This is a genomic window from Neobacillus novalis NBRC 102450, assembly GCF_001591805.1.
In the GTDB taxonomy this organism is placed as follows: Bacteria; Bacillota; Bacilli; order Bacillales; family Cytobacillaceae; genus Neobacillus; species Neobacillus novalis.
On sequence record NZ_BCVP01000027.1, the window covers coordinates 57,187 to 104,771 of the forward strand.

General features: G+C 45.2%; 41 protein-coding genes (1 of these 41 running past the window's edge). 39 read left to right on the forward strand and 2 right to left on the reverse strand.

Annotated elements, in window-relative coordinates; genetic code table 11:
- The 5 genes from BANVL01_RS19395 to pyrG all read left to right on the forward strand — a co-directional run.
- Positions 1-122: the end of a TetR/AcrR family transcriptional regulator gene (locus tag BANVL01_RS19395; protein ID WP_066097121.1), read on the forward strand. The gene continues 532 nt to the left of window position 1, outside the view; only the last 122 of its 654 coding nucleotides appear in the window; its start codon lies off the left edge, out of view; its stop codon occupies positions 120-122.
- A 159-nt stretch (positions 123-281) separates the two neighbouring features.
- The gene (gene icmF / locus BANVL01_RS19400; RefSeq protein WP_066093966.1) at positions 282-3,530 is read left to right on the forward strand and encodes a fused isobutyryl-CoA mutase/GTPase IcmF; all 3,249 of its coding nucleotides are present in this window, start codon (positions 282-284) and stop codon (positions 3,528-3,530) included.
- Positions 3,531-3,670: 140 nt separating this feature from the next.
- Positions 3,671-3,853, forward strand: a complete 183-nt coding sequence (locus tag BANVL01_RS19405; RefSeq protein ID WP_066093965.1) for a hypothetical protein — start codon at positions 3,671-3,673, stop codon at positions 3,851-3,853.
- Between the two features lie 203 nt (positions 3,854-4,056).
- A complete protein-coding gene (rpoE, locus tag BANVL01_RS19410; protein WP_066093963.1) occupies positions 4,057-4,614 on the forward strand; it encodes a DNA-directed RNA polymerase subunit delta in 558 nt (185 codons plus the stop codon).
- 245 nt (positions 4,615-4,859) lie between these two features.
- Positions 4,860-6,455 (forward strand): CTP synthase, encoded by a 1,596-nt coding sequence (gene pyrG, locus BANVL01_RS19415; RefSeq protein ID WP_066093960.1) that lies wholly within the window; start codon positions 4,860-4,862, stop codon positions 6,453-6,455.
- A 435-nt stretch (positions 6,456-6,890) separates the two neighbouring features.
- Here pyrG and BANVL01_RS19425 read toward each other — a convergent pair whose 3' ends face one another.
- Positions 6,891-7,412, reverse strand: a complete 522-nt coding sequence (locus BANVL01_RS19425) for a DUF2529 domain-containing protein (protein WP_066093953.1) — start codon at positions 7,410-7,412, stop codon at positions 6,891-6,893.
- Between the two features lie 186 nt (positions 7,413-7,598).
- Here BANVL01_RS19425 and BANVL01_RS19430 point away from each other — a divergent pair, with 186 nt between their 5' ends.
- The 11 genes from BANVL01_RS19430 (at position 7,599) to prmC (ending at position 18,231) form a co-directional block, all read left to right on the forward strand.
- Positions 7,599-7,970, forward strand: coding sequence for a response regulator (locus BANVL01_RS19430; protein ID WP_024031050.1), 372 nt, complete (start codon positions 7,599-7,601; stop codon positions 7,968-7,970).
- 288 nt (positions 7,971-8,258) lie between these two features.
- Complete coding sequence (locus BANVL01_RS19435) at positions 8,259-9,116, forward strand: class II fructose-bisphosphate aldolase (protein WP_066093948.1); 858 nt, start codon at positions 8,259-8,261, stop codon at positions 9,114-9,116.
- 182 nt (positions 9,117-9,298) lie between these two features.
- Positions 9,299-9,967, forward strand: coding sequence for a fructose-6-phosphate aldolase (gene fsa, locus BANVL01_RS19440; protein ID WP_066093945.1), 669 nt, complete (start codon positions 9,299-9,301; stop codon positions 9,965-9,967).
- A gap of 263 nt (positions 9,968-10,230) precedes the next feature.
- A complete protein-coding gene (gene murA / locus BANVL01_RS19445) occupies positions 10,231-11,517 on the forward strand; it encodes a UDP-N-acetylglucosamine 1-carboxyvinyltransferase (RefSeq protein ID WP_066093942.1) in 1,287 nt (428 codons plus the stop codon).
- Between the two features lie 157 nt (positions 11,518-11,674).
- A complete protein-coding gene (glpX, locus tag BANVL01_RS19450; RefSeq protein WP_066093939.1) occupies positions 11,675-12,634 on the forward strand; it encodes a class II fructose-bisphosphatase in 960 nt (319 codons plus the stop codon).
- Positions 12,635-12,945: 311 nt separating this feature from the next.
- Complete coding sequence (gene rho / locus BANVL01_RS19455) at positions 12,946-14,211, forward strand: transcription termination factor Rho (RefSeq protein WP_066093936.1); 1,266 nt, start codon at positions 12,946-12,948, stop codon at positions 14,209-14,211.
- Positions 14,212-14,455: 244 nt separating this feature from the next.
- Positions 14,456-14,668, forward strand: coding sequence for a 50S ribosomal protein L31 (gene rpmE, locus BANVL01_RS19460; protein ID WP_024031297.1), 213 nt, complete (start codon positions 14,456-14,458; stop codon positions 14,666-14,668).
- Between the two features lie 107 nt (positions 14,669-14,775).
- Positions 14,776-15,366: a thymidine kinase gene (locus BANVL01_RS19465; protein ID WP_066093935.1), complete on the forward strand. Its 591-nt coding sequence runs from the start codon at positions 14,776-14,778 to the stop codon at positions 15,364-15,366.
- A gap of 250 nt (positions 15,367-15,616) precedes the next feature.
- Positions 15,617-16,039: a hypothetical protein gene (locus BANVL01_RS19470; RefSeq protein WP_169803204.1), complete on the forward strand. Its 423-nt coding sequence runs from the start codon at positions 15,617-15,619 to the stop codon at positions 16,037-16,039.
- Positions 16,040-16,205: 166 nt separating this feature from the next.
- A complete protein-coding gene (prfA, locus tag BANVL01_RS19475) occupies positions 16,206-17,279 on the forward strand; it encodes a peptide chain release factor 1 (RefSeq protein WP_066093929.1) in 1,074 nt (357 codons plus the stop codon).
- Positions 17,272-18,231 carry a peptide chain release factor N(5)-glutamine methyltransferase gene (gene prmC, locus BANVL01_RS19480; RefSeq protein WP_066093924.1) on the forward strand — a complete coding sequence of 320 codons (960 nt, stop codon included), beginning with the start codon at positions 17,272-17,274 and terminating at the stop codon, positions 18,229-18,231. The genes prfA and prmC overlap by 8 nt, the downstream gene beginning before the upstream one ends.
- A 159-nt stretch (positions 18,232-18,390) precedes the next feature.
- On the opposite strand, the gene BANVL01_RS19485 is transcribed toward prmC, so the two are convergent.
- A complete protein-coding gene (locus BANVL01_RS19485) occupies positions 18,391-18,954 on the reverse strand; it encodes a CBO0543 family protein (RefSeq protein WP_066093921.1) in 564 nt (187 codons plus the stop codon).
- A 201-nt stretch (positions 18,955-19,155) separates the two neighbouring features.
- Between BANVL01_RS19485 and spoIIR the strand changes: the two genes are divergently transcribed.
- The 23 genes from spoIIR (at position 19,156) to BANVL01_RS19605 (ending at position 47,474) form a co-directional block, all read left to right on the forward strand.
- Positions 19,156-20,067 carry a stage II sporulation protein R gene (gene spoIIR, locus BANVL01_RS19490; protein WP_066093918.1) on the forward strand — a complete coding sequence of 304 codons (912 nt, stop codon included), beginning with the start codon at positions 19,156-19,158 and terminating at the stop codon, positions 20,065-20,067.
- A gap of 214 nt (positions 20,068-20,281) precedes the next feature.
- Positions 20,282-20,728, forward strand: a complete 447-nt coding sequence (locus BANVL01_RS19495) for a GNAT family N-acetyltransferase (protein ID WP_066093913.1) — start codon at positions 20,282-20,284, stop codon at positions 20,726-20,728.
- A gap of 184 nt (positions 20,729-20,912) precedes the next feature.
- Positions 20,913-21,968: an L-threonylcarbamoyladenylate synthase gene (locus BANVL01_RS19500; protein WP_066093910.1), complete on the forward strand. Its 1,056-nt coding sequence runs from the start codon at positions 20,913-20,915 to the stop codon at positions 21,966-21,968.
- A gap of 771 nt (positions 21,969-22,739) precedes the next feature.
- Positions 22,740-23,297, forward strand: coding sequence for a manganese efflux pump MntP (locus tag BANVL01_RS19505; protein WP_066093907.1), 558 nt, complete (start codon positions 22,740-22,742; stop codon positions 23,295-23,297).
- A 245-nt stretch (positions 23,298-23,542) separates the two neighbouring features.
- Entirely contained in the window at positions 23,543-25,024 is a 1,482-nt protein-coding gene (locus BANVL01_RS28790) for a C39 family peptidase (RefSeq protein WP_066093904.1), read from the forward strand.
- A 128-nt stretch (positions 25,025-25,152) separates the two neighbouring features.
- The gene (locus BANVL01_RS19515; protein ID WP_066093901.1) at positions 25,153-25,593 is read left to right on the forward strand and encodes a low molecular weight protein arginine phosphatase; all 441 of its coding nucleotides are present in this window, start codon (positions 25,153-25,155) and stop codon (positions 25,591-25,593) included.
- A 185-nt stretch (positions 25,594-25,778) separates the two neighbouring features.
- Positions 25,779-26,225 carry a ribose 5-phosphate isomerase B gene (gene rpiB / locus BANVL01_RS19520; protein WP_066093898.1) on the forward strand — a complete coding sequence of 149 codons (447 nt, stop codon included), beginning with the start codon at positions 25,779-25,781 and terminating at the stop codon, positions 26,223-26,225.
- Between the two features lie 296 nt (positions 26,226-26,521).
- A complete protein-coding gene (locus BANVL01_RS19525; RefSeq protein ID WP_066097118.1) occupies positions 26,522-27,088 on the forward strand; it encodes a TIGR01440 family protein in 567 nt (188 codons plus the stop codon).
- A gap of 274 nt (positions 27,089-27,362) precedes the next feature.
- Complete coding sequence (gene glyA / locus BANVL01_RS19530; RefSeq protein WP_066093890.1) at positions 27,363-28,604, forward strand: serine hydroxymethyltransferase; 1,242 nt, start codon at positions 27,363-27,365, stop codon at positions 28,602-28,604.
- Positions 28,605-28,769: 165 nt separating this feature from the next.
- Entirely contained in the window at positions 28,770-30,653 is a 1,884-nt protein-coding gene (locus BANVL01_RS19535; RefSeq protein WP_066093887.1) for a winged helix-turn-helix transcriptional regulator, read from the forward strand.
- A gap of 166 nt (positions 30,654-30,819) precedes the next feature.
- The gene (gene upp / locus BANVL01_RS19540; RefSeq protein ID WP_066093883.1) at positions 30,820-31,449 is read left to right on the forward strand and encodes a uracil phosphoribosyltransferase; all 630 of its coding nucleotides are present in this window, start codon (positions 30,820-30,822) and stop codon (positions 31,447-31,449) included.
- A 529-nt stretch (positions 31,450-31,978) separates the two neighbouring features.
- Positions 31,979-36,211 carry a S8 family serine peptidase gene (locus tag BANVL01_RS19545; RefSeq protein ID WP_066093881.1) on the forward strand — a complete coding sequence of 1,411 codons (4,233 nt, stop codon included), beginning with the start codon at positions 31,979-31,981 and terminating at the stop codon, positions 36,209-36,211.
- 363 nt (positions 36,212-36,574) lie between these two features.
- Entirely contained in the window at positions 36,575-37,591 is a 1,017-nt protein-coding gene (locus tag BANVL01_RS19555; RefSeq protein WP_066093877.1) for a nuclease-related domain-containing protein, read from the forward strand.
- Complete coding sequence (locus BANVL01_RS19560) at positions 37,588-39,837, forward strand: S8 family serine peptidase (protein WP_066093875.1); 2,250 nt, start codon at positions 37,588-37,590, stop codon at positions 39,835-39,837. The genes BANVL01_RS19555 and BANVL01_RS19560 overlap by 4 nt, the downstream gene beginning before the upstream one ends.
- Positions 39,838-40,306: 469 nt before the next feature.
- Positions 40,307-40,678 carry an ATP synthase subunit I gene (locus BANVL01_RS19565; protein WP_066093872.1) on the forward strand — a complete coding sequence of 124 codons (372 nt, stop codon included), beginning with the start codon at positions 40,307-40,309 and terminating at the stop codon, positions 40,676-40,678.
- A gap of 27 nt (positions 40,679-40,705) precedes the next feature.
- Complete coding sequence (gene atpB, locus BANVL01_RS19570) at positions 40,706-41,419, forward strand: F0F1 ATP synthase subunit A (protein WP_066093869.1); 714 nt, start codon at positions 40,706-40,708, stop codon at positions 41,417-41,419.
- A 68-nt stretch (positions 41,420-41,487) separates the two neighbouring features.
- A complete protein-coding gene (atpE, locus tag BANVL01_RS19575; protein WP_066093867.1) occupies positions 41,488-41,700 on the forward strand; it encodes a F0F1 ATP synthase subunit C in 213 nt (70 codons plus the stop codon).
- A gap of 179 nt (positions 41,701-41,879) precedes the next feature.
- On the forward strand, positions 41,880-42,404 hold the full coding sequence (locus BANVL01_RS19580) for a F0F1 ATP synthase subunit B (protein WP_066093864.1): 525 nt from the start codon (positions 41,880-41,882) through the stop codon (positions 42,402-42,404).
- Positions 42,401-42,937: a F0F1 ATP synthase subunit delta gene (locus tag BANVL01_RS19585; protein ID WP_066093861.1), complete on the forward strand. Its 537-nt coding sequence runs from the start codon at positions 42,401-42,403 to the stop codon at positions 42,935-42,937. The genes BANVL01_RS19580 and BANVL01_RS19585 overlap by 4 nt, the downstream gene beginning before the upstream one ends.
- 26 nt (positions 42,938-42,963) lie before the next feature.
- Positions 42,964-44,472: a F0F1 ATP synthase subunit alpha gene (atpA, locus tag BANVL01_RS19590; RefSeq protein ID WP_066093858.1), complete on the forward strand. Its 1,509-nt coding sequence runs from the start codon at positions 42,964-42,966 to the stop codon at positions 44,470-44,472.
- A 106-nt stretch (positions 44,473-44,578) separates the two neighbouring features.
- On the forward strand, positions 44,579-45,436 hold the full coding sequence (gene atpG, locus BANVL01_RS19595) for an ATP synthase F1 subunit gamma (protein WP_066093855.1): 858 nt from the start codon (positions 44,579-44,581) through the stop codon (positions 45,434-45,436).
- A 185-nt stretch (positions 45,437-45,621) separates the two neighbouring features.
- Positions 45,622-47,043, forward strand: a complete 1,422-nt coding sequence (atpD, locus tag BANVL01_RS19600; protein ID WP_066093852.1) for a F0F1 ATP synthase subunit beta — start codon at positions 45,622-45,624, stop codon at positions 47,041-47,043.
- Between the two features lie 20 nt (positions 47,044-47,063).
- Positions 47,064-47,474 carry a F0F1 ATP synthase subunit epsilon gene (locus BANVL01_RS19605; RefSeq protein WP_066093849.1) on the forward strand — a complete coding sequence of 137 codons (411 nt, stop codon included), beginning with the start codon at positions 47,064-47,066 and terminating at the stop codon, positions 47,472-47,474.
- Positions 47,475-47,585: the final 111 nt, after the last annotated feature.

The following is a 47,585-nucleotide window of genomic DNA, read 5'->3' on the forward strand; positions in this document are numbered from 1 at the left end:
TCCGCCGCTGGGCTTTACGGAAGTTATTTACGCTCGAAGAATATATTGCCTTGCAGACGGAGATTTTGTTATCGGGAATCAGCAGTGGGGTCTCGGCACCACAAGAGATTCCGCAAAAGTAACCCAGATGGCGAACGGTGAACAAGATTCATTTTTACAAAATGGGGTTTGTTTTTATAAAGGCGGGAACGAGATTCGTTTTGCAAAAAGTGGGATGAGATTCGTTTTAAAATAAAAGTGCGAACGGGAAAACGAGATTTTTTTTCAAAAGGGGGAGTACGATGGGGACTTATCAGCCAAAGCATCATATCCGCTTTGTGACGGCTTCGAGTTTGTTTGATGGCCATGATGCTTCGATTAATATTATGCGCAGGATTCTCCAGGCGAGCGGGGCTGAGGTGATTCACCTTGGGCATAACCGTTCTGTTGAGGAAGTGGTGAACGCCGCGATTCAAGAGGATGTGCAGGGGATTGCGATTTCTTCTTATCAAGGCGGGCACGTTGAATACTTTAAATATATGTACGACTTGTTAAAGGAAAAAGGGGCGCCCCATATCCGCATTTATGGCGGTGGCGGCGGGGTTATCATTCCGAGGGAGATTGCCGAGCTTCACGATTACGGGATTGCCTGGATCTTCTCGCCGGAAGACGGCCGGACGATGGGCCTTCAAGGAATGATTGACAGGATGATCGAGGAGTGCGATTTTTCAACGGTTCCGCTTGACGCGGGCGAACAAATTGAAAAGCTGCCTTCAGGCGACGTAAACGCGATTGCCAAGCTGATTACCTTAGCTGAACTTCATGTCGATCAAAGGAACGAGGCAGCGGCAACAGCTGAGCTAGTCCTGGAACAAGTGAAGTCACTTGAGAAACGAATTCCAGTGGTCGGTATTACGGGAACGGGCGGCGCGGGAAAAAGCTCGCTAACAGACGAATTGATCCGCCGCTTTATCAACGAGCTGCCGGATAAAAAAGTGGCGATTCTTTCGGTTGACCCGACGAAACAGAAAACAGGCGGCGCTTTGTTAGGTGACCGCATTCGGATGAATGCGATTTTCTCGCCGAATGTGTATATGCGCAGTCTCGCAACAAGGCATTCGAAAAGCGAGCTGTCGCTGGCGATTAAAGATGCAGTCGCGGTGACGAAAGCGGCTGGCTTTGACCTTGTCATCGTTGAAACGAGCGGGATCGGTCAGGGCGACGCGGAAATCACGGAAATTTGCGATGTTTCTTTATACGTGATGACAAGCGAATTTGGGGCGCCGTCCCAGCTTGAAAAAATTGATATGATTGACTTTGCTGATTTAATTGTGATTAATAAATTCGAGCGCAAGGGATCGGAGGATGCGTTGCGCCAGGTGCAGAAACAGTACCAGCGCAGCCATATGCTGTTTGAAAAGCCTACTTCGGAAATGCCGGTGTATGGCACGATTGCCAGTCAGTTTAATGACCCGGGCACGAATGCCTTGTTTGCGGCATTAGTGGAAAAAATCAATCAAAAAATGGCGACGGATTGGCTGACTTCTTTTTCAAAGCAGGCAAAAGTCGAAAAGCAAAATGTGATTATTCCAACCGACCGCCGCTACTATTTGCGCGAAATCTCGGAAACGGTGCGCGGTTATCATAAGAAAGCAGAAGTACAGGCGAACATTGCCCGGAAATTATTCCAGCTTGAGGGCGCTTTAGAAGCGGTTAAAGATCAGCCGGAAGTTGTGGCTGCCTTAGAGGCGGTCAAACAGGAAACCGAAGCGCTGCTGACAGCGGAGTCTCAGAAAATCCTTTCTACGTGGGCGCAAACGAAAGCAGCCTATTCAGGTGAAAAATTCGTGACGAGAATCCGCGATAAAGAGATTATCACGGTGTTAACATCAAAAAGTTTATCAGGCCTCGATATTCCGAAGGTGGCCTTGCCGCGCTATAAGGATTACGGGGAAATCCTCCGCTGGGTCTACCAGGAAAACGTGCCTGGTTCGTTCCCGTATACGGCCGGAGTATTTCCGTTCAAGCGTGAAGGGGAAGATCCAAAACGCCAGTTCGCCGGCGAAGGGACACCGGAACGGACGAACCGCCGTTTCCACTATTTATCGAAGGATGATGACGCGAAGCGCTTGAGTACGGCGTTTGACTCGGTGACATTATATGGTGAAGACCCCGATTATCGTCCCGACATTTACGGGAAGGTCGGCGAGAGCGGCGTCAGCATTTGTACGCTCGACGATATGAAAAAGCTCTATGACGGCTTTGACCTCTGCCACCCGTCGACATCGGTGTCGATGACGATTAATGGCCCTGCGCCAATTATTTTGGCAATGTTCATGAATACGGCGATTGACCAGCAGGTGCAGAAGAAGGAAGCAGAGCTTGGCCGCGTGCTCTCTGTCGAAGAATTTGCCGAAGTTCGCGCGTATACGTTGAAGACGGTCCGCGGTACGGTGCAGGCCGATATTTTAAAAGAAGACCAAGGCCAGAATACGTGTATTTTTTCAACAGAATTTGCTTTAAGGATGATGGGTGATATCCAGCAATATTTCATCGACCATCAAGTGCGCAATTATTATTCGGTTTCGATTTCCGGTTATCATATTGCCGAAGCCGGTGCCAATCCAATTTCGCAGCTGGCGTTCACGCTCTCAAATGGCTTTACCTATGTCGAGTATTACTTGAGCCGCGGGATGAACATTGATGATTTCGCGCCGAACCTGTCGTTCTTTTTCTCGAATGGTTTGGATCCGGAGTATACGGTGATTGGCCGGGTGGCGCGCCGGATTTGGGCAACGGTGATGCGCGATAAGTATGGCGCCAATGAGCGCAGTCAAAAGCTGAAATACCATGTCCAGACATCAGGGCGTTCCCTGCACGCGCAGGAAATAGATTTCAATGATATTCGCACGACTTTGCAGGCGTTGATGGCTCTCCAGGACAATTGTAATTCCCTGCACACAAATGCGTATGACGAAGCAATTACGACCCCGACTGAGGAGTCAGTGCGCCGGGCGATGGCGATTCAAATGATTATTACTAAAGAGCATGGTTTAAGTAAAAATGAAAATCCGCTTCAAGGTTCTTTCGTGGTCGAAGAGCTGACAGAACTTGTTGAGGAAGCTGTTCTTCAGGAGTTTGAACGCCTAAATGACCGCGGCGGTGTCCTCGGTTCGATGGAAACGCAGTACCAGCGCGGCAAAATCCAGGATGAGTCGATGTACTATGAAATGAAGAAACATACTGGGGAATTGCCGATTATCGGCGTCAATACGTATTTGAACCCGAATCCTCCTTCCGAGGAAGATGTGAATAATATGGAGCTTGCCCGGGCAACCCAAGAGGAGAAGGAATTGCAGATCAACAATTTGCGCGCCTTCTGGGAGGCACATGCCGGGGAGTCGGCAGATGCCTTGAAGCGCTTGAAAGAAGCAGCGGTCAGCGGCGGCAACATTTTTGCCGCATTAATGGACACCGTTCAAGTCGCAAGCCTCGGGCAAATCACCAGGGCGCTTTACGAGGTCGGCGGCCAGTATCGCCGGAATATGTAAGGAATAACTGGCAATGGCTGCTCAGGAAGCCATTGCCTTTTTGTGTAAAAGTTTTTGAACAAGAAGATATTAAATTTTTGATTTTTCTTATATAATCAAACTAACGTAAAAACTTCGAGATTACAGGCAGGTGGGGGACGATGAAGGTTAGTCATGTGATTATTGCTTTAATTATTTTTGCCTGGCCATTATACTATCTATATGAAATTCAATTAGGTGCAATCTCATTCCTGCTGCTGGCGATTTTCTTTCTTGTGATCACGATTAAAGAAACAAAAAAGTTCAAAGAAAAGAAGAATAGTAATGACAAGGAATCCGAATAGGAAATAATCAGCGGAAACAATTGCTTACACTAGCATAAACGGGAAGAATTTGTTTATAATGAAGAATATGTATTTTGATAGAAAGCGGAAAGCGCATATAGAACGGGTTGGTATATGCCCGCAGATCTCCAAGCGCTGAAACTAGCCAAAATGCCCTTAATCACTCCTAACCGAGTGTTAAATATTGAAAGGAAGTGCCAATATTGAGTTTAAAACAATACTCAAAAGAGGAATTACAAGAGTTATCCCTCATCGAAATGGCTTATGAATTTTTAAAAAATAGCAAACAGCCAATCGCCTTTAGTGATTTAGTCAGCGAGATTCAAAAAGCTTCCGATAAATCTGCTCAAGAAATTCGCAAAAGACTGGCACAATTTTATACCGATATGAATACAGACGGCCGCTTCCTCTCATTAGGAGATAATCGCTGGGGACTTTGCCTCTGGTATCCAGTTGATACCCAGGAAGAAGAAGTAGTAACCGTTGTGAAGCCGAAGAAGAAAAAGGCGAAGAAGGTTGTCGATGAAGAGGAGCTTGAGGACTTCGATGAAATCGAAGAGGAAGAGTATGACGATCTCGATGATTTTGTCGAGGAAGACGATCTCCTTGATGATGAAGAGGATCTTGATATTGACGAAGTCGACGAATTTGACGAAGATGAAGATGTCATTGAAGAGGATGAAGAATTCGAGCTTGATGAAGAAGAAGAGCTTGACGAAGACCTGGATGAAGAAGAAGAGCTTGAAGAAGAAGAAGACTGATAAGCTGCTTGACATTTTATTCTTCCCCTTGTATCATCTTGTTTGGGCTCCTTAAAAAAGGAACGAATCACTATTTAGCTAAATGCGCTCCCTTGCAATCGCGAGATGGAGCGCTTTTTATTTGGAAAAACTCCCTTTTAGCGGTGGAGTTTTTTCATTTTAACCGGTTTGGGCAGATAATTTTTATCAAAAAATTCTATAACAATCCGAATAATGTACAAACTGTAATGGAGGAGGAATATTTTATGACTAAGTATATATTTGTAACGGGCGGTGTCGTTTCGTCACTAGGAAAAGGGATTACCGCAGCCTCTTTAGGGCGCTTGTTGAAAAATCGCGGCTTGAATGTAACGATTCAAAAATTCGACCCCTACATTAACGTCGACCCGGGAACGATGAGTCCTTATCAGCACGGCGAAGTGTTCGTAACCGATGATGGTGCGGAAACGGACTTGGACTTAGGGCATTATGAACGCTTTATCGACATCAATCTGAACAAGTACAGCAACGTGACAACAGGAAAAATCTATTCAACAGTATTGCGAAAAGAGCGCCGCGGCGACTACTTGGGTGCAACGGTGCAGGTAATTCCGCATATTACCAATGAAATTAAGGATCGTTGCTTCCGGGCCGGTAAAGAAACAAATGCCGATGTCGTGATTACCGAAATCGGCGGCACCGTTGGCGACATTGAATCGCTGCCATTTTTAGAAGCAATCCGCCAAATTAAAAGTGATATCGGCCGCGATAATGTCATGTACATCCACTGTACGCTGATTCCTTACATAAAGGCAGCCGGTGAAATGAAGACGAAGCCGACCCAGCATAGTGTAAAAGAACTGCGCAGTCTCGGGATTCAGCCAAATATCATCGTTGTCCGCACGGAAATGCCTGTTCCGCAGGACATGAAGGATAAAATTGCTTTATTCTGCGATATTGATGCCAAAGCGGTGATTGAATGTCAGGACGCCGATACCCTTTATTCGATTCCACTTGCGCTCCAGGAGCAAAATATGGATCAAATCGTCTGCGAGCATTTGAAATTGGATTATCCGGTTGCTGAGATGACAGAATGGAAGGCGCTTGTCGACCGCGTTACAAACCTGTCAGGGAAAACACGCATTGGTCTTGTTGGAAAATATGTCGAGCTTCAGGATGCCTATATTTCGGTGGTTGAAGCACTGAAACATGCCGGTTATACCTTTGATGCTGATGTGGAAATTAAATGGATTAATTCTGATGAAGTGACGAGGGAGAATGTGGCGGCGTTATTGAATGACGTCGACGGAGTCCTTGTGCCGGGTGGATTTGGCGACCGCGGCATTGAAGGGAAAATCGAAGCGACCCGTTATGCCCGTGAGCAGAAGAAACCGTTTCTTGGGATTTGTTTGGGGATGCAGCTAGCGACGATTGAATTTGCGCGCAACGTGCTCGGACTTGCCGATGCGCATTCCGCTGAATTTGTCCCGTCGACTGTTCATCCAATTATTGATTTACTCCCTGAACAAAAGGATATCGAGGATTTAGGCGGCACATTGCGGTTAGGTCTCTATCCTTGCCGTTTGCTTGAAGGGACGAAGGCGTTTGCGGCCTATGAAGAAAAGGTCATTTACGAGCGCCACCGCCACCGCTATGAATTTAACAATCACTATCGTCAAGAAATGGAAGCGGCCGGCTTCATTTTTTCCGGAACAAGCCCGGACGGCCGGTTAGTCGAGATTATCGAATTGGCCGACCACCCATGGTTTGTGGCTTCACAGTTCCATCCGGAGTTCGTCTCAAGACCAACGCGGCCACAAGCACTCTTCCGCGACTTTATCAAAGCGACAATTGAAAAATAAGCGATTTGTTAGACCAGTTCCCCTTGGTAGAGGGACTGGTCTTTTTTTGGTAGGAAATGTCTAAATAGCCAAAACCCCTTGAAAAATCGACAAAAGGGGCGAAATAATAGACAAAACAATCGGATAAATCGATAAAACCCTTGGGAAAATAGACAAAACCCTTGGAAAAATAAACAAAACCCTTTCTTAGGTGGGGGACTGGCCTCTTTTTAGTCCTTCTATTTTCCAGTAAATGTCTAAATAGCCAAAACCCCTTGAAAAATAGCCATAACTCGCTGGAAAGTAGCCAAAACCCTCCAAAAAGTAGCCAAAACTATAAGAAAAATAGCCAAAACCCTCAAAAAAATAGCCAAAACATTTTTTTACCATTACCTAGGCCTGAATAAACCTAAAAAACGGCCTCTTTACGGCCGTTTTCCAAAAAAATTGTCTGCTTTACTCCTCATATTCCGCTAAAATCTCATCAATCGTAAATTTCAAGCCATAATAGACGTATAATGCAGCTATGGAAGAAGGATAACCATAGCGGTTTCCGAAATCATCCGGAAGCAGGCCTCTGGTCAGCCGCAAATCGATGTGAACGTCCGCCATTTCCGCCAAATCAGCTCCAGCAGACTCGATCACGGTGGATACCGCCACAAAAGGGATTCCCTTTTCCTGAAGCTCGGCCCCAACGGCAACAGCGTCTTCATCGGCGGAGGTCCGGGAAAAAATCAACACCCGGTCGGCATCGCTCAGCTCCGCTTCCGTTAAAAGATGGACCCCTTTAAACGGCTCCGCACCTTCCAAGGCTTCAAGCTCGACCGCCTTCATTTCCTTCGTGCCAAAAATATAGATCACTCCGTCTCCAACGGGTGCTTGCGCCAGCAAACGGGCACCGTCTTCAAATGAAAATTCCGCCTTTTCCTCGATGCGCTTAAATAAGCCGGTTAATTGAGTAGTAAACATTTTTAACATATAATATCCTCCTTTACGCACTATCATTATAGTCGTTATCCAGCAAATTCAAAAATAAAAGGATATTTCCCCAATCTGTCACAATTCAGGCAGGATTTTTCAGAACTGAAGGAGAATATCTACAAGTGTGTATCGATGTAAATAATTACAAACAGTGAATCTAATTAATCGGAAGAGGTGGAATGAATGAAGGAGAAAATTTTAATCGTTGATGATCAATTTGGTATTCGAATTTTGTTAAACGAGGTGTTCCAAAAGGAAGGATATCAAACATTTCAAGCTGCCAATGGAATCCAGGCACTGGACATTGTCAAGAAGCATGACCCGGACTTAGTTCTGCTCGATATGAAGATTCCGGGAATGGACGGAATTGAAATTTTAAAAAGAATGAAGGTCATCGACCCGGATATCCGCGTCATCATCATGACCGCCTACGGTGAATTGGATATGATTCAAGAAGCGAAGGATTTGGGAGCAATCACTCATTTTGCCAAGCCGTTTGATATTGATGATATCCGGGCAGCCGTAAGAAAACATATTCCGCAAAAGGCAAACTAACCCAATCAGGCTCCCAAGAATAGGCGATTTTTTAGCAAAGAAGTAAACCAATTTTTATAAAAAAACGGCAAATTTGAGAATCGTGATTTGAGTGCGCTTTCATTATGACAATTTCAAAAACGCCGCCTGATTAATAGCAATTCCTCCGTTGATTTGGTATGATACATATGAAATTTTACTGGCTGCCTATCATTTTATAAGCATACATATTCGGTAAAATTTAGGGAAAACCTTAATACGGAAAGCCCTTTTCGAAATGATTGCCACTTAAATTAAGGAGGAAGAAAAATGCCTTTAGTTTCAATGAAAGAAATGCTGAACAAAGCAAAGTCGGAAGGCTATGCTGTTGGGCAATTTAACATTAATAATTTAGAATTTACACAAGCGATTCTTCAAGCTGCTGTCGCAGAAAAATCACCAGTTATTCTTGGTGTTTCTGAAGGGGCAGGACGTTATATTGGCGGGTTCAAAACTGTTGTTAAAATGGTTGAAGGGTTAATGGAAGATTATAATGTCACAGTACCTGTGGCGATTCACCTTGATCACGGTTCAAGCTTCGAAAAATGTAAAGAAGCCATTGATGCCGGCTTTACCTCTGTTATGATTGATGCTTCACACCACTCATTTGAGGAAAATATTGAAATCACGTCAAAAGTGGTTGAATATGCACACGCTAAAGGTGTTTCAGTTGAAGCAGAACTTGGAACTGTTGGCGGCCAAGAGGACGATGTTGTTGCTGAGGGCGTCATCTATGCCGATCCAAAAGAATGTGAAGAGCTTGTGAAGCGCACTGGCATTGATTGCCTTGCACCTGCACTAGGTTCTGTCCATGGGCCATACAAAGGTGAACCGAAATTAGGGTTTACTGAAATGGAAGAAATCGGCAAGATTACAGGCATGCCGCTTGTGCTCCATGGTGGAACAGGAATCCCAACAAAGGATATCCAAAGATCCGTATCGCTTGGAACAGCAAAGATCAACGTAAACACTGAAAACCAAATCGCTTCTGCGAAGACGGTACGCGAAGTGTTAGCCGCTAAACCAAACGAATATGACCCACGTAAATACTTAGGCCCAGCCCGCGATGCTATTAAAGAAACCGTCATCGGCAAAATGCGCGAATTCGGCTCATCAGGCAGAGCTTAACAAGAAAAGCACGCTTCCTTTGCGCGGCGCTGGAGATAGACAACGCTAAAAGCCGGAAAGATGTCAGCATTTTTTGTTGTTTGCTCTAAATATGATAAAATGAAACCGTCCTTAACACGAGGACGGTTTCAATGTGTAAATGGAAGTCTGAAAATTTGGTCGAAAAATTGGAGGGAATAACGATGAAATTTTTTATTGATACAGCCAACTTAGTGGATATTAAAAAGGCCTATAAAATGGGCGTTTTATCTGGTGTAACAACAAACCCTTCTTTAGTTGCAAAAGAAGGTGTGAAATTCGAAGACCGCATCGAGGAAATTCTTCAAGCAGTACCTGAAGTGGAATCTGTATCTGCAGAAGTATCACCATATGCTGAAACAGCTGAACAAATGATCGCAGAAGCGGAAGAACTAATCAAAATTAATGGCGGCGATGAAAAAGTTACCATTAAAGTGCCAATGACAGTAGCGGGCTTAGAAACTACTCGCTATCTTTCAAAAAAGGGTGTTAAAGTCAATGTAACACTAATCTTCACTGTCAACCAAGCACTATTAGCTGCCCGTGCAGGTGCGGCATATGTTTCCCCATTCTTAGGACGTCTAGATGATATTTCTGAAGATGGTGTACTATTAGTAGCTAAAATTGCAGAATTAATCCGTATTCATAACTTAGATGCCCAAATCATTGCTGCATCTGTCCGCCATCCTGACCATGTAACGCGTGTAGCAATGGCAGGTGCGCACATTGCCACAATTCCTTATAAAGTCATTGAGCAGCTAACCAAGCATCCATTGACCGACAAAGGAATGGAAGGCTTCCTAAAAGACTGGAATAATCACACAAACGCTTAAGTTTCTCCATGTTTTTTCCATTTTCGCATAAATTTTTTTAATATGGATACATGAAATTCGAATTTTCGTGTAAACTAAAGAATAGACAAGCTGTCGGAATTTGCCTTTTAATGTTGGAAAAATATACCTGGAGCCTGTTTGGGTTAAGGGGTCTTTTTACAAAAGCGTAAGTGCAATCTGTTTCGTCACTGATTGCACTTACCTAAAAAGGGACCATTCCATCAACCATACATACTTGAATAAGGCTTAGAAGGGAGTCGGAAATGGAAAAACTTAAAATTGCGGGCGGATATCCGTTAAAAGGGACTGTTCGTATCAGTGGAGCAAAAAATAGTGCCGTTGCCTTAATTCCAGCGACGATTTTAGCGGAATCACCAGTGACGATTGAAGGCCTGCCGGATATCTCTGATGTTGAAATCCTCAAGGACTTGCTCGAGGAAATCGGCGGAAAGGTCGAAATTAGCGATGATGAAATGACCGTTGACCCAGCAACGATGATTTCCATGCCGCTGCCAAACGGTAAAGTGAAAAAGCTGCGCGCATCCTATTATTTAATGGGAGCGATGCTTGGCCGCTTTAAAAAGGCAGTTATCGGCCTGCCGGGCGGCTGCCATCTAGGCCCAAGACCGATTGACCAGCATATTAAGGGCTTTGAAGCACTCGGAGCCCAAATAACGAACGAGCAGGGTGCGATTTATTTGCGTGCGGACGAGCTCCGCGGCGCCCGAATTTACCTTGACGTTGTTAGTGTTGGCGCAACCATCAATATTATGCTGGCCGCGGTCAGAGCAAAAGGACGGACCATCATTGAAAATGCCGCGAAAGAGCCGGAAATCATTGATGTAGCCACACTGTTAACCAATATGGGGGCGAAAATAAAAGGGGCCGGAACCGATGTCATCCGCATCGACGGTGTTGACACCCTTCATGGCTGCCGCCACACGATTATCCCCGACCGAATTGAAGCAGGTACCTATATGATTATTGGGGCCGCTATTGGGGAAGGCGTCTTAATCGATAATGTCATCCCGCAGCACTTGGAATCCTTAATTGCCAAGCTGCGCGAGATGGGTGTGCAAATCGAATCGGGCAATGACCAAGTGTTTGTCAACGGTTCTGCAAATTTGAAAGCGGTTGATATTAAAACGCTCGTCTATCCGGGATTCCCGACAGACCTGCAGCAGCCAATTACGACGCTTCTCACAAAGGCGGCTGGCTCAAGCGTTGTCACCGACACCATTTATGGGGCAAGATTCAAGCATATTGACGAATTAAGAAGAATGAATGCGAATATTAAAGTCGAAGGGCGCTCCGCCATCATCAATGGTCCGATCCAGCTTCAAGGAGCCAAAGTGAAGGCGAGTGACCTAAGAGCGGGTGCGGCACTCGTCATTGCCGGCCTGATCGCGGAAGGGATAACCGAAGTAACCGGGCTTGAGCATATCGACCGCGGCTACAGCAATCTCGAAGAAAAATTAAATGGCCTTGGTGCAACGGTTTGGCGGGAAGCGTTAACAAAGGATGAAGTCGAGCAACTGAAAAATACGTAGAGTCGGCACCAGTCGAGCAAATTCAATCAGTCGTAGAAGATGTAAAAAAATACGTAGATAGAAAGCGATTTTTCTGCCTTTTGAAAAACGCTAATGTTCTAGTACAGAAAATCAAAGTTTTGAAGGTTGTAATAGAGAAAACGGGAGTTGGAGACCAATGGAAAGAAGTTTAACAATGGAGCTAGTCCGCGTTACAGAAGGAGCAGCTCTTGCTTCAGCCCGCTGGATGGGCCGCGGCAAAAAAGATGAGGCCGACGGTGCTGCCACTTCAGCGATGCGCGATGTGTTTGACACGGTTCCAATGAAAGGAACGGTTGTCATTGGCGAAGGGGAAATGGACGAGGCGCCGATGCTTTATATTGGTGAAAAGCTTGGAACCGGCTACGGTCCGCGCGTCGATGTTGCCGTTGACCCGCTTGAAGGCACAAATATTTTAGCGTCAGGCGGCTGGAATGCCTTAGCCGTACTGGCTGTCGCTGACCATGGCAACCTGCTTCATGCCCCCGACATGTATATGGAAAAAATCGCGGTTGGACCTGAAGCGGTCGGACTTGTTGATATTAACGCATCCGTTTTAGACAACCTTAAAGCAGTAGCCAAAGCAAAAAACAAAGATATTGGCGATGTCGTGGCAACCGTACTAAACCGCGAACGCCATGAACATATCATTGCCCAGCTTCGCGAAGCCGGTGCCCGGATAAAGCTGATTAATGACGGCGATGTCGCGGGAGCCATCAACACCGCTTTCGATAATACCGGCGTTGACATTCTCTTTGGTTCCGGCGGAGCACCGGAGGGCGTCTTAGCGGCGGTTGCCTTGAAATGTCTCGGCGGCGAAATTATCGGGAAACTATTACCGCAAAGTGATGCCGAGATTGAGCGCTGTTTGAAAATGGGCTTGGATGTCAATCGAATCCTCCGCATGGACGACCTCGTCAAAGGCGACGATGCCATTTTTGCGGCAACAGGTGTCACCGACGGCGAATTACTCCGCGGTGTACAATTTAAAGGATCATACGGTTCTACCCATTCCGTCGTCATGCGCGCGAAATCAGGAACCGTCCGCTTTATCGAGGGCCGTCACAGCCTGAAGAAAAAACCGAACTTGGTGCTGTAGGTTTAGCGGTGCCTGACCCCTGCATGGTGTCAGGCACCAGCTGAAAAATAGAGAAACTCCCGAATCTCTCCAAGAGAATTCCTTCCAGAAAAAATTTCCAATAGAGGATTTAAAAAAAATGAGTTGATTAATTTTTTGAACAAGGGGTAAAATAGTAATTGTTTTTATTATTAATAATTTCTGCAATTCTATTCATTCCTTTCTACTTCTTTTTCAATTTCCTCTACTCTCTTAAAAAACGATCAAAGGTAAATCACCCGCTCACTTAAACGGGCGGATTTGATAGAAAAATTTTAAAGTGTGGTGCACAAATGGACTTAACAATCTCAAGTTTAGAAAATATGAAGCTGAAGGAACTTTATGAACTCGCACGCGAATATAAAGTGACCTATTACAGCAAATTAACGAAAAAAGAATTAATTTTTGCGATTTTGAAATCTCGTGCCGAACAGCAGGGCTATTTTTTCATGGAAGGCGTCCTTGAAATCATTCAATCTGAAGGATTCGGGTTCTTGCGGCCGATTAACTATTCGCCAAGTTCTGAGGATATTTATATTTCGGCATCGCAAATCCGCCGTTTCGACCTGCGCAACGGCGATAAAGTTTCCGGTAAGGTTCGTCCGCCAAAGGAAAATGAACGCTATTACGGGCTTTTGCACGTAGAAGCAGTAAATGGGGAAGATCCGGAATCGGCGAAAGAGCGCGTCTATTTCCCAGCCTTAACAGCCCTCTATCCAAACAGAAAAATGAAGCTTGAAACAACGCAAAAGCATCTTTCAACACGGATTATGGATGTTGTTGCACCAGTCGGCTTCGGGCAGAGGGGCTTAATTGTGGCTCCGCCAAAAGCGGGTAAAACAATGCTATTGAAGGAAATTGCCAACAGCATTACCACGAACCATCCGGAAGTGGAACTGATTATGCTGTTAATTGATGAGCGTCCGGAGGAAGTAACCGATATTGAACGTTCGGTTGCCGGCGATGTTGTCAGCTCAACGTTTGACGAAGTCCCTGAAAATCATATTAAAGTGGCTGAGCTTGTGCTCGACCGGGCGATGCGCCTTGTTGAACACAAACGCGATGTCGTTATTTTGATGGACAGTATCACCCGCCTGGCGCGTGCCTATAACTTGGTGATTCCGCCAAGCGGCCGGACGCTTTCCGGGGGGATTGACCCGGCAGCCTTCCACCGTCCGAAGCGTTTCTTCGGTGCAGCCCGTAATATTGAAGAGGGCGGCAGCTTGACGATCCTCGCAACAGCTTTAGTCGATACCGGTTCACGTATGGATGATGTCATTTATGAAGAATTCAAGGGTACCGGGAATATGGAATTGCATTTGGATCGCCAGCTTGCTGAGCGCCGCATCTTCCCTGCGCTTGATATCCGCCGTTCCGGAACACGTAAGGAAGAATTGCTTATTCCGAAGGATCATTTGGATAAATTATGGGCGATTCGCAAATCGATGTCAGATTCACCAGATTTTGCCGAACGCTTCTTGAAAAAATTACGACAAACGAAGTCGAATGAAGAATTTTTTGCCCAGCTCGGGGAAGAATTAAAGGGCCGCCGTTCGTAAAAAGCGGTGGATTTTGGGACAAGTGGAACGGGGTTATTTTTAGCATAAAAAACGTTTTTTTCGGGTAAAGGCGAGTTTTCTTTTTAAAGAAATAATACCTTTTCCTGAAAGTCCCACCTTGCAAAAACAGATATCCCTTGTTATAATTGTTGCAGTGTGCTATAAGTATTTCAGTGCTCGTCGACAGACAAGCACTTTAGCTAACTCTGTTTCGAAAGATTCAGGGCGGAAGGAGATGAAAAGAATGAAAGCAGGAATTCATCCTAATTATAAAACAGTGACGGTGACATGTGCTTGCGGAAATACTTTTGAAACTGGTTCAGTGAAGAAGGAAATCCGTGTTGAAACTTGTTCAGAATGTCATCCATTCTATACTGGACGTCAAAAATTCGCTGAAGCTGGCGGACGTGTTGACCGCTTCAACAAAAAATACGGCCTTAAGAATCAGCAGCAATAATCGCTCAAAACAGGCAAGAAAGCAATATTCTTGCCTGTTTTTTATTTTGAAAAATTCACATCATAATAATAGATCTAAAAGGGTTTGCTAGGGAGGAGACGCCGTTTATGTATTTAATGAAGCAAAGCGGATGGGTTGAGGTTATCTGCGGCAGTATGTTTTCTGGAAAATCGGAGGAATTGATCCGCCGCGTCAGAAGGGCTCAATTTGCGAAACAAAAAATAGCTGTATTTAAGCCACGAATTGATAATCGCTACAGCGAGCAATCTGTAGTATCCCATAATGGTTCTTCTTTTCAGGCGAAGCCCATTTCCCATTCTTTAGAGATTCTTCATCATGTTGAAGCGGATTTCGACATTATCGCGATTGATGAAATTCAGTTTTTTGATGAAGGCATCGTCCGGGTTGTACAGCAGCTGGCGGACAGCGGCCACCGCGTCGTCTGTGCCGGTCTTGACATGGATTTCCGCGGCGAGCCATTCGGCCAAATGCCAGCATTGATGGCGGTTGCAGAAACGGTTACCAAGCTGCAGGCGGTCTGCACCGTTTGCGGTTCACCATCAAGCCGGACCCAGCGCCTAATTGACGGCCGCCCCGCATCCTACCATGACCCAGTCATCTTAGTCGGCGCATCCGAAGCCTACGAGCCTCGCTGCCGCCACCACCACGAAGTCCCAAAAGCCATTCCGGTGAGATAAAAGCTTTGTGTAAGCTGGTGCCTGACACCCAAAAAAGACATTTGTCCGTGTGGAGTGGACAAATGTCTTTTTTGTATTTGCACGAGTTGGTGTCCACGTGGGGCGTACATTTGTCCACGAGCGGTGCCTGACACCCTTACTATTGGAAGGATTTCACTAGGCAAGTTCAACTTCCTGACGGGCATGATAGTAATGGGAGGTGTTGATACTGAAGAAGTGGATGTTTCTCATGGTGATTATGTTGTTTTTGTTGAGCGGGTGTCAGAACAATAATCGCGGTGCGAAGGAAGAGGCGTATGATTTGCGGACTGATCGGACGGCTCCTAATTATATGTCCAACCGCGGCAAGGACCAGCAGCACTTAGTGGAAGATGATATTACCAATCAAAACCCGAATTTCCTTGACCTTGACAGGACCGGCAGCGGCGGAGAGGCCGGTGCAGGGAATCAGGGCAACGATATCAATAAAGCGAAACAAGTTATTGCGGGTACCAACGAGTTTGTCACCGATTCTGTCTGGATAAATGGCGACCGGATGTGGGTCACTGTTTATAAAAAAGGGATGCTTTCTGACAGGAAAAAGGTCGATGCTGAAGCCCGTCTCCATCGGAAACTCATTCAAGCCATACCGCGCTATCATATCGAAGTACGCGTGAAAGAAAATCGCAGATAACATGCTCTGATTTTTAGGGCATGTTTTTTTCTGCGGCCAGTGTCTGTGCTGCTTTTTTGGGAAAAAATCCCCTAAAAAAAATTTATCCCACTAATTTGGTTTTGACGACGCTTTTTACCTATACTATAATTATACTGTTATGGACTAAAAACTGAGGTGAATAAACTTGTTTGATCGTCTTCAATCCGTGGAAGATCGCTATGAAAAGTTGAACGAGCTTTTGAGCGACCCGCAAATTATTAATGATACCAAAAAACTTCGTGAATTTTCAAAAGAACAATCTGATATACAAGAGACCGTACAAACTTACCGCCAATATAAGGAGGCTCGTGAACAGCTTCAGGAAGCCAAGACCATGCTCGATGATAAGCTTGATGCTGACATGCGTGAAATGGTAAAGGAAGAAGTAAACGAGCTGGAAGCACAAATTGAGGAATTAGAGGCGCGCTTGAAAATTCTTCTGATTCCAAAGGATCCAAACGATGACAAAAACGTTATCTTTGAAATCCGAGGTGCTGCAGGCGGCGAAGAGGCGGCACTGTTTGCCGGTACGCTTTACCGGATGTATAGCCGCTATGCAGAAGCACAGGGCTGGAAAACGGATGTCATTGATGCCAACCCGACAGGTCTTGGCGGCTTCAAGGAAATTATTTTTATGATAAATGGAACAGGTGCGTTCTCGAAATTGAAGTTTGAGAATGGCGCTCACCGGGTTCAGCGTGTACCGGAAACGGAATCGGGCGGCAGAATCCATACCTCAACAGCAACGGTGGCTTGCTTGCCGGAAGCAGAAGAAGTAGAAGTGGAACTCCACGATAAAGATATCCGTTTTGATGCGTTTGCCTCGAGCGGTGCCGGCGGACAGTCCGTTAACACAACCATGTCAGCTGTTCGGTTAACGCACATTCCAACCGGGATTGTCGTCTCGTGTCAGGATGAGAAGTCGCAGCATAAAAACAAAGACAAGGCGATGAAGGTTTTACGTGCCCGCGTCTATGATAAATTCCAACAGGAAGCACAGGCGGAATACGACCAAGTGCGGAAATCAGCTGTTGGAACTGGTGACCGTTCGGAACGGATTCGCACCTACAATTTCCCGCAGAACCGCGTGACCGACCACCGGATTGGCTTAACGATTCAAAAGCTTGACCAGGTGCTGGAAGGAAAGCTTGACGATGTGATTGATGCCTTGATTATGGACGATCAAGCGCGCAGACTGGAAAGTGCCTCAAATGAATAAGAAAGTATTTGAAGCTCTGAAATGGGCTTCTTCTTTTTTAAGCGATTTAGGGCGGGATGAAAATGCCGGAGAGCTCTTGCTGCGCCATTTCACTGGGATGTCAAGGTCACAGCTGTTTGCGAATTTACGTGAGGATGTAACGCCGGCGGTTTGGGATGCTTTCGAGGCGGCTGTCCGCGAACATGGTCAGGGTATGCCGATTCAATACATCATTGGCACCGAGGAGTTTTACGGCCGGTCGTTTCTCGTCAATGAAGAGGTGCTGATTCCTAGGCCAGAAACCGAGGAGCTTGTCTTAGGAACACTCGAACGGATACAACGGCTTTTTAGCGGCCGGCAAGGGTTAGTGCTGGCCGATATCGGCACAGGCAGCGGCGCCATCGCCATCAGCTTGAAATTAGAAATGGAATCACATCGGGTGTCAGGCACCGAGTGTCCACCTGGGGCGGACAAATGTCCACGGAGGGTGTCAGGCACCAAAAATGGTACCCAAAGTGGCACCATTATTACAGGCACTGATATTTCTGAACGGTCGCTTGCGGTGGCGCGGGAGAATGCGGCTCGGCTTGGGGCCGAGGTTGAGTTTGTTCAGGGGGATTTGCTGGCGCCGTTTATGGAACGGGGCGTTAAGCTGGATGTGGTGGTTTCGAATCCGCCGTATATTCCGGTCGGTGATATTGGGACGATGTCCGAGGTGGTGACGGAGCATGAGCCGCACCGGGCCCTGTTCGCCGGCGCAGATGGCTTGGATTTTTACCGCCGCTTTATGAGCGAGCTGCCACGGGTGCTGGCGCCGGACGCGCTTGTCTGTTTCGAAATTGGGGCCGGTCAGGGCGAAGCGGTCGCGAGCCTATTTCAAAAAGCCTTCACAGCTGTGAAGGTAGAAGTCGTCAATGATATCAACGGCAAGGATCGGATGGTGTTTGCGGAAATCGGCTTCGGGGAGAAATAGGTAATAATTCCGTTTTCATGTTGGGAAAATAAACTTATATTGAATCCCATGAGGACAGAAACCGTGTGAAAAGAGCGATTCTTGTCCTCATGAGGCGTTCATGAGGACAGAAACTCCCGAAAAACAGGAAGATTTGTCCTCATGGTGCGTTCAAAGGAATTATTGTTCAGCTAATGACTCATAACCGCCAATCTTACTAAACCAATAAGCTACATAGAATAAAAATAAATAAATACAAAAGTCATAAATGGACAACCAGTCTTTTGGGTCGTAAAAATGAATCCAGACAAAAAACTTCATCGCCCCAAAAGCGGCGAGGGCAGCAAATATCGCCCCTTTTAACAGTGAATTCGCTTTTGGCTTAATTTGCAGCACAAACATAATCGCCACTGGGACCAACGAAAAATGATAAGGAAGCAGTAACATTGGGGCAACAGGTGAAAATTTCATCGGATAGCGCCATAACCCTACTTCAACTGCAATCAGATCAATAATAAGTGCCAAAATAATCGTGATAAACCCCGCAAGAAGTAACCTTCCTGTACTCTCCCTTTTCCGAAGCAGTAGCCAAATAATCCACGGGACAACAAATAATCCAATCCCAAACCACCATTGCCATGTAAATAGAAAGTGATCAACAACTGCTTTAGACATCATGTCACTTCCGTCGATAATCAGCTGCGCGCCCCTTCTCGATTCTTTAATACCTTCCATAAATCCCATTCTTTAACCCCACTCCTTAGAAAAATTGATACAACATGAATTTTGGAGTTTTCCTTATTTATAATCATTCGCCATTTTCCTCAAATTTATGATTTTTTTTACAAAAAACTTTTATTGCTCTTTACAAAAATATGAAAATTTACTAGTTTAAGATTCTTGTCTTTTGTCGACAATGTTGATAGTGAAGGGGCGGTGCTGGCAATGAGAAATAAATTGGCAGTTTGGGGTTATTTGATTGTATTATCGTTTGCAACGATGTTGAGTTTATATATGCCAAAAACAGAAGCGGCGCAGAAGGAATCAATTGTGATTCCCGGGGAGGCGATTCGCCTCAGGATTCTCGCCAATAGTGATTATGAAGCGGATCAGGCGATTAAACGGAAGGTTCGCGACTCCGTTAACGCTCAGATTACCTTATGGGTGCAGGATTTAACCTCGATGGAAAAAGCGAGGACAGTCATCAAAGCGAAGCTCCCGAAAATTCAAGCGATTGCCGAAAAAGTAGTCCTTGAGGAAGGCGCAGATCAGCCGGTCAAGGTAGAGTTCGCGAAAGTCCAGTTTCCGACGAAGTTATACGGTCAGTATTTATACCCGGCGGGAAAGTATCAAGCGATTCTGATAACGCTTGGCAGCGGTGAAGGAGCGAATTGGTGGTGCGTCCTGTATCCGCCGTTATGCTTCCTTGATTTTTCAAATGGGGTTGCCGTCAGTGAGGGTTTTGATGAAATACAAAAAGCGGCTAAAGCTGGGGAAAGTGATTCAGGAAAGGTGGATTCTGAGGGAGTGACAGGGGCACCTGAACAAATGAAGAAGGATTCTGAAGGAGGGGAAATAGCTTCTGAACAGAAGAAGGATTCTGAAGCAATGCAATTGGCCCCTGACAAGGCGTCCGATGAAGAAGGAATCGCAGCAGATCCAGCGCCAGCGAAAAAACCAGCATTCATTGACAAGGAGCGGGTAACTGAAAAGTCGAAAGTCACGAAAAAGCCTGCTCAAGAAAAAACAACCGCAAAGCAGACAAAAAAGGAAGCACCAGTATACACAGCAGAAGATGAAGCGCCGGTGAAGGTGAAATTCTTTGTCGTCGAGATGTGGGAAAGGATTTTTAACTAAGCCAGTTCCTAGATAAGCGGACTGGCTTTTGTCCTGATCTAGGAAATTAAAGAGTCATTTAAGTGTGGATCGGGGCTGACCAAGGCGCTTGCGCTTTTGTTCTTCCAGCGTGAAAAAAGGGTAAAAAATATTTACTAGATTCCCGAATCCGCCTGTTCTATTTGGCCTACTTTTTCATATTCATAGACTAGAATCTAAAAAAGAGGTGGATGGGATGCAGGCATTAATTCGCAAGGCTGATAGAGAGGATTTGGGTCATTTACGGGAGTTTCTTTCAAGAGCAAACCTTGGGACGGATGGGCTAACGGTTGAGACTGTCGGTAATTTCTTGCTGTTAGAGGATGAGGATGGCACATTAAAGGGAACGCTTGGCATGGAGGTAATCGCAGATTCCGGGCTGCTGCGGTCGCTGGTTGTTTCACCGGGACAAGCTGAAAAAGAGATTCTTGTTCTATTTGATCAAATGGTGCAATTAGCGAACGAGAAAGGGTTGAAAAGTTTATTTTTGGCAACAAATAAAGGTGCCGCCCTGACACTTTTTGAAATGCTGGGTTTCCAGCCGATTGGCCGAGGGGATTTGCCGCTGTCATTTTATCACTTAGAACATATACGACACGTTTTAAATGTGGATAACTCATTATTTTTGAAGTTTTCACTCTAATTGTGGATATATCCACAAAGTTATCCACTTTTACTGGAAAGTTATGCACAATTTGTGGATAAAACTTGTTTTTATCCCCGCCTTCTTTTATACTTTCAAACGTATTGACAGAAAAATATCGGTCTAAGTGACTATTTTCGCCAAATTTCGATAAATGACTCAGCTATGATAAAGGTGGATAACAATGAACACAAAGGTCTGGAAAGTGGATAAGTATGTGGATAATTTAGAAAGTAATCCACATGTTGTGGATGCAGCTCATTTTTTACGAGAAAATGAAGTGGTGGCGCTCCCGACGGAAACGGTTTATGGACTCGGCGGTAACGCGGAGAGCGATGAAGCTGTTGCGAAGATTTTTGCAGCAAAGGGCAGGCCTGTGGATAATCCGTTAATTATTCACATTGCCGAAAAACAGCAGCTGAACGGCTTTGTTACGGAGATTTCTGCTAAGGCGGAGGTGCTGATGGACAAGTTTTGGCCGGGACCGCTGACGATTATTTTTAAAAAGAAAGCCGGCGTTTTGTCAGAAAAGGCAACGGCCGGGCTCGCGACGGTTGCGGTTCGGATGCCGGATCACCCCGTTGCCTTGGCACTGTTGAAAATATGCGGCCTGCCGATTGCCGCGCCAAGTGCCAACAGCTCGGGCAAACCGAGTCCGACGAAGGCAGAGCATGTAATCGATGATTTAGCCGGAAAAATTGCTGGCGTACTCGATGGCGGTTCGACAGGGGTCGGCGTCGAATCAACGGTTATCGATTGCACGGAGGCAATCCCGGTCATCTTAAGGCCGGGCGGTGTCACGAAAGAAGCGCTCGAAGCTGTGATTGGCGAAGTCACGGTCGACGTAGCCTTAACGGACCCGGGCGCTAAGCCGAAAGCACCCGGAATGAAATACCGCCACTACGCCCCAAATGCACCGCTTATTATGGTGTCAGGCACCCGTGAATTTCTTCAGCATTTAGTAGAAGAAAAGCGGCAGGAAGGCCTAAGGGTCGGTGTATTGACGACGGAGGAACTTGAATCTGCCTATCAGGCGGATTATGTGCTGGCATGCGGCAGGAGGGCGGAGCTTGAGACCGTTGCCGCCGCGCTTTATGAAACACTGCGCCGCTTTAACGAGCTTGATGTAGATATTATTTTTAGTGAAATGTTTCCGCATACCGGAGTCGGCGATGCCATCATGAACCGCCTCCAGAAAGCCGCCGGGAATAAGATTATTACGGAAGGGAGTTTGACGTAAGCCTTCCTGCGGAAAAGCTTGTCATAAGCCATATTGGATAAAATTAAAGGGCTCTGTTTTCGGGTGCATTCTTATTAAAAGACACAAAAATTGACGTATGAATTGGCATACGTCTTTTTCTATGTTTATCAAGGTTTCTAAGATCAAGAGGGCCCGCACTTATCGGTTGGGGGAACAGGTTAAGCACCCAATCTGATAAATAGACGGAAATATTCCGCTTAATTAGTAATTATGGTTAAAAAATGCTTAAATAGACGGAGAAATTCCGCCTATTAACTCAAAAAATTTGAAAATGTGGGATTTTGCTTGGCATAATCGGAAAATCTCCCCTTATTTACTCCAAAACGAGCTTCATTCTGCATTTAACCGGAAAATCTCCGCTTATGTTACTTGTGTTGGTTACTCGATTATGGACAAGACATCTTATTTAGCTCAAAAATGCAAAAGAACCTTATTTTGATGCATTACGGTGAATCGTATTACAAGTAAGTGAGGTTTTATATAAATAAGGTTTTTGTATACCAATAACGGTGCCAATACGACTTTCATTTCAGCACGTATTTTAACCCTTTTGGATAAAATCGTCTTGTTTTTCATTGTGGAATAAGTCGCGGTAAGCGGGCATCTGATAAACACCAGCTCCTTCTAAGACGGGGGCTGGTGTTTTTTATCTGTGCGGGCAGCAAGCGTCCCCATTTCCAGAGATTATCTTCTAAAACCAGTTGGACGTGCATATGCTTAGGTTAGTTAGTCCAAGGGGGCGAGGACGAAATGTCTGAATTGGTTGGCGAAATACTTACACTAGCAATAATGGCATTTGCACTGGGGATGGATGCCTTCTCGGTTGGGCTTGGCATGGGAATGTACAAACTGCCGCTGCGGAGGATTTTTAATATTGGCCTGATGATTGGTTTATTTCATGTGTGGATGCCGCTTGTTGGACTAATAGCCGGCAAATATCTATCTGAAAAGTTTGGCACGTTTGCTACCTTTATTGGCGGGTTGCTGTTACTCGTGTTAGGTGTGCAAATGGTGTGGTCGACCTTTAAAAAAGGGGATGAGAAAATCATTACGCCGATTGGCTTAGGCTTATTGTTATTTGCCTTAAGTGTGAGCCTTGATAGTTTTTCCGTCGGTTTAACCTTGGGCATCTACGGCGCTAAAACTGTTATGGTTATCCTATGCTTTGGAATCGTTGCAACCGTGCAAACATGGGCCGGATTACTGCTCGGCAGAAAGGTGCGGGGCTGGCTTGGGGCTTACAGTGAGGCGCTTGGCGGCGCGATTTTGCTCGGATTTGGCTTAAAGCTGCTGATCCCTTTTTGGTAACGGATAAAGCTTTTGATTCTATTCAGTTTTTAGTTAAAGCTGCTGATTCCTTTTGGTAACAGTAAAACCTTTTGATTCCATTCTGTTTTCGGTTAAAACTTTTGATTTCGTTCTGGTAGCGGGTTACGCCTTTGGACATCCATAAATGTTTCAATTTTCCAAAAGTCCCTATAAATATGATAGAATAGAAGGTGGTAAATTTTTCACCTAGTATTCTATTAAATCTAACAGGGGAGGAACAGAAGTTGCAGCGGAAATTATGGATCAAGCTTTGCCTTACATTACTGGTAATCTCTCAAGTTCTTTTTCCAAAACTAGCATTGGCAGATACCCAGGTAAGGACAAATGAATCAGCAGAAATTCAAATATTGGAAAAAGTAACGACTCAAACGACAGTCATTAAAGGGAAGACATTCCCGCATGCCGCCATTAAGGTGGAAAATAAACAAGGCCTGCTCAACACGACACAAGCCGATCCGGATGGAATATTTGAAGCGGCAATATTGAAGCAGCCTGCAAACACGATTCTCAAAATTACTGTGGATAACGAGGATGGAAGTACATATGCAATCGAAATAACGGTGGCCGCAACTGGCTGGGTGCTCGCAGGCGGGCTTTGGTATTACTATGGTCCGGATGGCGAAAAGCAGACAGGCTGGATTACCGATAACGGGAGCCGCTACTATCTTGATCAAACCGGGGTCATGAAAACAGGCTGGGTACTCGATAAAGGCAAGTGGTATTTTTTCAAAAATAGCGGAGCGATGCTGACGGGCTGGATCTCAAGCGGTGGTAAATGGTATTTCCTCGATAGCACTGGGGTGATGAAGACTGGCTGGGTGTTGGACGGCGGCAAGTGGTATTATCTGGCTGGCTCGGGACAGATGAAAACGGGCTGGATTAAGGACGGAAACCGCTGGTATTATTTAGCTGCTAATGGCGCGATGAAAACCGGCTGGCTATCGAATGGCGGTAAATGGTACTATCTGACAGCTAGCGGCGCAATGGCAGTCGGCTGGGTGTTTGATGGAGGCAAATGGTACTATCTTAATTCCGATGGCGCGATGAAAACGGGCTGGATTCAAAGCGGAGGGGATTGGTATTACCTGAGCGGCAGCGGTGCTGTGTCCTCGGTTGAGCTTAATGCCCCGCTTATCGCGCAAATGCCGGAGCTCCCGCGCGGCTGTGAAGTTACCTCGCTTGCGATGATGCTCCAAGATGCCGGTGTGAAGGCGAACAAAATGACGTTAGCGTCCCAGGTGCGTCGCGATCCGACCCCGTATTCAAAAAAGAATGGACAAATCTACTTCGGCAATCCTTATTCAGGGTTTGTCGGTGATATGTATAGTTTTTCTACGCCTGGTCTTGGCGTTTACCACGGACCAATTGCGGAGCTGGCAGAGAAATATCTGCCCAATCGGGTCGTCGATTTTAGCGGCAGCCGTTTTGAAGAGATTTATAAACACCTCAATAGTGGCAAGCCTGTCTGGGTGATTGTAACCTCATGGTATGACACCGTCCCATCACAATATTGGCAGACGTGGAATACGCCGACTGGCAAGATTTCCATTACCTATAAGGAACACAGCGTTCTCATCACAGGTTATGACAGCCAATATATTTATTTCAATGACCCATTATCAGTAACAAAAAACCGCAAAGTCACAATCAGCGCCTTCAAACGCGGCTGGGAGCAAATGGGTAAACAAGCTATAACCTATCGTTAAATTGTTAAGGGTGTCAGGCACTATTTGTAATTTTGTGGAATTTCGAGATGAATAGGGTGTCAGGCACCATTTGTGACTTTCTGGAAACTTTGGATATAATGATAATGAGGAAAGGGGGCAGGCATTTTATGAAGCGAATTTTGTTTGTCTGTACGGGCAATACATGCCGCAGTCCCATGGCGGAAGCAATTTTGAAAAATAAAAACATGGATGGCATCGAAGTCAGGTCGGCAGGGATTTATGCCGCGAGTGGCAGTGAGGCGTCCGCACATGCCAAAAAAGTGCTCGGCGACAACAAGATCTCACATCAGCATCGCTCAACCCCGCTGACCAAGGCGGAGGTGGAATGGGCCGATCTGATTTTAACGATGACCGCCTCGCATAAAGCGTCCATCCTGCTGCAATATCCTCAGGTAAACGTCGAGGTTTTTACCTTAAAGGAATACAGCGGCGAACGATTCAATCCTGACGTCAGCGATCCCTACGGCAGGAGCCTCGCGACGTATCAAGAAACCTTTCGCGAGCTGGAGGAATTAATTAATAAAGCTCTTGAAAAATTAAAACCATAATGCTTAACGGAAGCTCTCTACTTAAATGGGGAGCTTTTTGTTCTGATAAAGGTTAGACCAGTGCTCTTTTTTAATAGAGTGCTTTTATTTTACGAATCCAGCTCAAAATTGTATTAATCTTTATATTTTTAAGCCGGTATGTCAAAATTAAATGAAGATCAAGAATGGAACAGGAGGATTTTTACATGAAAGTTGCACTGGCATCAGATCATGGCGGCATCCATATTCGCAAGGAAATCGCCAATTTAATGGATGAATTAAAGATTGACTATGTTGATTTTGGCTGTGAATGTGAAACATCGGTGGATTATCCGGATTATGCGCTCCCTGTCGCCGAAAAGGTGGCGAGCGGCGAGTTCGACAGAGGGATTTTGATTTGCGGCACCGGTATTGGCATGAGTATTGCTGCTAACAAGGTGAAAGGCATCCGCTGTGCCTTAGTGCACGACACGTTTAGTGCCAAAGCAACTCGAGCTCATAATGATACAAACGTGCTCGCGATGGGTGAACGCGTGATTGGGCCTGGTTTGGCGCGAGATATCGCTGAAATCTGGCTGACAGAGAAATTTGAGGGCGGACGACATGCAGGCCGCGTCGGCAAAATCACTGAATATGAAGAAAAGAATCTCTAACAATAAAGGGTGACTTTTCGTAAAAAAGGCTTTTTTGCTGATTCGCAAATAAGAGGTGACTTTTCGCAAATAAAACAGGTAGATTCGCAAATAAAAGCTGCAATTTCGCAAATAAAACAGGAAAATTCGCAAATAAACTAGGTTTTTTCGTAAATAAACATGAAGATGAGACTGAATAGGCTCACCAGCAGATAATTTTTACGATATTTTTTGAAAAAAGGTAGATTTGCTGATTCGATTCGTTAGAAACCAACAAATTATCCGAGAATAGTCTTATCGAAAGGGCGTGTCCGATGATGATTCACGAATGGGAAAAAGAGTTGGAAGCGATTTTAACAGAATTCAAGGAGCAAGCCGCATTTAAGCCGGGACAGCTATTGGTGATCGGCTGCAGCACGAGCGAGGTCATCGGCGAACGAATCGGCACCTCGGGCACCATCGAAGTTGCCGAAATGATCTTTCGCGAGTTGAAAAAGCTTCAGTTGGAGCAGGGGATCCATCTCGCTTTTCAATGCTGCGAGCACTTAAATAGGGCGCTTGTTGTCGAGCGCAGAGCGGCCGAGCAGCGCGGGTTCGACGAGGTGTCCGTTATCCCTGTCCGCAAGGCGGGCGGAGCGATGGCGACGTACGCGTTTGGGCAAATGGATGATGCAGTTGTGGTGGAGTTTGTCCAGGCGGAATCAGGGATTGATATCGGCCACACGTTGATTGGCATGCATTTGAAACATGTAGCCGTACCAATCCGCGTCAAGCAAAAAACCATCGGCCAAGCCTATGTAACCCTAGCTAAAGTACGTCCAAAACTGATTGGCGGCGCCAGAGCCGTCTATGAACGAAACAAAGAGAACTCAAGCTGTTCTTAAAAATGTCCTTGGTGTCAGGCACCAGCAGCCAAACCCTAGGGTGTCAGGCACCACAGCAAAAACCCCTGGTGTCAGGCACCCCGCCCAAAGGACCACGGCCATACAGCCGGGTTTCAGGCACCATTAATCTGTTATCACCTATCGTTAGGTTGTTAATGGTGTCAGGCACCATATAAAATTTTTACATAAGGGAAAAACGTGCTAAAATGGAGAGGGAATTTTCAAATTGTTTACGTTTTCACATAATGTGTAATCGTGTTAAGGGGGATTTATCATGAAGCATTTGTCAGAAGCGGACGAGCAGGTTTTTCAAGCGATTCAGAAAGAATTAGGCCGTCAGCGCAGTAAAATCGAATTAATTGCCTCAGAAAACTTTGTCAGCGAAGCGGTTATGGAGGCGCAGGGATCCGTTTTAACCAATAAATATGCAGAGGGCTACCCTGGCCGACGCTACTACGGCGGCTGTGAATATGTTGATGTGGTCGAGGACCTCGCCCGTGACCGTGCCAAGGAGATTTTCGGAGCGGAGTATGTGAACGTTCAGCCGCATTCAGGCGCACAAGCCAATATGGCCGTCTACTTTACCGTTCTTGAGCAGGGCGATACCGTTCTCGGCATGAACCTCTCCCACGGCGGTCACTTAACACACGGCAGTCCCGTTAACTTCAGTGGTATTCAATATAACTTTGTTGAATATGGTGTAGATGAAACAACACACCGCATCAATTATGAGGTTGTCCGTGAAAAAGCACTTGAGCACAAGCCAAAGATGATTGTTGCCGGTGCCAGCGCCTATCCACGCGCGATTGACTTTGCCAAATTCCGTGAGATTGCCAATGAAGTTGGCGCTTATTTAATGGTCGATATGGCCCACATCGCCGGACTCGTTGCGGCAGGCCTGCATCAAAATCCGGTGCCGTATGCAGATTTCGTCACGACGACGACGCATAAAACGTTAAGAGGTCCACGCGGCGGGATGATCCTTTGCAAAGAGGAATATGGCAAAAAGATTGATAAATCGATTTTCCCTGGGATCCAAGGCGGTCCGCTGATGCATGTCATCGCCGCCAAAGCGGTTGCCTTTGGCGAAGCACTAGAGCCAAGCTTTAAAGAATACGCGGAGCACATTATTGCTAACGCCAAGCGCTTAGCGGAAAGTCTTGAAAAAGAAGGCTTAAAGCTTGTCTCCGGCGGGACCGATAACCATTTGCTGCTGGTGGATGTCCAGAACCTTGGTCTAACAGGCAAGGTGGCCGAAAAGGTGCTTGATGAAATCGGCATCACGGTTAACAAAAACACGATTCCATTCGATCCGCAAAGCCCGTTTGTTACAAGCGGAATCCGCATTGGTACAGCTGCCGTCACAAGCCGTGGCTTCGGACTAGAAGAAATGGACGAAATTGCCTCCATCATCGCCTACACATTGAAGAATCATGAGGATGCAGCAAAGCTTGAAGAGGCGAGCAAACGCGTTGAAGCATTAACAAGCAACTTCACCCTTTATCCGGAATATTAAACGTTACCTGTCGGCCTTCACTACGAAGGCCGATTTTTCGCTTTATCGTAGTCGATTATTGAAAAAAATGTCGATTTTTCTATAAAAAAGACATCTATACTTCCTAAAAAAATATGGTATGATTCTATTGTTCAAAAATTGAACAGGTTGGAGTTGAATCGCACTATGTACAAATTTCGTCTATTAGAACTGATTTCAAAGGAACCGGAAATTAGTCAACGAGCATTAGCAGATTTATGTAATCTTTCCATCGGGAAAGTAAATTATACATTGAATGATTTAGTTGAAGATGAGTACATCACGATTGAGAAATCGAGTAATAAACACTGCTATCTCATTACTGAATTAGGGATTGAATTTCTGAAAAGTGAGGTAGAGCAGCTTCATGAAACGAAGATCAAGCTGTACAGCAAGGAAAGGAAAACGGTAAAACAAGCAGTCATCCTCGCGGCCGGGGAAAAGTCAGAATTTAATTTACCGGCCTGCCTGCTTCCCATCAAGGATACGACCCTTTTAGAGCGAAACATTGCCATTTTAGAGAATAACGGGATTGAAAAAATCATCATTGTCACCGGTTATCACAAAGAGGCCTTTGCCGAAGCAGAATTTTTAAAAGGAAAAGACAATCTGCACTTTGTTGAAAATCCAAGGTATTTGTGGACGGGAAGTATGGCCTCACTTGCCACGGCGAATGACTTGATTACTGATGATTTCCTTCTATTTGAAGATGATATTCTTATCGAGGAAACGGCCGTTACGGAACTGCTCAACCACCCTGAACGGGACTGCATTCTGGTCACAAAAGAAAGTGGATTGGGCGATGAGGCATTCATCGAAATTCAGAACAATCATCTGTATAAAATCTCCAAGGACATTCACCAGTTAAACCGGATTGACGGCGAGATGACGGGGATTACGAAGATTTCTTATGAAGTGTACGTGGAAATGCTTCGTTTATTTGAGAACAATAAAAATCCATATGTAAATTACGAGTACTTACTCCTAGATGTATCAAGAAAAATAGAGATTGGTTTTTTAAAGATTCCTGATTTGATTTGGGCGGAAATTGACAGCTATCTGCATCATTTTAAAGTGGTTGATAACATCTACCCATCCCTCCAAAAAAAAGAAGCTGATTTTAAAGAAAGAGAGCTGAAGCAAGTCATTGCAGCCGCTTTGAACATCAGCGTCGAAGAGGTGACCGCTGTCGAGGTGCTTGGCGGCTTAACGAATCGGAATTATAAAGTCATGACCAGCACGGATCAATTGGCAGTGAGGATACCGGGAAAAGGAACCGAGCACTATATTAATCGGCTGGCAGAGAAGGTTCATTCGCAGATTACCAGCCGGCTTGGAATTAATCCCGAGGTGATTTACTTCGATGAACAAACGGGCTTGAAGATTGTTCGCTTTATCCCAGATGCGGAAACACTTAATCCGAAGACAGGCACACGAGAAGATAACCTCGTCAAGGTAGCGGGGATTTTTAACACGCTGCATACATCTGGGGAGACGTTCAGCACCCGGTTTGATGTATTTGAAAAAATAACCGAATATGAAACTATTTTGTCCACGTTAAATGGAAAGTTGTTCGATGGCCATGCCGAAGTGAAACAACAGGTGCTCGAACTAGAGGCCTTCTATCAATCCTTACGGGTACAGCTCGTTCCCTGCCATAATGACCCGCTGGCGGAGAACTTCGTCAAGAACGGGGAGGAGCGGATGTACTTGATTGACTGGGAATTTTCCGGGATGAACGACCCGCTTTGGGATATCGCCGGCTATATCATTGAGGCCGAACTGTCTCCTGCAGAGGAAAAGCTATTCTTGCTGGAATACTTCAACGGCGAGATCACGAGCGCAAACCTGCAGCAACTGTTATTGAATAAGATTTTCTTGGATTTTCTCTGGACAATCTGGGCCTTGATGAAGGAAGCCGGCGGCGAAGATTTTGGCTCTTACGCCTTCACGCGCTTTACCCGTGCACAAAGCAATTTACTGCAATACCAAAATCAGTTTAAGGGTACCGAGGAATTTGGAAAAATTTAATGAAAAAGGTGTAGCTAAAAAGGAACCAGATTATGCATAAAACTTGCCGGTATTTGTCGGCAAGTTTTTTCTTCGAGAGACAGGCTTCGAGTTGCTCATTGCAATTTATTTCTGTAAAATAGTACGGAGTGTTTGAATAATTATTTTTTAAAAAGGGGCGATTATTGTGGCAAAGGTATACGTCTTCGACCATCCGCTGATCCAACACAAGCTTACGTACATACGGGATATTCATACGGGAACAAAGGAGTTCCGCGAGCTCGTCGACGAAGTGGCGACATTGATGGCGTTTGAAATCACAAGGGATATGCCGCTTGAAGATATCGAGATTGAAACACCGGTTTGCAAAACAAAATCAAAGGTGTTGTCAGGGAAAAAACTAGGGTTGGTTCCGATTTTACGTGCTGGAATTGGCATGGTGGACGGAATGTTGAAATGTATTCCAGCCGCGAAGGTAGGCCATGTCGGCTTATACCGCGACCCGGAAACATTAAAGCCAGTTGAATATTATGTGAAGCTTCCAAGTGACGTCGAAGAGCGCGACTTCATCGTCGTTGATCCAATGCTGGCAACAGGCGGCTCCGCGATTGATGCGATTTATGCCTTGAAAAAGCGCGGTGCGAAACACATCAAATTTATGTGCTTGATTGCCGCACCAGAAGGCGTCGAGGCCGTGAAAACGGAGCATCCGGACGTCGATATTTACATCGCCGCTCTGGATGAGAAATTGAACGACCACGGCTACATCGTGCCAGGCCTGGGCGATGCCGGCGACCGGTTATTTGGAACGAAATAATTTTTTGAAAAAAAGTCGAGTCTACTCGGCTTTTTTTTGTGTTTATTTTTCCAATAAATGTCTAAGCAGACAAAACACCTTGAAAAATAGACAAAACCGTTTGAAAAGTAGACAAAACTATCAAAAAAATAGACAAAACCTCTTGAAATATAGACAAAACCCCCATAAAAATAGACAAAACTTTTCCACGGCAAAAAATCGCCTATCTAAAAGAGAAAACATTCCCAAAAACCATTTGAAAAATGGGTAAATCGATAAAATACCTTCAATAAATTGATATTCCAAAAAAACTCCAAACCAAAATGAAAATAATTTCCGATTTGTCGAAAAAAAGTTGGTGATGTATGTTTTTCCTCTTTATACCATTATATTGAAGATTCGAAAAATGTCGAAAAATATTTATCTTTAAAATTGAAAATTATATTGACCAAATTTGTAATATCTTTTAAGATAAAGTTTACCTATTTTGATTTTTCGAATAATTATTTCAAATCAAAATTTGATAGACATATAGGGGGGAAAGGCTTTCATGAAGAAAAAAACACAGAAAAAGGCTGCTTCATATGCGCTCGCGTCTGCTCTAGTACTTTCTAATCTAGGGTTTGCCGCTTCAGCATCTGCTGAAAGCACGCCAGAAAATGATTTTGCCGCAAAGGTAAAGCAGCTGCAGGAGCTGGCAGGTAAGGATTTGAAAACAATCGATTCTGGGGATATTAAGACAAGCGCAAGCTTAAATCCATCGGATAGGGTCCGCGTGATCGTCGAGGTAGACGGACAAACACCGGTCGAATTCGCAACACAAGAGGGGAAATTATACAAAGATTTAGCAGAGAGCAAAAAGAGTTCACTAGCTACAACTCTAGTAAAACAACAAAATAGTGTAAAAGACAAGATTTCCGCCAAAGGCGTGAAAGTAAACTATAAGAAGACCTTTACCACTGCGTTTAACGGCTTCAGCGGTGATGTTCAGTTCGGCGAAATTGCCAAAATTGAGGCCATTGCCGGCGTCAAAAATGTTTATATCGCCAACGAATACAACCGTCCAGAAGAAACACCGGAAATGAAAACAAGCCACTCATTTATCCAATCGCAAACCACTTGGGCCGATGCGAAACTGAAAGGTGAGGGCATGGTTGTCGCTGTTATTGATACAGGCGTGGACCCATCTCACCGCGATTTCAAAGTAACAGATGCTTCCAAGGATGCGTTAACAAAAGCCAAGGTTGACCAAGCTGGCTTAAAGGGTAAATTTTTCACAGATAAAGTACCATATGGCTACAACTACTATGATGAAAACAATACCATCCTTGATTTAGCACCAGGTGCCTCCATGCACGGCATGCACGTTGCTGGAACAGTAGCGGCTAACGGTGATGAAGCAAACGGTGGAATTAAAGGGGTATCACCTGAAGCACAGGTTCTTGGCATGAAGGTGTTCAGTAATGATCCAAACTATGGTTCAACGTCTTCCGATATCTACCTGGCAGCGATTGATGATTCGATTAAACTAGGCGCAGATGTATTAAACATGAGCTTAGGTTCGACTGCTTCTTTCTATGATCCAAAGAGTGCCGAAGACTTAGCAATCACTCGTGCCGTTGACAACGGAATTGTCTGCTCGGTATCTGCAGGTAACTCAGGACATATTTCTTACGGTTATGCAGCCAATCCAAATCCATATGCAAGCAATCCGGATATTGGCGTTGTCGGCGCACCTGGTCTAAATACGGACACCATTCAAGTGGCAGCGGCCGGTAATGTGGGCTACCTTTACCAGCATGCCATTACGGTGGACGGCGCAGCAGGCTTCACGGCAACAGGCTTTGGAATTGATGATTGGACCGACCTTGCGAAAAATAATACATTACAGCTAGTCAGCCTTGGCGGTAAGCTTGGAGCTCCAGCAGACTATGCCGGCCTTGATGTCAAAGGTAAGGTTGTTGTTATGCCGCGTGGCGATTTAGCGTTTGCGGATAAAACGAAAAATGCTGCCGCAGCAGGCGCAGCCGGTATCATTGTCTATAACAGTGATAACCCTGTATTCTTTGAAAACCAAGGCGGCTGGCAAGTTCCGTTTATGAAGATTCAAAGACAACAGGGACTTGAGCTTGAAGCTGCAATCAAAGCGGGTAACACAACGCTTCGCGTAACCCAAACAAAGAAAACAGATGATCCTGAAATGGGCCGGATGACCGACTTCACTTCATGGGGTGTGACACCAAACCTTGATTTCAAACCAGAAATCACCGCTCCTGGTGGAAAAATTTACTCAACAGTTAATAACAATCAATACGAAGTGATGAGCGGTACGTCAATGGCAGCACCGCACGTTGCCGGCGGAAGTGCGCTTGTACAGCAATACTTGAAGAAAGATGCTCGTTTCAAGGCGTTAACAGCTGGCGAACGGACACACTTTGCCAAAGTTCTCTTAATGAACACATCCAACAAAATTGTTGATTTGAATGGCCAGCCATTCTCGCCACGCCGTCAAGGTGCAGGGATGATGCAAACCTTCAACGCGGTTTCAACACCAGTTGTTGTTGTTGAAAAATCAAGCAACGAAGGCAAAGTTGCGTTAAAGGATTTCACAAGCAAACAATTCACGATGAACTTTACGGCAAAGAACATTTCGGATAAAGCGGTAACGTACGCTGTGAATACCGACGTTTTAACGGACACGATTAAGCAAACGACTGGTAAACCAGATACGAATGCGTTAATTGCCGGCAACATGGATGGTGCGGTAGTTGATGCGCCAAAAACGTTAACAGTGCCAGCCGGTAAATCGGTTGATTTTTCCGTAAAGGTTGATTTAACAAATGCAAAAATCCCTGGCCTAGATAATGCCGGTAAGAAAGTTGCTTTAGACCTGAAAGAGGATATTTTCGTTGAAGGTTTCGTAACGCTGACGGATACGAACAATAAATTAGAAGCAACACTAAACGTTCCATATGTAGGTTTCTACGGCAAATGGGATCGCCCTAGCATTCTTGATGGCTTTAAGGATCTTGGCGAAACGAAGTTCTTTAACCATGGCATGAATGAAATGCTATTTACAAGTGAGGGTAAAACGTATTTGCAGGCTCCAGTTCCTGGAAAACAATACTATGCAGTTTCACCGAATGGCGATGGCTTAATGGATAATGCTTTCCCACTGCCAACTTTCTTACGGAATGCTTCTGAAGCGCAGTTTAACGTTCTTGATAAAGACGGCAAGCTCCTTCGCCGCGTTGCCTTGGAGAAAGATGTGCGGAAAAGCTATTTTAATTCTGGCAATTCCGGGTCTAGTACGTATAACTTGAAATCTAGCCGTGCTTGGGATGGGACTGTTAATTCTAAGAAAGTAGAAGACGGCCTGTACTACTACGAAATCAAATCTGTGGTAGATTACAAGGGCGCTGAATATCAATCGAAGAAGATTCCAGTTTATGTTGATACAACAGCTCCAAAGGTGAAAGCAACCTACGATAATGATGCATCAACAGTTAATTGGACAACAGATGAGCAAGGCGTTGGCGTGATGAGTTACGCAATCTATGTCGATGGAAAATTAGTAACAGATAAAGTAAGCGGCACGGCAACAAGCTATAAATTCGAAACTCCGCTGGCAGCAAAAACGTCTGTTGAAGTATTTGCAACTGATTATGCCTACAATATTGGCGGCTCGAAAACAGCAGCAGGTGACACAGCACTTCCGCTTGTGTACATGTCGGCACCTTCAGCAAATGGAACGTACAGATCGCTTGAGGTTCCAGTTTCAGGTTATGCTACTGACGACCTTGGCGTGGACAAAGTCCAAGTAAATGGCAAGGATGTAGCCCTTACTTACGATGCAGCGAAGAAGCAATACAATTTCTCAACAACAGTTAAGTTTGAGAAAGACGGCAAGTATAAGATTCCTATTACAGTAACGGACGTTGCGGGCAAAGAGTACGGCATTTCCCGAATTGTCTATGTTGATACAACTCCAGGTGAAATTGTAGTCGATGCCCCTGAAAAAGTGGGCTATGATGTTGATCAAGCTACGGTGAAGTTACAATTAAAAGATAACTTTAACTATTTATCTTTATATGTTGGCGCTGACCAAGTATTTTTACAACCATACAAGAGCCCAGTAGATGTAATGACTCCTGCTGATACTCCGTATGAGTTTACGGTTGACTTGAAGCATGGCGAAAACAAAGTAAGCCTTCGTCTTCTTGACTTTGGCGGAAACGAAACGAAGAAAGATGTCACGATCTTCCGTGCGGAAGTGAAGGATCAAGATCCGAAGCCAGATCCAGATCCGAAACCAGATCCAAAACCGGATCCGAAGCCAGATCCAAAACCGGAACCAGCGGTGAAAAATGGCTGGAATTTAGAAGGAAACACATGGTTCTACTACACGAAAGATGTGAAGAAGACCGGCTGGTTATTAGATGGAAGCACATGGTATTTCATGAATAAAAATGGTGCAATGCAAACGGGCTGGGTACTTGATGGCGGTAAATGGTACTTGCTTGGTAAATCAGGAGCCATGCAAACAGGCTGGGCACTTGACGGCGGCAAATGGTACTTCTTAAACAACAGCGGTGCGATGCTGACAGGCTGGGTGAAAACTGGCGGTGAGTGGTACCACTTAAGCAATAGCGGTGCGATGAACACAGGCTGGAAACTCATCAACGGTAAATGGTATTACCTAAATCCGAAGTCTGGAAAAATGGCCTACAGCACAACAGTTGACGGTTATAAACTAGGTTCTGATGGAGCTTGGATTAAGTAAGTTTTTTATGAGGGAAGGCGGACAGTGAGATGTCCGCCTTTTTATTTTGGGCTTAATCGGGTGGGTTTTTTGAGGGTAGATTTCCCAGATAATGTCTAATTAGCCAAAACCCTTTGAAAAATAGCCATAACCTCTCGAAAAGTAGCCATAACCATCAAAAAAATAGCCAAAACCCGATAAAAAGTAGCCAAAACCCCACGAAAAATAGCCAAAACTTTTTCCAAGGGAAAAACTCACTCGACATTTTGAACTTTTTGTGAAAACTAGATGAAATTTCGTCAAAATCATCCAAAATTCGCAGGAATTCCTCATCAAGAATCGAATAGTATGAATGAATTTACTAAATAGAGGTGATTTTAGCAAATGATTAAACTGGATTTAGCAGTTTCTATTGAAATTCATCAGTGTATTGCGATCTTAAGAAGGATGTCAAAACTTGATCCCCTAAGACCGTTGATTGAGAGGGAATTAAAATGGCGGCTAAAAGGATATTACGGTGAAAAAGAAACACGTTTCTACCTTTCGTTCTTACCGGAGGAGAAGTATTACATTTTCCATGGTTTGCGGCTTCATGATAAGAAGGCATTTCAAATGGATTTGCTTATCCTCTCACAGTACTTCGCGCTGATTGCAGAAATTAAAAATATTTCCGGTAGGTTACGCTTTAATAAAGGCTCCAATCAGGTCATGAAAGAGTATCAGGGCAAAGAAGAAGGGATTTCAAACCCAATTCAACAAGTAAAAAGACACCATATCCAGTTTCGTAATTGGCTCCGCAAAAAGCATATAAAAAATTTACCGATTGAGTCCATTGCCTTGATTAGTAAAACGTCAACGATTATTGAAACAACCCCAGATAATTTGCAAATTTTTAACCACTTGATTTTTGGGGAGTCACTTCTTGATAAAATAAACGAACTGGAAATGAAATATCAAACCCCCCTTTTAAGCAAAAAGAAGCTAGATGATCTATCCGATTGCCTGTTAGCTGATCACACGATTGCAATCCCTGCTATTCTCCGCCATCACAATATCTCACCTAATCAGATTCCAACTGGCGTATGCTGCCCAAAATGTAATGAACTCCCGATGATTTATCGTTCAGCTAATTGGCAATGTCCAATCTGCAAATTTCTTTCAAAAACGGCCCATATAACAGCGGTTGATGACTTTTTTCTTCTCTTAAGCCCGACGATGACCAGAACACAGTTCAAGGATTTCTTACATATTGATTCAGATGCTGTGGCGAAAAATCTCCTCCACTCGCTGAACTTGCCATCAACCGGCACAAAGCGAGGTACTCAATACCATCTCCCAAAAAACCGCATACTTTCCCCACTCGATGAAAACGATATTAGAAAAGGGGAATTTTTTAAATGAAACTACTGCTTGCGTTAATCCTGGCATTTCAAGCTCCGCGAACACTCATCCATCCGCCGATTCCTAAACCCACTCAGGAGACAATCGCGATTGTTCTCTTAGAAAAACCGCATACGAAGCAGGAAATCAACGAGCTCATCCGCCCGTTTAGGGACGTCAAGCTTCGCCGAGTTTTCCGCGAGGCGATTACCGGTTTTTCTGTCCAAGGGAAGCCGCAGGCAATCGAGCGGCTTGCCGGAAATAAACAAATCTTGAACATCTCACCCGTCACCCAGTATCAAATCCAAACTGAGGAAAGTGTCAAAATTATTGGCGGCGATGAGGTCCGCAGTATTTTTGATCAAAAAAATCAGCGCCTGACCGGAAAGGGCGTGACGGTTGGGGTCATCGATACCGGCGTCGATTACACCCATCCGGACTTGAAAAAAAACTATGCCGGCGGCCACGATCTTGTCGACAATGACCAGGATCCAATGGAAACTCGGGGCCTTGGGCAGGCGACCATCCACGGCACCCATGTCGCCGGCATTATTGCGGCAAATGGAAAAATAAAAGGCGTCGCCCCTGGGGCGAAAATTGTTGCCTACCGGGCGCTTGGACCGGGCGGCGGCGGAACAACCGAGCAGGTGCTGGCAGCGATTGAGCAGGCCATCAAAGATAAAGTCGATATTATTAACCTTTCGCTCGGAAACGATATCAACGGCCCCGACTTGCCGATTAGTCTTGCCCTCAACCGCGCCGTTGATAAAGGGATTGTCGCTGTGGCGGCCTCGGGCAATTCCGGACCCAATGTCTGGACGGTCGGTTCCCCGGGGACTGCCTCAAAAGCGATTTCTGTCGGGGCCTCGACGCCGACGATGGAGATACCATCTCTATTAATAGAAGGAAGCCGGAATAAAGTACGGATTCAGCCAATGGAGGGCTCAGCCAACTGGGCGCTTGACCGCTCGCTCGACATTGTCGATGGCGGGCTCGGAAAGAAAACTGAATTGAAACAGTCGCAGGGGAAACTAGTCCTGATGAAAAGGGGAACATTAACTTTTTCGGAAAAGGCGGAAAACGCACGTCTTGCGGGGGCGGCAGCTGTGCTCATCTACAATAATATGAGCGGGGGCTTCATGGGTAACCTCGATACTCAGAGTATCATCCCTGTCGGATCACTCTCGAAGGGTGACGGAGTTATTTTACAAAAAAAAATCAAGCAGGGGCTGTCGGCACGGGTTTTGGTCTCGGAGGAACGGGATCGGCTCGCTGATTTCAGCTCAAGGGGGCCGGTGACGGGGACGTGGGAAATTAAGCCGGACATTGTCGCGCCCGGGGTGGCGATTAATTCGACGGTTCCTGGCGGCTACTTGAGCCTGCAGGGGACGAGTATGGCGGCGCCGCACGTTGCCGGAGCCTGCGCGTTGATTAAGCAGGCGCATCCGGACTGGACGCCTGTGCAAATTAAGGCGGCGTTGATGAATACGGCGAAACCGCTGGTGAAAACGGGGGCAGTGAAAACGGGGGGCGATTCCGCCAATATGAACCGTCCGCCGGCCACAAATGCCGGGGGCCGATCCGCCTACTATCGCACCTTCGAACAGGGGGCAGGCAGAATCCAAGTGGATGAGGCGATTAAAACGGCCTCGCTCGTCACGCCGAGCAGTATCCAATTTGGGAAATTTAGCGATGAGAGGGATCGTCATAAGGCCGTTTTACATGTGGAAAATACGAGTGAGCGAAAGGCAAGCTATTCATTTCAAATTCCGAACCTTGTGGATGGGCTGAACTGGAGGTTCCCGCTCTCCTTCACCTTAGAGCCGCACGAAGCAAAGGATGTTACGCTTGAGCTGCGGGTCGACCCGCAGATTTTTAAAGGAAAAATCCATGATGGCTACCTCAGCTTGCAGGCTGGGGCGAAGGCGATTCAAATTCCTTATTTGTATGTGCTCGAGGAGCCGGGCTACCCAAGGGTGATGGGCTTTGATTTTGCGGAAGGGGATAAGCCGGGGCAGTACAGGTATGAGGTCTATTTGCCGGGCGGGGCGGAGGAGTTTGGGATTGCCTTGTTTAACCCGGAGGATTACCGGTTTGTTGGCTTCTTGGATACGGCCGTGAATGTGAAAAAAGGGCTGATCAAGCGAGACATCCCGAGTGACCAGCTGCCGGCCGAGGGAACCTACCTCGTGAAGGTATTTGCCAAAAAGGCGAATAAGGAGGATTTTATTGAAGGGATGATTAAGATTGGTGAAAAAGTAGACTAGGATGGGGGCCAAGTCTACGGGAGTTTTTCTAATATATAGAACGGATGATCAAGATTGGCGAAAAAGTAGACTAGGCGGCGGACCGAGTCTACTTATTTTTGTGAACGAATGTTCACAAAATCGACACAAATTAGCCATAAAAAATTACGAATTTACAATACAATTATAGTGTAAACAAGAAAATAATATTGGAAGAAATTACGGGGCTGGGTTGTGGAATAATTCACGTAAACTCATTGACATTGAAAGTTGCCTATTGTATGCTTAAAAAGGTGTAAAATGACAGGGTTTTCATGAGGTTTCCCATGAGTTTACCTGCTTTGAATACCACATTTTAAGTTATTCCAAAATACCTCAAGTCCGCTTCTTCGGTGCAAAGATAATTATCTTAATAATCGGATTGTTCGTTGGACTTTAAGCAGGTATTGATTCCGAATCCGTCATTTCTTTTCAGGAGATTAAACCAACCATGCCGGAATATCAACTAATATTTTCAAGACTGCGAAGATGGATATTTTTTTTATTGGCTATTTATGTACTCGGCTGGGGGTTCACGTCTTATCAACCCATCTTTCTAGGATTGGTTTTTGGGACGAGTTTGAGCCTTTTTAATTTGTGGTTAATGGTCCGAAAGATGGACAAGTTCGGCGAGTCGATTCAACAGGGGAAAAAGGTACGGTCACTCGGGTCTTTTTCAAGGTTTGCGACGGCGGCGCTGGCCGTTATGGTTACGATGATGTATCCAGACCAGCTTCATCTCATCAGTGTGGTTATAGGGTTAATGACATCCTATATTGTCATTATGATAGATTTTTTTATTCACAGCATTAAAAATACATAAAAAAGCGGGGAAGCGAGGTGAATATTGTTGGAACACAAAGCTCCAATAGTAACATATTTTGGACTTAATTTTAATTTGGCTGACATGTTAATGATTACCATCGCAAGTGCAGTTGTCTTTTTAATTGCCGTTTTATCGACGCGTAAGCTAGCGATGAAGCCGACCGGTGTCCAGAATTTCATGGAATGGGTCATGGATTTCGTTAAGAACATCATTAACAGCACGATGGATTGGAAAACCGGCGGACGATTTCATGTGCTTGGTATTACCATCATGATGTATGTCTTTGTCGCTAATATGCTGGGGCTGCCATTTTCAATCGTCATCAATGATACACTTTGGTGGAAATCGCCGACTGCCGATCCAGGAGTAACGCTGACACTGGCGGTATTGGTGGTGGGATTATCCCATTTTTATGGAGTCAAAATGAAAGGGACAGCTGCCTACGGGAAAGAATTCTTTAAACCGTTTTGGTTCATGTTCCCAATCAAGATTATTGAAGAGTTTGCAAATACGCTGACTCTCGGTCTCCGTCTTTACGGAAACATTTACGCGGGTGAGATTTTACTAGGATTACTCGCAGGTGGTCTAGCACAATCCGGAAATTTCGGATGGCTTTACGCAGCTGTACCAATGTTGGCGTGGCAGGGCTTCTCAGTCTTTGTCGGTGCCATTCAAGCATTTATTTTCACCATGTTAACAATGGTTTACTTGTCTCATAAGGTGAGTACCGACCATTAATATAACTGTTCAATTTTATTGAACAAAAAAATAAAATTATTTATACATTTTAAGGAGGAAAATTACAAATGGGTCTTATAGCAGCAGCAATTGCAATCGGTTTAGCAGCACTAGGTGCCGGTATCGGTAACGGTCTTATCGTATCTAAAACAGTTGAAGGTATCGCTCGTCAGCCAGAAGCTCGCGGTATGCTTCAAACAACAATGTTCATCGGGGTTGCGTTAGTTGAGGCGATTCCTATCATCGCGGTTGTTATCGCGTTCATGGTTCAAGGTAAATAATCTAGGTTAACTCCGAGACCAATGGCGAAGATCAACTGAGAACCTTCGCCATTCGTTTATATCTGTATTCATCAGGTTAATAGTACAAACCCTGATATAAGTTTTTCGAAAAATGACGATTGAAAATGATGGTTTTTTGTATATATAAAGGAACAACTCTTGAAGGGAGTGAACCCGAGGTGTTTACAAGCAGTCTAGTATTAGGTGCAGCAGCACATACCGGAGTTAATTGGGGTACGATCCTTTTCCAATTAGTGATCTTTATCATCTTGATGTTATTGCTGAAGAAGTTCGCATGGGGCCCATTAATGGGCATCATGAAAGAACGTGAAGAGCATGTCGCAAATGAAATCACATCAGCTGAAAAAAGCCGTAAAGAAGCTGCCGCTTTAGTAGAAGAACAAAGAAATATGTTAAAAGAAGCTCGCAGTGATGCTCAAAGTTTAATTGAAGCAGCGAAAAAGCAAGGCGATCTTCAGCGTGATGAAATCATCGCCGCTTCCCGCGCAGAATCTGAGCGCATTAAAGAAGCCGCTAAGTTAGAGATTGAGCAGCAAAAAGAAAAAGCAGTTGCCGCGATTCGCGAACAAGTGGCGTCGTTGTCTGTCTTAATTGCATCTAAAGTAATTGAGAAAGAATTGAGCGCAGCGGATCAAGACAAACTCATTAACGAATATATCCAAGAGGCAGGAGAAAAACGATGAGTAACTCCATGGTAGCAAAGCGCTACGCGTTGGCTCTTTTCCAAATTGCGAAAGAGACTCAAGCTCTTGGAGTAATAGAAGAAGACCTTCGTGCAGTGAAGGAAGTTGTCGGGTATCATCCTGAATTTAAAGCCGTATTAAAATCTTCGAAGCTTTCAATTGATAAGAAAAAGGAGATTTTAAAGCAGGCTTTTGCATCGGTAAATGTAAATGTACTCAATACACTGTTAATCTTAATTGACCGTCACCGCGAGGATGAAATCGCTGACGTGGCCAATGAGTTTATTGAGCTGGCGAATGATGCAATGGGTATCGCTGAGGCCGAGGTGCACAGTTACCGTGCCTTAACAGAGGCTGAGCGTGCTGCCCTATCTTCAGTTTTTGCCGCAAAAATCGGTAAGAAATCGCTAAAAATTGAAAATATCGTAGATTCCAGCTTGCTTGGCGGTGTCCGCCTTCGGATTGGAAATCGTATATATGACGGCTCATTGAGTGGTAAGCTCAGCCGTTTAGAACGTAAATTGTTAAGTTAAGATTTGAAAGATTAGGGGTGAAACTCATGAGCATCAAAGCTGAAGAAATCAGTGCCCTGATAAAAAAGCAGATTGAAAACTATCAGGCAGAAATTCAAGTGACGGATGTCGGTACAGTTATCTCCGTAGGTGACGGTATCGCACGTGTTCATGGCCTCGACAATGTCATGGCTGGAGAACTTGTTGAATTTGCGAACGGCGTTATGGGTATGGCACAAAACCTGGAAGAAAATAACGTCGGTATTATCATCCTTGGACCTTTCACGGAAATCCGTGAAGGCGACGAAGTACGCCGTACAGGCCGCATCATGGAGGTTCCAGTTGGTGAGGGACTAATCGGCCGTGTTGTAAACTCATTAGGACAACCAATCGATGGTATGGGTTCAATCAACACTACAAAAACTCGTCCTGTTGAAGCAGTTGCTTCCGGCGTTATGGCTCGTAAATCCGTTCATGAGCCATTACAAACGGGTATTAAAGCGATTGACGCGCTCGTTCCAATCGGACGCGGTCAGCGTGAATTAATTATCGGTGACCGTCAAACAGGTAAAACATCTGTTGCGATTGATACAATCATCAACCAAAAAGATCAAGACATGATTTGTATCTATGTCGCAATCGGACAAAAAGAATCAACGGTTCGTGGTGCTGTTGAAACACTTCGTAAAAGTGGCGCATTAGACTACTCCATCGTTGTTTCAGCATCTGCATCACAGCCGGCTCCAATGCTATTTTTAGCACCATATGCTGGTGTTGCAATGGCGGAAGAATTTATGTATGCTGGCAAGCACGTCTTAATCGTGTACGATGATCTTTCTAAGCAAGCGGCTGCCTACCGTGAACTTTCCCTATTACTTCGCCGTCCTCCAGGTCGTGAAGCCTATCCAGGGGATGTATTCTACTTGCACTCACGCTTACTTGAGCGTGCCGCAAAATTAAACGACACACTTGGTGCCGGTTCGATCACGGCATTGCCATTTATTGAAACACAAGCAGGTGACGTTTCTGCTTATATCCCAACAAACGTAATCTCCATCACTGATGGACAAATTTTCTTACAATCAGACCTATTCTTCTCCGGTGTACGTCCAGCGATCAACGCAGGTCTTTCCGTATCCCGTGTAGGTGGATCGGCGCAAATCAAAGCGATGAGGAAGGTTGCCGGTACACTCCGTCTTGACCTTGCTTCTTACCGTGAGCTAGAAGCATTTGCGCAGTTCGGTTCTGACCTTGATAAAGCAACACAAGCAAAGCTTGCCCGCGGTGCGCGTACAGTTGAGGTGCTAAAGCAGGACCTTCATAAGCCGTTGTCCGTAGGGAAGCAAGTGGCGATTCTTTATGCCTTAACACGCGGTTTCCTTGATGATATTCCATTAGCGGATATCCGTCGTTTTGAATCTGAATTCCATAACTGGTTAGACCACAACCGCAAAGAGTTGTTAGACCATATTGCAACCACGAAGGAACTTCCTTCTGATGAAGATATGGCTTCTGCAATCAACGACTTCAAAAAGACGTTTGCAGTTTCCGAATAATAGGGTCTGACATTTAGTAAGGTCTGGATGCGCGTCACCATGTGAATTTTTCACATGGTGACGCGCCCAGGCCAGACATTCTTTGAATGAGGGTGGTGAGAACCTAATGGCATCATTACGCGATATAAAAAATAGTATTAATTCTACGAAAAAAATGAGTCAGATTACCAAAGCAATGGAAATGACTTCAGCCGCGAAATGGAACCGCGGTGTGCTGAATGCAAAGGCATTCGTTCCTTACATGGAGAAAATCCAAGAAGTGACGGCGTCGATTGCGATTGGCTCAGGTGGTGTGAATCACCCGATGCTGCAGCACCGTACAGTAAAGAAAACCGGTTATATTGTCATGACAAGCGACCGCGGCCTTGCTGGTGCTTTTAACAGTAACGTGATTCGCCGTGTCCATCAAACAATTCAAAGCCGTCATAAGTCGAATGATGAGTTTGCAATCATTGCCATCGGCCGTGTGGCACGTGACTTTTTTGTGAAGCGGGGCATGAATGTGATCCTCGAAATCGTCGGGGTTTCAGATCAGCCTAACTTTGAAAGCATTAAAGATATTACGAGCGCGACCGTCGGTATGTTTACAGACGAAACCTTCGATGAACTATATATTTATTACAACCATTATCATAGTGCGATTTCACAGGAAGTGACCGAGAAGAAGCTCCTGCCGCTTTCCGACCTATCTACTTCACATAAGCTCATAAGCTACGAATTTGAGCCGTCAGCAGAAGAAATTTTAGAAGTTCTCCTGCCGCAATATGCGGAAAGCTTGATTTATGGAGCGTTATTAGATAGTAAAGCCAGCGAGCATGCCGCTCGGATGACTGCAATGAGAAACGCAACCGATAATGCGAAAGAAATGATCAAATCTTATTCTCTAATCTACAACCGTGCCCGCCAGGCAGCGATTACTCAAGAAATTGCCGAAATCGTCGGCGGTGCGGCAGCGTTAGAATAGAGAAGCGGAAATGCTCAGGCGTATTGTGCTAGAAAAGAATGATTCTAATCTGGTGCCTGACACCATTCATTTCAATCATCAGGGTCGAAGGCTGTGCTGCCTTTGATTCTGCTATATTTTTCAAAAAAAAAAGAAGAGCCCCGAGGCTTGGATTTGTTTGATAGAGTAAGTTAGGAGGGAAAACGATGAACAAAGGACGCGTTCTTCAGATTATGGGTCCGGTGGTTGACGTGAAGTTTGACGGCGGCAATCTGCCTGCAATCTATAATGCATTGAAAGTTGTCAGTAAGGCGCATAATCAATCAGAAGTTGATATCAACTTAACGCTTGAAGTAGCCCTTCATTTAGGTGATGACACGGTTCGTACGATTGCGATGTCGACAACTGATGGGTTAACTCGCGGTGTGGAAGTTGAGGATACGGGTAAGCCTATTTCTGTTCCGGTTGGGGATGTAACGCTTGGCCGTGTATTTAACGTTTTAGGTGAAGCAATTGACTTGAAAGAGGATGTACCGGTAAGTGCCCGCCGTGATTCGATTCACCGCGAAGCACCAACGTTTGAAGAACTTTCTACTGAGGTAGAAATTCTTGAAACGGGTATTAAGGTAGTAGACTTGCTTGCCCCATATATTAAAGGTGGTAAGATTGGTTTATTCGGTGGTGCCGGTGTTGGTAAAACCGTTTTAATCCAGGAATTAATTAATAACATTGCTCAAGAGCATAGCGGTATTTCTGTTTTCGCCGGTGTTGGTGAACGTACCCGTGAAGGTAATGACCTTTACCACGAAATGACAGACTCTGGCGTTATTAAGCAAACAGCGATGGTATTCGGACAAATGAATGAGCCGCCTGGCGCACGTATGCGTGTGGCCTTGACTGGTTTGACAATGGCTGAATATTTCCGTGATGAGCAAGGACAAGACGTGTTATTGTTCATTGATAATATTTTCCGTTTCACACAAGCGGGTTCTGAGGTTTCTGCCCTTCTTGGCCGTATGCCATCTGCGGTAGGTTACCAGCCAACGCTTGCTACAGAAATGGGTAAATTGGAAGAGCGGATTACGTCTACAAATAAAGGTTCTGTTACTTCGATCCAAGCGATTTACGTTCCAGCCGATGACTATACGGATCCGGCTCCGGCAACAACTTTCGCTCACTTAGATGCAACTACAAACCTTGAACGTAAGCTTTCAGAAATGGGTATCTACCCTGCGGTGGATCCATTGGCATCGACTTCTCGTGCTTTGTCACCGGGTATCGTTGGCGAGGAGCACTATGAGGTTGCACGTCAAGTACAATCTACGTTACAAAAATATCGTGAATTACAGGATATCATTGCCATTCTTGGTATGGATGAACTTTCTGATGATGATAAGTTAGTTGTGCTCCGCGCACGTCGTATCCAAAACTTCTTATCGCAAAATTTCCACGTGGCTGAACAGTTCACTGGTCAGAAGGGATCTTATGTGCCTGTAAAAGAAACGGTTAAAGGTTTCAAAGAAATCCTTGACGGCAAATATGACCACCTTCCGGAAGATGCATTCCGTTTGGTCGGCCGTATTGAAGATGTGGTTGAGGCCGGAAAACGCATGGGTGTAGAAGCCTAAGTACGCCAGGAGGGTAAAAAATGAAGACGATTAAAGTCAGTGTTGTTACTCCCGATGGCCCGGTGTATGAGTCAGATGTAGAAATGGTGAGTACGAAGGCTCAAAGTGGTGAGCTCGGTATTTTACCTGGACACATTCCGATGGTTGCGCCGCTTCAAATTGGTGCTGTCCGTCTTAAAAAAGAGGGCAATATGGAATTTATCGCAGTCAGCGGCGGATTTTTAGAGGTTCGTCCTGATCAGGTAACAATTCTTGCCCAATCAGCGGAAACAGCTTCTGAAATTGATGTAGAACGTGCCTTAAGAGCGAAGGAACGTGCAGAGCAGCGGATGCGCGAACAGAAGACCGCGCATATCGACTTCCGCCGTGCTGAGCTAGCATTGCAGCGCGCCATCAATCGCCTCGCCGTATCGGAAAGACGAATGTTATAATTTTTTTATGAAAAGCAGAAGTGCCCGTTGGGTACTGGAGCTGGACAATTTTTATAAAAATAAACCCCCACCAACCAGGACAAGTTTTGTGCTGATTGGTGGGGGTTTTTG

Bases quoted from the DNA above. Each gene is read 5' to 3' on its own strand.
- icmF (WP_066093966.1), top strand. From the start codon at position 282: ATGGGGACTTATCAGCCAAAGCATCATATCCGCTTTGTGACGGCTTCG.
- BANVL01_RS19405 (WP_066093965.1), top strand. From the start codon at position 3,671: ATGAAGGTTAGTCATGTGATTATTGCTTTAATTATTTTTGCCTGGCCA.
- pyrG (WP_066093960.1), top strand. From the start codon at position 4,860: ATGACTAAGTATATATTTGTAACGGGCGGTGTCGTTTCGTCACTAGGA.
- BANVL01_RS19425 (WP_066093953.1), bottom strand. From the start codon at position 7,412: ATGTTAAAAATGTTTACTACTCAATTAACCGGCTTATTTAAGCGCATC.
- BANVL01_RS19430 (WP_024031050.1), top strand. From the start codon at position 7,599: ATGAAGGAGAAAATTTTAATCGTTGATGATCAATTTGGTATTCGAATT.
- BANVL01_RS19435 (WP_066093948.1), top strand. From the start codon at position 8,259: ATGCCTTTAGTTTCAATGAAAGAAATGCTGAACAAAGCAAAGTCGGAA.
- fsa (WP_066093945.1), top strand. From the start codon at position 9,299: ATGAAATTTTTTATTGATACAGCCAACTTAGTGGATATTAAAAAGGCC.
- murA (WP_066093942.1), top strand. From the start codon at position 10,231: ATGGAAAAACTTAAAATTGCGGGCGGATATCCGTTAAAAGGGACTGTT.
- glpX (WP_066093939.1), top strand. From the start codon at position 11,675: ATGGAAAGAAGTTTAACAATGGAGCTAGTCCGCGTTACAGAAGGAGCA.
- rho (WP_066093936.1), top strand. From the start codon at position 12,946: ATGGACTTAACAATCTCAAGTTTAGAAAATATGAAGCTGAAGGAACTT.
- rpmE (WP_024031297.1), top strand. From the start codon at position 14,456: ATGAAAGCAGGAATTCATCCTAATTATAAAACAGTGACGGTGACATGT.
- BANVL01_RS19465 (WP_066093935.1), top strand. From the start codon at position 14,776: ATGTATTTAATGAAGCAAAGCGGATGGGTTGAGGTTATCTGCGGCAGT.
- prmC (WP_066093924.1), top strand. From the start codon at position 17,272: ATGAATAAGAAAGTATTTGAAGCTCTGAAATGGGCTTCTTCTTTTTTA.
- BANVL01_RS19485 (WP_066093921.1), bottom strand. From the start codon at position 18,954: ATGGGATTTATGGAAGGTATTAAAGAATCGAGAAGGGGCGCGCAGCTG.
- spoIIR (WP_066093918.1), top strand. From the start codon at position 19,156: ATGAGAAATAAATTGGCAGTTTGGGGTTATTTGATTGTATTATCGTTT.
- BANVL01_RS19495 (WP_066093913.1), top strand. From the start codon at position 20,282: ATGCAGGCATTAATTCGCAAGGCTGATAGAGAGGATTTGGGTCATTTA.
- BANVL01_RS19500 (WP_066093910.1), top strand. From the start codon at position 20,913: ATGAACACAAAGGTCTGGAAAGTGGATAAGTATGTGGATAATTTAGAA.
- BANVL01_RS19505 (WP_066093907.1), top strand. From the start codon at position 22,740: ATGTCTGAATTGGTTGGCGAAATACTTACACTAGCAATAATGGCATTT.
- BANVL01_RS19515 (WP_066093901.1), top strand. From the start codon at position 25,153: ATGAAGCGAATTTTGTTTGTCTGTACGGGCAATACATGCCGCAGTCCC.
- rpiB (WP_066093898.1), top strand. From the start codon at position 25,779: ATGAAAGTTGCACTGGCATCAGATCATGGCGGCATCCATATTCGCAAG.
- BANVL01_RS19525 (WP_066097118.1), top strand. From the start codon at position 26,522: ATGATTCACGAATGGGAAAAAGAGTTGGAAGCGATTTTAACAGAATTC.
- glyA (WP_066093890.1), top strand. From the start codon at position 27,363: ATGAAGCATTTGTCAGAAGCGGACGAGCAGGTTTTTCAAGCGATTCAG.
- BANVL01_RS19535 (WP_066093887.1), top strand. From the start codon at position 28,770: ATGTACAAATTTCGTCTATTAGAACTGATTTCAAAGGAACCGGAAATT.
- BANVL01_RS19545 (WP_066093881.1), top strand. From the start codon at position 31,979: ATGAAGAAAAAAACACAGAAAAAGGCTGCTTCATATGCGCTCGCGTCT.
- BANVL01_RS19555 (WP_066093877.1), top strand. From the start codon at position 36,575: ATGATTAAACTGGATTTAGCAGTTTCTATTGAAATTCATCAGTGTATT.
- BANVL01_RS19560 (WP_066093875.1), top strand. From the start codon at position 37,588: ATGAAACTACTGCTTGCGTTAATCCTGGCATTTCAAGCTCCGCGAACA.
- BANVL01_RS19565 (WP_066093872.1), top strand. From the start codon at position 40,307: ATGCCGGAATATCAACTAATATTTTCAAGACTGCGAAGATGGATATTT.
- atpE (WP_066093867.1), top strand. From the start codon at position 41,488: ATGGGTCTTATAGCAGCAGCAATTGCAATCGGTTTAGCAGCACTAGGT.
- BANVL01_RS19585 (WP_066093861.1), top strand. From the start codon at position 42,401: ATGAGTAACTCCATGGTAGCAAAGCGCTACGCGTTGGCTCTTTTCCAA.
- atpA (WP_066093858.1), top strand. From the start codon at position 42,964: ATGAGCATCAAAGCTGAAGAAATCAGTGCCCTGATAAAAAAGCAGATT.
- atpG (WP_066093855.1), top strand. From the start codon at position 44,579: ATGGCATCATTACGCGATATAAAAAATAGTATTAATTCTACGAAAAAA.
- atpD (WP_066093852.1), top strand. From the start codon at position 45,622: ATGAACAAAGGACGCGTTCTTCAGATTATGGGTCCGGTGGTTGACGTG.
- BANVL01_RS19605 (WP_066093849.1), top strand. From the start codon at position 47,064: ATGAAGACGATTAAAGTCAGTGTTGTTACTCCCGATGGCCCGGTGTAT.